Source organism: Tardiphaga sp. 215_C5_N2_1 (assembly GCF_052076055.1).
Classification (GTDB): Bacteria; Pseudomonadota; Alphaproteobacteria; order Rhizobiales; family Xanthobacteraceae; genus Tardiphaga; species Tardiphaga robiniae.
This window is the reverse complement of the sequence record NZ_CP197240.1, coordinates 512,493-570,163: the sequence shown is the minus strand read 5'-3', so window position 1 is coordinate 570,163 and position 57,671 is coordinate 512,493. Positions and strand designations below refer to the sequence as shown.

The following is a 57,671-nucleotide window of genomic DNA, read 5'->3' as shown; positions in this document are numbered from 1 at the left end:
GGAAACATGTCGGCAGTCACGTGGCGGCCCGAGAGCTTGTGATTATACTCAAACGTGCCGAAGAATTCCGCCGGCGTCTTGCCGTGCTTCTTGGTGAACTGCGCAGCGATGTCCGGCCGCATGTTGCGGATCGAGGTGTTCATCGAGTGATCGCAGGAACCCGTGTCCATGCCGAACCATTTGATCTTCTTCTCCAGCATCCAGTGCAGCGTGTCGAGATTCGGGCCGGGGTGATAGCAGAAGTATTTCACCAGATCCTGCTGCGCCTGACCTTCATAATATTTGTGCCAGCCGGTGTGCAGGATCAGAATGTCGCCTTCGCGAATATCCGCGCCGGACTTCTCAAGCATCTCCGGCGTGATCACCGCCCAGTCATGCATCTGGCTTGAGATGTCGACCACCACGCCGCGATTGAACAGGTAATCCAGCGGCAGCGAGGCCATGTCGCCCTTGCGCCCGTCGGTGGCGTGCATCGCGCCGTCGAAATGGGTGCCGGCATGCAGCGCCGTCTCGATCCGCTGCGCCACGATCATCTGCGTCTGCAGGTTCTGCGCATAATACATCTTGTTGCCGGCATAGCCGACCCAGCCGGGCGTGTGGATGTTCATGATGTGGGAGAGATCGACGACTTTCATGGTGCTGTCCTTCATCGTTTCGGGGCGCCCACCGGCAGGTGGAAATCGTAAGCATGCAAACAATTCTGCGCAATGCCCGCAGATGCAGGATCAAGGCCAAAAACAGATGGACAAACGCCGGGCTGCCACGACAATCCTCGATTGTGAAAGCGCGGTTCAGCGCTTGCGTTGACATCGATAAACCCGGCGGATACGCCAATTTAATGAACTGCTGCAAAGACAGCGTCAGCGATGCGGCCACTGCCGTTTCGGTGCAGGTGCCACGATCAGGCACGTTACCAGGAGTGGCGTTGCCATGATGGATTTCGCCACCCGGGTCCACAATCACAACTACCGGCTTGATCCGATCATCCGGTCGCTGCTGGACACCGACTTCTACAAATTCCTGATGCATCAGTTCATCTGGATGCTTTATCCGAAGGTGCCTGTGACCTTCGGCCTGATCAACCGCACCAAGACCGTCCGCCTTGCCGAGATCATTCCGGAAGCGGTGCTGCGCGCGCAGCTCGATCATGCCCGCACGCTCTCATTCCGCGAGAACGAACTGATCTGGCTGGCCGGCAACCGCTTCTACGGCCGCCGCGACATTTTCCGTCCTGAATATATCGAATATCTGCGCAGCTTCAGGTTGCCTGACTACAAGCTTGAGACCATCGATGGCCAATATGTGCTCACCTTCGAAGGTGACTGGGCCGAAGTCACGATGTGGGAGATCTACGCCCTCGCCATCGTCAGCGAATTGCGGTCGCGGATCGCCATGGCCACGCTGGACAAGTTCGAGCTGGATATTCTCTACGCCCAGACCAAGACCAAGATCTGGAACAAGATCAAGAAGCTGAAATCCTATCCGGACATGCGGCTCGCGGAATTCGGCACCCGTCGCCGCCACGGCTTCCTGTGGCAGGAATGGGTGACGGACGCGATGGCCAACGAGCTTGGCCGCAGCTTCGTCGGAACGTCGAACGCCCTGCTCGCCTTCAAGCATTCATTCGAAGCCATCGGCACCAATTCGCACGAACTGCCGATGGTGTTCGCCTGCCTCGCCGAAAACGACGACCAGCTGAAGACCGCGCAATATGACGTGCTGGCGAAATGGCAGGAGGTCTATGACGGCGAATTGCTGATCATTCTGCCCGATACGTTCGGCATGACGCAGTTCCTGCGCGACGCACCGCCCTGGGCCTCACAATGGACCGGCATGCGCATGGACAGCAAGGAGCCGGTTGCGGCGGGCGAAGAGATGATCGCCTGGTACGCCATGCGTGGCGAGGATCCGCGCAAGAAGCGCGCGATGTTCAGCGACGGTCTCGAAGTCGATCTGATGATCGATCTGCATCAGCGTTTCCGCGGGCGCATCCGCGAGAGCTTCGGCTGGGGCACCATGGCCACCAACGACTTCCGCGGCGCGCATCCGCGCGGGCTCGATTCACTCGACCCGATCAGCCTGGTCTGCAAGGTCACCTATGCCAACGGCCGCTCGGCCGTGAAGCTCTCGGACAATCCGGCCAAGACCACCGGCAGCAGCCCTGCAGAGATCGAACGCTATCTGCGCATCTTCGGCCGCGAGGGCGTCGCCGAACAGCCGGTGATCGTCTAGCCAGAACCGCAAACGCAAAAAAGCGCCGCCCGGTTTCCCGGACGGCGCTTTGTTTTTGTGTATAGATCGAAGCTGCTTACAGCAGGCCCGCTCCGCGTGCCCACTTGTACTTGGCACCAAGCACCTCGACCGGGAGTTCGGTCGAATAGGCGTAAGCCGGAATGCCGTTCTGGTAGAGATATTCGGCGGCTTCCTCGACTTCCACGTCGCCCGCGAGCGAAGCCACCATCGGCTTTTCGATGCCCTTGGCCTTCATCTCGTTCTTGATCTCGACCATGTTGCGCGCGAACACCATCGGCGGCGTCACGATCGTGTGCCAGTAGCCGAGGATCAGCGAGTGGATGCGATCATCGGTGAGGCCCAGCTTCACGGTGTTGACGTAAGTGATCGGCGGTTCGCCACCGGTGATGTCGACCGGGTTGCCGGCGGCGCCGAATGGCGGGATGAACTTGCGGAACGCCGCATCCAGATCCGGCGGCATCGCCATCAGCGACATGCCGTTATCGACCACCGCATCCGACAGCAGCACGCCCGACCCACCGGCACCGGTGATGATCAGCACGTTCTCGCCCTTCGGCGTCGGCAGCACGGGAATGCCACGGGCGAATTCGAGCAGCTGGCGCAGCGAGCGGGCGCGAATGACGCCCGACTGCTTCAACACGTCCTCATAGATCTTGTCGTTGCCGGCAAGTGCGCCGGTATGCGACGAGGCTGCCTTGGCGCCGGCCGAGGTGCGGCCGGCCTTCAGTACGACAACCGGCTTGATCTTGGAGACGCGCTTGGCGGCTTCCGCGAAGGCACGGCCATCCTTCAGATCCTCGCAGTGCTGCGCGATGATCGTGGTGTTGGGATCCTGCTCGAAGAACGCCAGCAGATCATCCTCATCGATATCCGACTTGTTGCCGAGGCCGACGATCGCCGACACGCCCATCTTGGCGGAGCGCGAGAAGCCGATGATCGCCATACCGATGCCGCCGGACTGCGACGACAATGCCGCCGAACCCTTCACGTCATAGGCTGTACAGAAAGTCGCGCAGAGATTGGCCGGCGTATAATAGAAGCCATAGATATTCGGCCCCATCAGACGGACGTCATATTTCTTGCCGATTTCGACAATCTCTTCCTGCAGCGCAGGCTCGTTGGCTTCGGCAAAGCCCGACGGAATCAGCACCGCGCCCGGAATTTTCTTCTCGCCGCATTCGATCAGCGCACCTGCAACGAACTTGGCGGGAATCGCGAATACCGCGGTGTCGATCACGCCCGGAACATCCTTGACGCTCTTATAGGCCTTGCGGCCCATGATCTCTTCGGCCTTCGGATGGATCGGGTAGATGTCGCCCTTGTAGCCGCCGTTGATGAGGTTCTTCATCACCGAATTGCCGATCTTGCCATCTTCGGCGGAAGCGCCGATCACGGCGACGGCCTTCGGCATCATGATGCGGTTCATCGCCGTGACGATTTCGGCGTTGGAGCGCGGCGCGGGGCGCGGTTTGTAGTCGAAGTCGACGACGATGCGCACGTCGGCGGCAATCGCGTCTTTCTTGGTGGCGAAGACCGGGTTGAGATCGAGTTCGACCATTTCCGGGAAATCGCTGACGAGCTGCGATACCTTGACGATGATGTCGGCCAGCGCTTCGCGGTTGGCAGGATCGCCGCCGCGTACGCCATGCAGCATCTCGGCGGCCTGAATGCCATCGAGCATCGACAGCGCGTCATCATTGGTCGCGGGCGCGAGACGGAAAGTGACGTCCTTCAGCACTTCGACGAGCACGCCGCCGAGGCCGAAGGCCACCAGCTTGCCGAACGAACCATCGGTGATCGAACCGATGATCACTTCGGTGCCGCCCATCAGCATCTGCTGAACCTGGATACCTTCTATCTTGGCATCGGCCTTGTACTTCTTGGCATTGGCCAGAATGGTGTCGTAAGCTTTCTGCGCGTCTTCGGCGGTCTTGACGCCGACAATGACACCGCCCGCTTCGGTCTTGTGGAGAATGTCCGGCGAGACGATCTTCATCACGACCGGGAAGCCCATGCCGCTTGCCATCTTGGCAGCGTCAGCGGCTGAGGTGGCCACGCCTTCTTTCGGCACGGGAATGCCGTATGCGTCACACACAAGCTTGCCCTCGGGGGCGGTCAGGCTGGTGCGCTTGTCGGCTTTAACCGCATCGAGAACTTTGCGGACGGCCTGTTTCGCCGATGGTGTTGCTTCTTTGACGGCAAGATTCGATTGGGACATGGCTTCCTCCTTCACGTCTTTTCCAATAGACGGATTGATGGCATTTGGTATGCCAGAAACTTGATTGTCAAGGCGCGTTGCAGCGCAAAATTGCTGAAATAGCTGTCATCTTGACATGCTGGCATCTGGTATGCCAAAAATTCTTGACGTTATTTCTGTGGTAGGACATCTCGACTGGAGATGATTCATGCCCACGCGAAAACAAACCAAGGCGCCGTCCGTCATGTCTGAAGCCGATATCGCGATCGTTCGGATTGCACCGGAGACCAGCTTCAAGACCAAGGCCTATGAAGCCTTGAAAGAAGCCATTCTTAAGATGGACATCTACACCTCGCCAGATCCGGTGATGCTCGACGAGCGCGCCCTGTCGGAACGGCTCGGTGTCAGCCGCACGCCTATCCGCGAAGCCATTGCGATGCTGGAGCAGGATGGCTTCGTAAAGACTGTGCCACGCCGCGGCATCGTCGTTGTCAGAAAGACGAAGGTCGAGATCGTCGACATGATCCGCGCCTGGGCGGCGCTGGAAAGCATGGCCGCGCGTCTGATCACGACCACCGCGCGCAAGAAAGATATCTCGGCGCTGCGCGACTTCTTCAAGGACTTCAACAAGGACCGTCTGCCACAGGACCACGTTGAGGAATATTCGAAAGCGAATATCGCTTTCCACCAGGCACTGATCTCGCTTAGCGAGTCGCCAGTGCTGGTCGATATGACCAACGATATTCTGCTGCATGTGCGTGGCTATCGTCAGCTGACGATCGGACGCACGGACCGTACCGCGACGTCCCTGCCCGAACATCTGGCCATCATCGAAGCGCTTGAGGAGCGCAACACCGAGCTCGCGGAAAAGCGCGCGCGCGATCACACGCTCGGTCTGGCTTCTTATGTCGAAGCCCACGGCCAGGAATTGTTTACGTAAGCGCCGTCTCGCGACGGTTCACCACTCCGCACCACGTCCAATTGAGCAACGACCAACAGTCACAAGAAAAGTCAGGGAGAGCGGGATGTCCGCAGTAGTCCAGAGCATCGATACCAACGCAGCCGCCGAGCAGGAATTGACCGATGGCTTCCATCTGATCATCGATGCACTCAAGCTCAATGGCCTCAACACGATCTATGGCGTGCCGGGCATTCCGATTACCGACTTCGGCCGCATGGCGCAGGCCGAGGGCATCCGGGTGCTGTCGTTCCGTCACGAACAGGCCGCCGGCTATGCCGCATCGATCGCCGGCTATCTCACCAAGAAGCCTGGCGTCTGTTTGACCGTGTCGGCACCCGGCTTCCTCAACGGCCTTACGGCGCTGGCCCATGCCACCACCAACTGCTTCCCGATGATCCTGATCTCCGGCTCGTCCGAGCGTGAGATCGTCGATCTGCAGCAGGGCGACTACGAGGAAATGGATCAGCTCGCGATCGCCAAGCCGCTGTGTAAGGCCGCGTTCCGCGTGCTGCACGCGGCCGACATCGGCATCGGCCTCGCCCGCGCCATCCGCGCCGCGGTGTCCGGTCGTCCCGGCGGTGTCTATCTCGATCTGCCGGCCAAGCTGTTCGGTCAGGTGATGAATGCCGATGCGGGCAAGAAGTCGCTCGTGAAGGTGATCGACGCCGCGCCGGCGCAGATCCCTGCCCCGGATTCGATCAAGCGCGCGCTCGACGTGCTGAAATCGGCGAAGAAGCCGCTGATCATCCTCGGCAAGGGCGCCGCCTATGCGCAGGCCGACGACGCTGTGAAGGCACTTGTCGAGACATCCGGCATTCCGTTCCTGCCCATGAGCATGGCCAAGGGCCTTCTGCCTGACACCCATCCGCAGTGCGCGGGCGCTGCACGCTCCACCGTGCTGAAGGACTCGGACGTCGTCATGCTGATCGGCGCACGCCTCAACTGGCTGCTGTCGCACGGCAAGGGCAAGGCCTGGGGCAGCGCGCCCAAGAAGTTCATCCAGATCGACATCGAGCCGAAGGAAATGGATTCCAACGTCGAGATCGTCGCACCCGTCGTTGGCGATATCGGCTCCTGCGTCACTGCCCTGCTCGATGGCATGGGCAAGAGCTGGCAGAAGGCATCGTCCGACTGGACATCAGCAGTCACCACGAAGCGCGACGAGAACGTCGCGAAGATGGCGCCGAAGCTGATGAACAACAACTCGCCGATGGATTACCACGGCGCGCTTGGTGTTCTGCGCACCATCATCGCCGAACGTCCCGACGCGATGCTCGTCAACGAAGGCGCCAACACGCTCGACCTCGCCCGCGGCATCGTCGACATGTATCAGCCGCGCAAGCGCATCGATGTCGGCACCTGGGGCATCATGGGCATCGGCATGGGTTATTGCATCGCTGCGGCCGTCGAGACCGGCAAGCCCGTGCTCGCGATCGAAGGCGACAGCGCCTTCGGTTTCTCCGGCATGGAGGTGGAGACGATCTGCCGCTACAATCTGCCGGTCTGCATCGTTGTCTTCAATAATGACGGTATCTATCGCGGCACCGACGTCAATCCGACCGGCGGTTCCGACGTGGCACCGACGGTCTTCGTCAAGGGCTCGCGCTACGACAAGATGATGGAAGCCTTCGGCGGCATCGGCGTGAACGCGACCTCGCCCGACGAACTCAAGCGCGCCGTCAATGCGGCGATGGATTCCGGCAAGCCGACGCTCATCAATGCGGTGATCGATCCGGCGGCCGGCAGCGAGAGCGGCCGTATCGGCAACCTCAATCCACAAAGCGTGCTCAGCAAGAAGAAATAACACATCAGGCGGGGTCGCGAGACCCCGTCTCCTTTTCTCATATGCCGAGGCGGCAAAACTAGTTTACGGGAGCAAAACAATGACACAGGCGCTCAAAGGCGTTCGCATTCTGGACTTCACCCACGTTCAATCTGGCCCGACCTGCACGCAGTTGCTGGCATGGTTCGGCGCCGATGTGATCAAGGTCGAACGGCCCGGCGTTGGCGACATCACCCGCGGCCAATTGCAGGACGTGCCGAATGTGGACAGCCTGTATTTTACCATGCTGAACCACAACAAGCGCTCGATCACCCTCGACACCAAGAACCCGAAGGGCAAGGAAGTGCTCACCGCGCTGATGAAAGAGTGCGATGTTCTCGTCGAGAACTTCGGACCGGGCGTACTCGACCGCATGGGCTTCCCGTTCGAAAAGATTCAGCAGATCAACCCGAAGATGATCGTCGCCTCGATCAAGGGGTTTGGTCCTGGTCCCTATGAGGACTGCAAGGTCTATGAGAACGTCGCGCAGTGCACCGGCGGCGCAGCTTCCACCACCGGCTTCCGCGACGGCCTGCCGCTCGTCACCGGCGCACAGATCGGCGATAGCGGCACTGGCTTGCATCTCGCACTCGGCATCGTCACCGCGCTGTATCAGCGCACGCAGACCGGCAAGGGCCAGAAGGTCACCGCCGCGATGCAGGACGGCGTGCTGAATCTCGCGCGCGTCAAGCTGCGCGATCAGCAGCGCCTCGCCCATGGCCCGCTCAAGGAATACAGCCAGTTCGGCGAAGGCATTCCGTTCGGCGATGCCGTGCCGCGTGCCGGCAACGACAGCGGCGGTGGCCAGCCCGGTCGCATCCTGAAGTGCAAGGGCTGGGAAACCGACCCGAACGCTTACATCTACTTCATCACTCAGGCGCCGGTGTGGGAGAAGATCTGCGACGTGATCGGCGAACCGACCTGGAAGACCGACCCGGCCTATGCCAAGCCGGCGGTGCGCCTGCCCAAGCTCAACGCGATCTTCGCGCGCATCGAACAGTGGACGATGACCAAGACCAAGTTCGAGGCGATGGAAATCCTCAACAAGGATGACATCCCCTGCGGCCCGATCCTGTCCATGAAGGAACTGGCCGAAGACCAGTCGCTCCGCGCCACCGGCACCGTGGTCGAGGTCGATCACCCCGAGCGCGGCAAGTATCTGTCGGTTGGTAATCCGATTAAGCTATCGGAAAGCCCTACCGAAGTGACCCGCTCGCCCCTGCTCGGCGAACATACCGACGAAATCCTCAAGCAGGTGCTGGGCTTCAGCGATCATCAGGTGACCGAAATCCACGACTCCGGCGCACTCGATCCGCCGCGGAAGGTTGCCGCTGAGTAATTTCGCCAGTTATTTCAGATAATTACATGCGAAAGGCCGCCGATTGGCGGCCTTTTTCATTTACGGTGGTCAACGCGGAACTTTAATAAGAAAATCAAATCGATCTATATCGCACTGCAAAATTCTCATGCTGCCATGCAAACAAGACAATTGTCCTTGGCATCTGGTATACGTAAATTGATCCCAGATGACGAGCCGCCAAGACGGGGCGGCCTCCAGCAAAGGATCAAATCATGTCGAAGACTGCTTCTCTCGACCTCGCGACATCCACCAGCTTCTTCGCTCGCTTCATGGCCTCGCTCGATCGCGCGCTGATGGCCGGCGCACGCATCTCGGCCCGCAACGGCGACCTGCCCCGCTTCGGCCTGTAAGGCTGCGACGTCACTACTTTTGCGCGGCCAGCCCGCGCAAAATTCTCTGCGTTCCTCCCGACGACTGGCCCCGGATTTCCGGGGCCGTTTTTTTGTTTGTGTAGTTGCATCGCAGCGACGTCTCGCGTTCCCTGCGACATTTCAGCCTCCCCGGCTTTTAACGGCTCTAATCGCTTGCCGCTTGGCATATCGCATACCAAAATGCGCGAACGGTAATGCTTCACGTCTGAATAGAAAGCATACCTGGGGAGGACAAAGGCTGCGCTGCCTTCGCGGGCAAGCAATGCCGTATGCGCAATGACAGAGCGATCCAGACCCACTCATCCTTTTTGCAGGCGAGCCGCTTCGATGCTCGACAGTCTGACGTGCGCATATGGCGCATGCAAGGGCGCGTTTGAACACCTGCAGTCAGGACATTCGAAGGAAGACCCGACCACGCACTGACGATTTCAAAGTCGACGAACGATCGACGCTATCAAAACGAATGGGAGAGAAACAATGAAACGCCTTGGTTCATGTCTCACGCTGGCCGCCGCTGCATCCATTCTCTGCCTGGGAGCGTCTCTCCCGGCATCTGCTGCATGGGAGCCGACGCGCCCCGTCGAATTGATCGTTCCCGCAGGCACCGGCGGCGGCGCCGATCAGATGGCGCGCACCATTCAGGGCATCATCACCAAGCACAGTCTGATGAAACAGCCGCTTGTCGTCATCAACAAGTCGGGAGGCGCGGGCGGTGAAGGTTTCCTCGACGTGAAGTCGGCGAACAACAATCCGCACAAGATCATCATCACGTTGTCGAACCTGTTCACGACACCGCTCGCCACCGGCATTCCCTTCAACTGGAAGGATCTCACGCCGGTCGCGATGCTGGCACTCGACGAGTTCGTACTGTGGGTGAATGCCGACAAGCCCTACAAGACCGTGAAGGACTATATCGACGCCGTGAAGGCCGCACCAGCCGGCACGATCAAGATGGGCGGCACGGGCTCGAAGCAGGAAGACCAGATCATCACGGTCGCAGTCGAGAAAGCGATCGGCAGCAAGTTCACTTACATCCCTTACAAGGGCGGCGGTGAAGTCGCAGTGCAGCTCGTTGGTCAGCACGTCGACTCAACCGTGAACAATCCGATCGAGGCAGTCGCGCAGTGGCGCGGCGGCAAGGTGCGTCCGCTCTGCGTCTTCGACAGCAAGCCGATGGCCTATGACGAGCAGGTCGCCGACGGCAAGGGCTGGAAGGACATTCCGACCTGCAAGTCACAGGGGCTCGACATCGAATATGTGATGCTGCGCGGCATCTTCATGGGGCCGAAAGCGACGAAGGATCAGATCGATTATTATGTCGAACTGTTCAAGAAGGTCCGCGCGACGCCCGAGTGGCAGGACCTGATGAAGAGCGGCGCCTTCAACACGACCTTCATGACCGGCGGTGAATATGCCAGCTGGGTTGGCACCGAAGAGAAGCGCCACGAGACGCTGATGAAGGAAGCCGGCTTCCTCGCGCAAGGCAACTGACGCAGGCGCCATGACGCCGGACCTGATCGCACATCAGGTCCGGCACATGCAACACGCTGATCGACGCTGATCTCTCACACAGAGTTGTCCATGACCACGCAGCAATCTCACAACGTAGGCCCGTCCCACAAATCCGTCGAAGCCGGCGTCACCACCGTCATCGGCCTGTTCGGCGCCATCGTCGTCTATGGCAGCGTCAAGGCCGGCATCAACTGGGGCGCAGAGGGACCGAAAGCCGGATTCTTTCCGTTCTATATCGGGCTGTTCATCATCATCTCCAGCCTCGTCAATATCTGGAACACGCTGCGCGAGGACGACGGCAGCCTTTTCGCCGAATGGGGCCAGTTGCGCCAGGTTTTCAGCGTCGTCATTCCCACCGGCATCTATGTCGGCGTCTTGCCGTTCATCGGACTCTACGTGTCCTCGATGATTTTCATCGCATGGTTCATGCGCTGGCTTGGCAAATATGAGTGGCCGATCATCGCCGCGATCTCTCTCGGCATGCCTGTCGTCACCTACCTGATCTTCGAACGCTGGTTTCTCGTGCCGCTCCCCAAAGGACCGCTTGAGGATCTGCTCGGTCTCTGATTTCCGCGATCTTTAATTCCGTTGCGTCTGCCGGTCTCTTTCTGAGGACTACTCGAAATGGAAGAAATTGCTAATCTGTTCCAGGGCTTTGCGGTCGCGCTGCAGCCATTCAACATCGCGGTGATGGTGCTCGGCATCGTGCTGGGCGTCATCATCGGCGTGCTGCCCGGCCTTGGCGGCGCCAATGGCGTTGCAATCCTGCTGCCCCTCACCTTCAGCATGCCGCCGACATCGGCCATCATCATGCTGTCCTGCATCTATTGGGGCGCATTGTTCGGAGGTGCGATCACCTCGATCCTGTTCAACATCCCCGGAGAGCCATGGTCGGTGGCCACGACATTCGACGGCTATCCGATGGCGCAGCAGGGCAAGGCTGCCGAAGCACTAACCGCCGCCTTCACCTCCTCTTTCGTTGGCGCACTGTTCGCCGTCGTCATGATCACCTTGGTCGCGCCGCTGGTCGCAGGCTTCGCCTTACGATTCGGACCCGCGGAGAAGTTCGCGGTCTATTTCCTGGCGTTCTGCAGTTTCGTCGGGCTGAGTAAGGAGCCACCTTTCAAGACCATTGCGGCGATGATGATCGGTTTTGCCCTCGCCGCGGTCGGCCTCGATTCCATTACCGGACAACTGCGACTCACGTTTGGCTCGACCGAACTTCTCAATGGCTTCGACTTCCTGATCGCAGTCATCGGCCTGTTCGGCCTTGGCGAAATCTTCCTCACCATGGAGGAAGGCCTGCGCTTCCAGGGCGGCAAGGCGAAGATCGATCTTCGCGTCGTGCTCCGTACCTGGATGAGCTTGCCGCAATACTGGATGACGTCACTGCGCTCCTGCGTGATCGGTTGCTGGATGGGTGTCACGCCCGCAGGTGCGACACCGGCATCGTTCATGAGTTACGGGATCGCCAAGCGCGTCTCCAAGAACGGCAACAATTTCGGCAAGGGCGAGATCGAAGGCGTCATCGCTCCGGAAACGGCCGCGCATGCCGCCGGTACCGCAGCCCTGCTTCCGATGCTCTCGCTCGGCGTCCCCGGTTCGCCAACTGCCGCTGTGCTTCTTGGTGGTCTGCTGATCTGGGGCCTGCAGCCCGGCCCGATGCTATTCGTCGAGCAGAAGGAGTTCGTCTGGGGCCTGATCGCCTCGATGTATCTCGGCAATCTCGTCGGCCTGATCATCGTGCTGACCTGCGTACCGATCTTCGCAGCGATCCTGCGGGTTCCATTCAGCATCATTGCACCGCTCATCCTGGTGCTCTGTGCGATCGGAGCCTATTCCGTCCACAACTCGACCTTCGACGTGGTGATGATGCTGGTATTCGGAATCATCGGTTACGCACTGAAGAAGTGTAACTATCCCCTCGCCCCGCTGGTGCTCGCCATCGTACTTGGCGACAAGGCCGAGGAAGCCTTCCGTCAGTCGCTGCTGGGGTCGCAGGGATCGCTCGGGATCTTCTTCTCGAACACACTGGTCAGCAGCATCATGATCCTCGGCCTGATCGCGCTGTTCTGGTCGGTGATCCAGAACGGCTTCACCCGGCTGCGTACTCGCACTGCAGCAGCGTAAGTAACGATACAGATAACTGTTCAAACCCAAAAGCCGGCGGTCTGGACCGCCGGCTTTGTGCTGTCTTGTAGTATCGCAGTACAGCATTCAGTCATGCGAAACTTGCAGCGGCAAATTGGCAAGATTTCGCTTGTTAGTTGGCATATCATATACCAAACTATCCTTCGCAGCTGTCGAGCTCTCAATAGAACAGCGCTTTAGGAGGAACTATGACTGATGCAGTTCACGGGGTGGCACCAGCTGCCGCACGTGTCAGCGATGCCTACCGCTGGACACAACTTGCCATCGGCGTTGGCGCGATGGTGATGATCGCCAACTATCAATACGGCTGGACGTTCTTCGTCCCCGACATCCAGAAGAAGTTCGGCTGGGATCGTGCGTCGATCCAGTGGGCCTTCACCCTCTTCGTTCTGTTCGAGACCTGGCTGGTGCCGGTCGAAGGATGGTTCGTCGATAAATACGGCCCGAAGCTCGTCGTCCTTATCGGCGGCATCCTCTGCGGCATCGGCTGGGCGATCAATGCACAGGCGGAAACGCTCAACGGCTTCTATCTCGGCATGATCGTTGCGGGCATCGGCGCTGGCGGCGTCTACGGCACCTGCGTCGGCAATGCGCTGAAGTGGTTTCCTGACAAGCGCGGCCTCGCGGCTGGCATCACCGCCGCAGGCTTTGGTGCCGGCTCCGCCCTCACGGTCGCGCCGATCCAGGCCATGATCCAGGATTCCGGCTTCCAGACCGCATTTCTGTATTTCGGTCTCGGACAAGGCATCATCATCGTGATCCTCTCCTTCTTCCTGTTCGCGCCAAAGGCTGGACAGGTACCGGCGGTCACGCAGAACGCCAACGTTATCCAGACCCGCCGCAACTACGCGCCGACAGAAGTCATCCGCCATCCGATCTTCTGGCTGATGTACTTCATGTTCGTGATCGTCGGTGCCGGCGGCCTGATGGTGACGGCCAACCTGAAGCCGATTGCGGCCGACTGGAAGATCGACAACGTACCCGTCACGCTGATGGCCATGACGATGACGGCGGTCACCTTCGCAGCCACCATCGACCGCGTACTCAACGGCCTGACACGTCCGTTCTTCGGCTGGATCTCCGACATGATCGGCCGCGAGAACACGATGTTCATCGCCTTCGGCATGGAAGGCGTCGGCATCTGGGCGCTGTATATGTGGGGTCACGATCCGCTGTGGTTCGTGCTGTTGTCGGGCTTCGTGTTCTTCGCCTGGGGTGAGATCTATTCGCTCTTCCCATCGACCTGCACCGACACCTTCGGCTCCAAGTTCGCAACGACCAATGCCGGCCTGCTCTATACGGCAAAGGGGACGGCAGCACTTCTGGTGCCGGTCGCGAACTATATGCAGCAGTCGTCGGGCACGTGGGACAGCGTGTTCCTGATCGCCGCCGGTGCCAATATCCTGGCATCACTGCTCGCGATCGCGGTGCTGAAGCCTTGGCGTAAGGTCGTCGTCAGCAAGGCGCTGGCGACCTAAAAAACGCAAAAAGCCTCAAGAAAACAACGCGCTCAGCCCTGGCTGGGCGCGTTTTGCGTGGGCGATGCGCTGCTCGCCAAGGCGTGATCGCCTTCACGCAACAATCGGCCAAGACCACCTTGCATCGTGGAATATAATATACCAGTCTCCGACCAAGCGACGCCTGCGGCAATACGCCACAACCTTAGCGACACCACGCCGCAAGGGAAAAAGCGCGCATCGGAGGAAACACCATGGCTCAGCCAGACTTCACCACCGCGTCCAACCCACCCGGCAGCTTCCGCTGGATTCAACTCGTGATGGGCATCGTCTGCATGGCGATGATCGCCAATCTGCAATACGGATGGACGCTGTTCGTCGATCCCATCGACGCCAAGTATCACTGGGGTCGCGCCGCGATCCAGCTCGCCTTCACGCTGTTCGTCGTCGTCGAAACCTGGCTGGTGCCGGTCGAAGCGTGGTTCGTCGACAAATACGGTCCCCGCGTCGTCATCATGTTCGGCGGAGCCATGATCAGCCTCGCCTGGGTGCTGAACTCCTATGCGGACTCACTGGTGATGCTTTACGCCGGCGCCGTCGTCGGCGGCATCGGCGCCGGTTCGGTCTACGGCACCTGCGTCGGCAATGCTCTGAAGTGGTTTCCCGATCGCCGCGGCCTCGCTGCGGGCGCCACGGCGGCAGGCTTCGGCGCTGGCGCTGCGATCACCGTCGTGCCGATTGCGCATATGATTGCCGAGAGCGGCTATCAGCACGCCTTCTTCACCTTCGGCATCGGCCAGGGCGTGATCGTGTTCATGCTCGCCTTCTTCATGCGTCCGCCTCTGCAGGCCATGCCGGTGACGAGGAAACAACTCAATCTGCCGCAGACAAAGACGGATTTCACGCCGCCGCAAGTGCTGCGCAGCCCGATCTTCTGGGTCATGTATCTGGTCTTCGTGATGGTCGCCGCCGGTGGCTTGATGACCGCAGCGCAGATCGCGCCGATCGCGCATGACTACAATATTGCGAATTCTCCGGTGACATTGGCCGGCTTCCAGATGGCAGCACTGACCTTCGCCATCTCGCTCGATCGCATCTTTGACGGGTTCGGCCGCCCGCTCTTCGGTTGGTTGTCGGATCAGATCGGTCGTGAACACACCATGTTCATCGCCTTCGGCACCGCCGCGCTGATGCTGCTGACGCTGTCGGCCTATGGCCACAATCCGCTCGTCTTCGTACTGGCGACGGCGGTCTATTTCGGTGTGTTCGGTGAGATCTACAGTCTGTTCCCGGCGACGTCAGGCGATACGTTCGGTGCCAAATATGCCGCGACGAATAACGGCATGCTCTACACCGCAAAGGGCACGGCGGCATTGTTGGTACCGCTCGCGAGCCTGATTGCAGCGAGCTATGGATGGCAGGCCGTGTTTGTGATCGCCGTTGCGCTCAATGCCACGGCTGCATTGCTCGCTTTGTTCGTCATCAAGCCGATGCGGCGCGCATTCATTCTGGGAAGCGAACCTGTGGTGACGGAAGCGGCACCGCAGAGCGCCAAAACCGCCTGATCGATCGGGCTATGCCGAGAAGGGTCGCACGCGAGTGCGCCCCTTCTTTCATGCCCAACTGGCATGCCAGACCTCCAACTGGATTCGCGGGTGCGATAGAAGCACGTCGAAAAACACACGCCACGCAGCAATAAACGTCAGAAATACTGACTTTCTTTCTTGACCACCGGGCTTCGATATCCTCGTTTCCGCGTTGACAACTGGCATACCGTATACCAATCTTGCGCCCACAAGATCGATCCTCAGCCGATCAGCCAAGGGAGGTTATTGCCATGCAAGTCGGAGATATCCTGCGTAGGAAGAGCACCCGTATCGCCACTGTCCGCATGAACGAGACCGTCGCCATCGCGGCGCAGTTGCTCCGGACGGGCAATATCAGCGCACTGGTCGTGAAGGACGTGTGCCGCACCGAGGGCAACACCGCGGTCGGCATGTTCTCGGAACGCGACGTGGTTCGCGCGATCGCCGAACACGGCGCCGCCGGCGTCAATCGCAAGGTCTCGGATATGATCTCGGTCCAGGAATTGATTTCCTGCCACTCGACCGACACGCTCGAACATGTACGCCACCTGATGAACAAGCATCACATTCGGCACGTCCCGGTCATCGACGATCACACGCTGATCGGTGTGATCAGCATCCGCGACATCAGCAGGGCGCTCGACCATGAGGATGCACCGCAAGCGCATGCAGCGGTCGCCTGAGGCCTAGCCTCAAGCTCACTTCGCGTTTCATGCCGGTATCGACACGGACCGCCAGCGGTCCGTGATGCCAGTTCTTTTGCCTTGTCCGCGCTGCGCGCGATCGAGATCCTTCAATCGCCGAGCAGCTTGTCCGGCGTCAGCGGCAGATCGCGGACGCGTTTTCCGGTCGCGTTGAACACCGCATTGGCGATGGCAGCGGCAACACCGGCGATGCCGATCTCGCCGATCCCGCGCGCCCCCATCGGCGTGCGAGGGTCCGGAATGTCGGTCCACAACACATCGATCTCCGGCACGTCGAGATGCACGGGCACGTGATAGTCCGTCATCGACGCACTCATGATCCGCCCGTTACGTTTGTCGAGTAGCGTCTCTTCGGTGAGCGCCATACCAAGCCCCATGATCATGCCGCCGCGAAACTGGCTGGTCGCCGTCTTGGGATTGAGGATGCGGCCGCAATCGAACGCTCCAACAAGACGGGTGACCCGGACTTCGCCGGTCACCTCGCTAACGCGGAGTTCACAAAAGATGGCCGATCGGCTGTGCATGGAGAATTTCAGGATTTCGAGCGGTGCCCCGCTCTCTCCCATCGCGCTGATCTCGCTGCGCGACGCGCGTTCGAGGATCGACGCGAAGCTCTCGTAGCGCGATGGCTCGCCGATCTTGCGGAGGCCGTGATTGGCGAATTCGATCTCGTTCGCCCGCAATCCCGCCAGCGGCGTGTCGTTACCAGCCAGCCGCAGCAGATCTCCGGCCAGTTTCACGCTGGCCGCGTTGATCGCAGCGCCGAGCGAAGCTGTCTGCGATGAGCCGCCCGCAAAGCTGCCGAAAGGCAGATCGGTGTCGCCGATCCGCACGGTGACGTGATCGAGCGGCAAACCGAGACGATCCGCAGCATGCTGTCGCTGCACCGTCGCAGTGCCCATGCCCATCTCATGCGCGGCACTCGACACCGTGGCGTGGCCATTGCTGTCGATCGTGATCCGCGCCGACATTCCGGGCATGCGCACATAGGGGAAAGAGCCGGTGGCACAGCCCATGCCGATCAGCCATTCGCCGTCCTGACGCGACTTTGGTGTCGCCGCGCGGCGATCCCAACCGAACTTTTTCGCGCCGAGCTCATAGGCCAGCGTCAGGTCACTTTGGGAATGCGGCGCACCGCTGACCGGATCGGTATCGCCGATATTGCGCAGCCTCAATGCGATCGGATCGATGCCGAGATCATGCGCGAGCTCGTCCATCGCGCTCTCGATGGCAAAGGTGCCGACCGCCTCGCCGGGCGCGCGCATGAATGTGTTGGCCAGCAGATCGAGATCGAGCGTGTGCTGCACGATATCGTAGCTCTCCGATTCATAAAGCGAGCGGCCTGACAGGGTGAAGGCCTCGTCGCAGACGCTATGCGGGGGTTTGACGGAGAAACCTTGATGCAACAGTGCCTTCAGCTTTCCGGTCGCATCGGCGGCCAGCGCCACGCGCTGCTCGGTCTGGCTCCGGCCGCCGATCAATCGATGCATGCTGGCACGCGACAATGCGATCCGCACCGGCCGGCCCGCGAGTTTCGATGCTGCAGCGCCCAGTATCTGGTGATCCCACAGCGCCTTGCCACCGAAAGCGCCGCCGACGAAGGGGGAGCTGACAAAGACCTGCGTATCCTTGATGCCGAACACTTTGGCGAGCGAACCCGCGGTGCCATTGAGCATCTGCGTCGCGTCATGCACGATCAGGCGGTCGCCTTGCCAGGTAATCGTCGCGGCATTGGGCTCGATCGGATTGTGATTATGCCAGGGCGTCCGATAAACCGCATCGACACTGCCCACGTCATTTCGAAATGCCGCGTCCGTATCGCCGCGCTTCAGCCGGTTGCGTTCGATCATCAGCGAGTCCGGCGTCGTCGCGTCAGCCTTGGCATCCTCGAACCGGGTGCGTGCGGCAGCTTGCTCGTAACGAACCACAATAAGCGACGCCGCATGGTTCGCCTGCTCCTGGGTCTCGGCCAGCACCAGAGCGACCGTCTGCCCGTTCCAGCGGATGTCTGCATCCTGCATGATCGGGAGAATGTTGTTTCCTGCGGCCTTGAGATTGGTCATGCCGATCGGCGGCGGCAGCGCCAGTTTCGGCGCATTGCGATGGGTCATCACCAACACCACGCCCGGTGCGGCTTCCGCGGCAGCAAGATCGAGTTCGGTGATCTTGCCGCGCGCGATGGTCGAATGCACGCAGGCTGCATAGACCAGCCCGTCCATTCGCACTTCCGCAGCAAAGCGTGCAACGCCCTGCACTTTGTCGGGACCATCGACCCGCGACTGCTGCGTGCCGAGGGTGACGCGCTTATCGATCAGCGGATCGCGCGTGCCGCCCGGCAGCCAGCTCGATGGCACATAGCCCATCGCCGTGCGAACACCACCGACGATCGCATTTTGCAGCTTACTCATGCGCCTGCTCCTGTCAGATCGCCGAGAACGGCGGCCATGGTTCGCTTTGCGAGTTCGATCTTGAAGGCGTTGGCTTCAGTGGGTTTAGCCGCAGCGAGTTCGACATCGGCGGCCCGCAGGAAGTTCTCCCGGGTCGGCGCCTCGTCGCGCAGGACGTCTTCGGCCTGCACAGCGCGCCATGGCTTTGCGGCGATACCGCCCAGAGCAAGCCGTACGTCCCTGATCCGGCCGTCGGCGACATCCAGCCCCGCGGCGACGGACACCAGCGCGAAAGCGTAGCTCGAACGATCGCGGACCTTGCGATAGCGCGAATTGGCTGCGGCAGCGCTGGGGGATATCGCGATTGCGGTGATGAGCTCGCCGGGCCGCAAAACGGTCTCGATGTGCGGCGTCGTCCCCGGCAGTTGATGGAAATCCAGCAGCGGCACGCTGCGTGGGCCCATTGGGCCATCAAGATGCACGATTGCATCCAGCGCCGCGAGCGCCACGCACATGTCCGACGGAAGCGTCGCGATACAATGCTCGGAAGTGCCGAGGATCGCATGATTGCGGCTGAGGCCGTCGATGGCATCGCAGCCGGCTCCGGGATCACGTTTATTGCATCGTGATCCCGCAGCGTCGTAAAAATACGAGCAGCGCGTTCGTTGCATCAGGTTGCCGCCGACGGTGGCCATGTTGCGGATTTGTGCCGACGCGCCGGCCAGCAGCGCGCGGGACAGCATCGGATAATGCGCACGCACGACGGGATGCGCGGCCAGCGCGCTGTTGCGAACGGCGGCGCCGATGATCAGGCCGCCTTCGGAGGTCACATCGATAGTAGCAGGCAATCGGCTGACATCGACCAGCGCCGCGGGCGCTTCGATATTCTGCCGCATCAGATCGACGAGATTGGTGCCACCGCCGAGAAAGCGGCAGTGGCCGGCTGCAGCGAGCGACAGGGCTTCAGTCTGGTCGGCGGCGCGCCTATAATCGAACGGCGTCATGCGGCGTCTCCAACCAGCTGTTCTTCGATCGCTTCGACAATGCCGTGATGGGCGCCACAGCGGCACAGATTGCCGCTCATGCGCTCGCGGATTTCTTCGCGGGTGGTGCTGCCCAGCCCCGCAACGAGATCGGCGGTGACATAACTGGGATCGCCGCGGCGCATCTCGCCAAGCATCGCGACCGCTGAGCAGATCTGCCCAGGCGTGCAATAGCCGCACTGCAAGCCATCGTGCTCGATGAATGCGCGCTGCAGGGGATGCAGGTCACCCTGCTTGCTCAGGCCTTCGATGGTGGTTACCGCGCTCCCGTCCGCCTGCACCGCAAGTGTCAGACAGGACAGCACCCGCTCGCCATCGAGAATGACAGTGCAGGCACCGCAGGCGCCCTGATTGCAGCCCAGCTTGGTGCCGGTCAGGCCGATCCGTTCACGCAGAAGGTCGAGCAGCGAAACCCGGGGATCGTCGGGCAACGAGTAGTCCGTACCATTGATGGCGATGGCCATGAGCGCCTCCGTCAGGAACCGGCTTACGGCCGGCGGCACGCTCAAGATAGTACGAACTTCGTAATGTTCAAGTTTCGTTGTCGGCGATTTTTTCCGTCAACCGGATCAATTCGTTACGCTCGATCGGGTCGAGTGACCGCAGCATCATCTGACAGGCCGCGCGATAGCCGGCAACCTGTTCTTCCACCACCTGCTTGCCCTTCTCGGTCGCGGTCAGTGCCACGGACCGGCGATTGTCTTCGGGTCGGCGACGCTCGACCAGGGCCTTTTTGACGAGCCGGTCGATGGCAGAGGACATGGTGGTCATAGCGACATTGAGATAGCGGGCGACGTCGCCTATCAGGCAGCCGGGATTGTCACCGACAAACACCAGCGTCTGCGCGTCGAGCGCATTGAGCGCGTTGTCGGCGGCAGCGGCTGCCTCCGCGACTTTGAATTTGCGCGTAAAACGTTCGAAGGCGCGCGTGAGTTGTTCGATCTGTTGCGGGGTCGGTTCGGTCATGCGCGGGAGAAAAGCATGTTCGCGCCGCGAGTTCCAGCGATCACGACGGCACGCCCCACGCATCAGACCTGCATCGGCGGCGCATAGGGCCGTATCCCGTGGCGGTAGACATTGCTGCGCCCCACCGGCATCCTTCGCCCCGAACAAGCAAGAACCATTCGGCGCCAAGCGCGTCTCCGGGGAAACAAGAGGACCAATCATGATCAAGACGCGCTTCACCGAGCTCGTGGGTGTCGAACACCCGATCGTCCAGGGCGGCATGCAGTGGGTCGGCCGCGCCGAGCTCGTCGCCGCAGTTGCCAATGCCGGCGCGCTCGGCCTGATCACCGCACTGACCCAGCCGACGCCGGAAGACCTCACCAAGGAAATCGCGCGCTGCCGCGACATGACCGACAAGCCGTTCGGCGTGAATCTCACGATCCTGCCGACCATTAAGCCACCACCCTATGCAGAATATCGCCAGGCCATCATCGAGGCCGGCATCAAGGTGGTCGAGACTGCCGGCAACAAGCCGCAGGAACACGTCACAGAATTCAAGAAGCACGGCATCAAGGTCATCCATAAATGCACCAGCGTGCGCCACGGCCTTTCCGCCGAGCGTATGGGCGTCGATGCGATCTCGATCGATGGCTTCGAATGCGCCGGTCATCCCGGCGAGGACGACACCCCCGGCCTGATCCTGATCCCGGCCGCGGCCGACAAGATCAAGATCCCGATGATCGCCTCGGGCGGCTTCGGCGACGGCCGCGGCCTTGTCGCCGCGCTGGCGCTCGGCGCCGAGGGCATCAACATGGGCACTCGCTTCATGTGCACCAAGGAAAGCCCGATCCATCAGCTGGTGAAGGAGCGCATCGTCGCCAATGACGAGCGCGAGACCGACCTGATCTTCCGCACCATGCGCAACACCTCGCGCGTCGCCAGGAACGCGGTGAGCAAGCAGGTGGTCGCCATGGAGAAGGAAGGCGCCACTTTCGAGCAGATCAAGGAACTCGTCGCCGGTGCGCGCGGCAAGCTGGTTTATTCGCACGGCGATGCCGAAGATGGCATCTGGTCGGCCGGCCAGGTCCAGGGCCTGATCCACGACATCCCGAGCTGCCAGGAACTTGTGTCGCGCATCATGCATGATGCCGAGACGATTATCCGCGCACGCTTCGAAGCCATGCTTGATGGCAGCCAGCGCCAGGCCGCTGAATAGACGGAACGGAAAGCAGAATCATGAAAGCCTATGTCTACGGCGCCAACGGCGCTGCGATCGGTGATGCCCCGAAGCCCTCGCCCACCGGCACGCAGGTGCTGGTCAAGGTGAAGGCCTGCGGCCTCAACCGCGCCGACCTCGGCATGACCAAAGGCCATGTCCACGGTGCTGCCGGCGGTGTCGGCACGGTGCTGGGAATGGAGTGGGCGGGCGAGATCGCCGAACTCGGCCCGGAGGCCAAGGGCGTCAAGGTCGGGGATCGCGTGATGGGTTCCGGCGGTGCGGCCTTTGCCGAATTCGCCGTCACGGATCACGGCCGGCTGTTCCACATGCCAGCCAGCATGAGCTTCGAGGATGCCTGCACCCTGCCCGTCGCCATCACCACGATGCACAATGCGCTGGTGACGAATGGCGGACTGCAGCCCGGCCAATCCGTCCTGATCCAGGGCGCCAGCTCCGGCGTCGGCCTGATGGCGCTGCAGATCGCCAAGCTCAAGGGCGCAAAGACGGTGATCGGTTCATCCACCGACGCCGCACGTCGCGCCCGACTAAAGGACTTCGGCGCCGACCTCGCCATCGATTCGAAAGATGCCGGCTGGGTCGATCAGGTGCTCAAAGCCACAGACGGCGACGGCGTCGATCTGATCGTCGACCAGATCTCGGGGCCCGTCGCCAATCAGAACCTGAAAGCCACGAAGGTGATGGGACGCATCGTCAATGTCGGCCGCCTCGGCGGCACGCATGGCGATTTCAATTTCGATCTCCATGCCGCCCGCCGCATCACCTATATCGGCGTGACCTTCCGCACGAGGTCACTGCAGGAGATTCGTGACATCTTCAGTGCGGTGCGTGTGGACATCTGGCCCGCTATCGAAGCCGGCCAACTGAAACTGCCGATCGACAAGGTCTACGCATTCGACGACATCGGAACGGCGTTCGACCACATGGAAGCAAACAAGCATCTCGGCAAGATCGTGGTCACGTTGTAACGCGCGTTCTGTGAGTCATTGATTTCAACGCCGCGCGTGATTCTCATGCGCGGCGTTCCTGTTTCGGACTCATGCAAGTACCGAACAGTGATGAAATTCTCCGGTGGATACGATTTATTTCACGTTAACGTTTCGTTGACTCTCGACAGCCCTGGCAAAGTGGATTCTTATTGGCCTTGCGATTCGAAGTGGCGGGGCAGTTGTTTCGAGCGACGCGGGCGAGATTCTTCGAGGGGGCTTAGGTATGGCGCGTGCGCATGCGGACAACGCATGCGTCCAATCCGATTCGATCAAAGGATTGGCGCAGTCTATCGCGAAACCGGCCTATCACAGGCTGCTAATCGCAGAGCCGGCACTTCGCCGGGCCGTCCCTACACTCATCATCGCTTTTCTCATCACGATCTTCTTCGGCGCCTTCGTGCAGGTGGTCGATCAGAGCCGGCAGAAGCAGGCATCGATGAAGCGTGATCTCGCAGCGCTCGCCGATCTGCTCGCCGAGCGTCTCGAACGCAACGGCACCATCCGTCAGGATCGTTCTGCGGCCGTCGAGCGCCTGCAGAGCCTGCTGCCCAGTCTGATTCCATCCTGGGGGATCGCCGGGGGACGCCACGTCATCGTGCTGGGTGCCGATCAAAGCATTCTCGCGCGCGTGCCGATCGACCTGCCACCCGGCGACGCCAATCGCATCCTCGACGTCCTCAGCGCAACGCAGACCATGGCTGCGCAGGGTCAACGCACCGACGTTGTCGATGTGAAGCTGCCCGACAACAGCCATGCATTGGCCACCCGTCGCATCGTCAAGGCCCTGCCGGGTCAGGTAGTTGTCATTCAGGAGAACAACGAGCCGATCTGGCGCTCGGACTCCGCGCTGTCGATCACGCTCTCGGCCACCACCGGCTTCGTGGTGCTGATCCTCGGCTTCGCCTTCCACTGGCAATCGACCCGCGCCCGCGAGGGCGACGCGATCAACGACGCCGTACGCGGCCGCATCGACACCGCCCTCAATCGCGGCCGCTGCGGACTGTGGGACTGGGATCTGTCGCGCGGTCGCATCTTCTGGTCGCAGTCGATGTTCACCATGCTGGGCCTCGACAGCCGCAGCGACCTGCTGACCTTCGGCGAAGTCAACGCGCTGGTACAGTCCGACGATATCAACCTGTTCGAGATCGCCGATCAGTTGATTTCGTTCAAGATCGATCACATCGACCAGACCTTCCGTATGCAGCACAGCAACGGCCACTGGATCTGGCTGCAGTTGCGCTGCGAACTCGCGCAGGGCCAGAACGATGGCAGCCAGCACCTGATCGGCATCGCCATCGACGTCACCGAACAGAAGAGCCTCGCCGAGAAAACCGTCGAGGCTGACGTCCGGCTGCGCGACGCCATCGAGACGATTCCCGAGGCCTTCGTGCTGTGGGACGCGGAAGACCGCCTGGTACTCTGCAACTCGCATTTCCAGCGCCTGCACAAGCTGCCGGACTCGGCGGTGTCGCCGGGGACGTCCTACGAGACCGTGCTCGAAGTCGGCAGCATGCCCGAGGTCCGCTCGCGTCTCGCGGAATCCGGTGCTGCGGCCCCTGGCGCCCGTACCTTCGAAGCGCAGATCGAGGACGGCAGCTGGCTGCATATCAGCGAGCGCCGCACCAAGGACGGCGGCTACGTCTCCGTCGGCACCGACATCACGCGTATCAAGGAGCACGAGCACAAGCTGGTCGACAACGATCTGCGCCTTCGCGCCAGCGTCATCGATCTCAAGCACTCCCAGGCTGCGCTGGAGAAACAGGCGCTCGAACTCGCCGACCTCGCGCAGAAATACTCCGACGAGAAGAACCGCGCCGAGGAAGCCAACCAGACCAAGTCGAAATTCCTGGCCAATATGAGTCACGAACTGCGCACGCCGCTGAACGCCATTATCGGCTTCTCGGAAATCATGGGCAGCGGCATGTTCGGCAATCTCGGCTCCGACAAATATGCCGAATACTGCCACGACATTCTTACCAGCGGTCACTACCTGCTCGAAGTCATCAATGACATTCTCGATATGTCGAAGATCGAGGCAGGTCGCATGCAGCTGGACCTTGAGCCGCTCGATCTCGGACAGACGCTATCCGAAGCGCTGCGTGTCGTCTCCGGCCGTGCCGACGACAAGAATCTGACACTCAGTGCCGACATCGCGGCCGATGCACCGGTGGTGGCCGACCGCCGCGCCATCAAGCAGATCCTGGTCAATCTGCTCTCGAATGCCGTGAAGTTCACACCCGATGGCGGCCGTGTCACCGTGCGCAGCCGCGTGCTGCGCGACTCCGTCGCTCTGATGATCGCCGATAGTGGCATCGGCATCGCCCCGCAGTCGCTGAAGCGTCTGGGACGCCCGTTCGAGCAGGTCGAGAGCCAGCTCGCCAAGACCTATCACGGCTCGGGCCTCGGCCTCGCTATCGCCAAATCGCTGACCAACCTGCATGGCGGATCGATGAAGCTGCGCTCCAAGCTCGGCACCGGCACCGTGGTCTGCGTCACCATCCCGCTCCGCGGCAGACACAGGCCAGCGGAAATCTCCGAGGCCGCCTAGGCGTCGATTGCTTACCGCTGACCCGGCCGAGCCAACTCCCATCGCATGACACTCAAGCGTCAAATGGCCGCTTGGGAGGCCCCCGCCCGCACCTATACTAAAGGTTGTAGGTCGCTATATTGGCGCGTCGATACGGGCGGTCTGGACTGGGACCGCGATTCTTTCTCGTGTGACCTATCAATTTTCAAAGCCACCATCTGCGAAGTATTTGCCAACAAGACTGCAGCAGTTGCTGATTGAAGGGAATTCCTGAACTCACGAACCACACTGCTCTTCAGCGCATGGAGGAGCCGTCCAGACAAGAGCGACACGGAGATTGTCGCCTGTTCAATAAACAAAAGCATTCCAGTGGAGGAAACGACGATGAAACTGAGCCATCTCGCCGCGGCGGCATTCTGTCTGACAATGCCGGGCATGGCAGTCGCGCAAGACTATCCATCGAAATCCGTCACGGTGATCGTGCCTTTCACCGCCGGCGGAGCAAGCGATACGACAGCGCGCATGACCACGCAGAAGATGCAGGAAGGCTTCGGGCAGTCCTTCATCATCGAGAACAAACCCGGCGCCAACGGCTCCATCGGCGCGACACAACTCGCTCGCTCAAAGCCGGATGGCTACACACTGATGGTGGGCTCGATCGGGGTCATCGCGATCAATCCGGTGCTTTACAAGGACCCGGGCTATCACCCGCTCCAGAATTTCGATCTGCTCAGTGTCGCTGTGCGCAATCCCAACGTGCTGATCACGCGCCCCGATTTCCCGGCCAATACCGTCCAGGAACTCATCGACTATCTCAAGAAGAATCCGGACAAGGTCACGTTCGCCTCATCGGGCGTGGGCTCGTCCGACCATCTGACGGCGGTGCTGTTCTGGCAGAAGACGGCGACCACCGGTATCCATACGCCGTACAAGGGCGGCTCGCAGGCCCATACGGACCTGATGGGCGGACATGTCGACGTCTCCTTCCAGAATCTCGGCGCAGTCGCCAACTACATCCGAGGTGGCAAGATGAAAATTCTGGCCGTTACCAGTGACACGCGCTCCGATTCATTCCCGCAGACCCCAACGATGAAGGAAGTCGGCGTCGACGATCTCAATATCTATTCGTGGCAGGCCTTCGTCGCGCCCAAGGGTCTTCCGGCCGATGTGAAGACCAAGCTCGAGACATCGATCACCACCGCCCTCACCTCGCCCGATCTCAAGAAGCGGCTGACCGATAGCGGCTTCGAGGTCGTCGCCAATACGAGCGCGGAATTTCAGAGCTTCCTGGAAAAAGAACTCGCCCGCTGGAAGACAGTTGTCGAGATCGGCAAGGTCAAGCCGGAGCAGCAATGACCGCATGGCGAAACGCCGCGCACATTTGAGCAGGTGAATGCGCGCTCACAAAAAGCAAAAGCTGCGGCCGCCATGATGACATCACAGCGGCCGCTCATCAGATAGATCTCACGGCAGACGATCGGCGGTATCAGAAGTTGAACGTCGTCGACACCATATAAGTGCGCGGCGCGCCGAGGATGATGTAACCCTCGTTGGTCGAGGCCTGCCAATAATTGGTATCGAGCAGGTTCTCCACCGAGAAGCGTACGACCACCGGCTTGGCATTCCAGGGCGATGCGAATGTGTAGCGGGCCCCAGCGTCATAGCGGGTCCAGCTCGGGCCATAGACCTTGTTGGCCTGATCCGTCCAGTATGAGCCTGTGTAGATCGCACGGCCTGTCAGCGTGAGTCCGGAAATGAACGGCACATCCCATTCGCCGCCCAGATTGAACTGAGTATCAGGAATATTGAAGGTGCGTTTGCCATCATAGGTGCCGTACTCAGTCCGTTGCTGGCGCGCATCGAGGAACATGATGCCGCCCAGCAAACGAACGCCCTCCGTGACCTCACCGAATGTGTTGATTTCGACTCCGCGATTTCGACTTTCGCCGCCCTGCGTCAAAGTGGAAGGCGTCGTCGAGCGGTCCACCAGCTGAATCGGTCGCACGATATCGAAGGCGCTGACGGTCGTCGTGATGCGTCCCCAATCGACCTTGACGCCCATTTCGTGCTGCTTCGTGCGATAGGGCGGCAACACCTGTCCGCCGTTCGCGTAGATATCGCTGACAATTATGCCCGCCTCCAGCGCCTCGATATAGTTCGCATAGACCGAGACATTCTCCAGCGGCTTGATCACGAGCGCATAGGCAGGCGTCGTCGCCGAAGCGTCGTAACCACCGGTCCTTGCGGCGGTGCGCATATCGAACGATTCCGATTCCACATATTGGTGCCGGGCGCCGACCGTCAGCTGGATACGTCCGTTCCAGACCGACATGGTATCGGCCACACCGAAGCTTGAGAGCTGAAATGTTCCGGTCGTATTGGGTGTACGCACCGGCACATTCGGCACGGGAGATGGACGAGGATTGTACAGGTTTGAGGTGAACGCCGTACCGGTATCGTTGTAGATGCCGGTGTCGGCGTCTGATGCCCCGAAGTTGAAATTAATGGCGTGGTTGATCGGACCGGTATCGACATTGGCGCGCAAGCCGGCCTGCGCGGCGATCCTCTCGTGTTCCTGATTGTTGCGCCTTGGCGAACCACTGAAATTACCGTTGAGGCTGGTGAGCCGGATATCGGAATAGAGATACCGCGTGTTGCTCTTCCCGATGCCCGCCTGCGCATAGGCTGTAAGATTCTCGGTGATATCGACTTCACCCTGAACCAGCGCATAGCGTGATTCCGAATTCCAGAATCCCCACGTTGGCATGTAGTTCGCGCGCGCGTCTGGCGGTGTCGGAACGGCCGGAAGATTACCGAGATCGACGAAACGCGTCATCGCCGTGGCATTGTTGTTCTCATAGCCGATATCGGCGGATAAGCGAACGCGCTCGCCGCGATAGTCCAGACCGAGGAACGCGTTGCCGACTTCCTGATTCTGATTGACGAGTTCGGTGCCGCCGTCCTTGTAGCTGCCGTTAAAGCGAACGCCGAATTCCTTGAACTCACCGAACCTCTGGCCGACATCCAGATGGGTGCCGAATTGCGAGCGCGACGAATAGGTGTTGGTGATCTGCGCGAACGGAACATCGCCTGCACGCTTGGTCACCAGATTGACGTTACCGCCAACGCCGCCGCCGCTCGGCGGCATACCATTGAGCAGCGCCGACGGCCCCTTCAGAACCTCGACACGTTCAATCGCGGCCAGCGACGACGTCGAGAATGCCGACGCAATGCCGTAGAGACCGTTTATGCCATATCCCGTGCTGGAGACGCTGAAGCCGCGAATGTTTATTTGGTCGAAGCCGCTGAGACGCGGCACGGTGACGCGCACCGACGGATCGTTCGCGAATACGTCGTCGAGCTTGCGCGCCTGCTGATCCTGGATCGTCTGCGCCGTGTAGCTCGTCTGGTTGAACGGCGTGTCCATCACGCCGCGATTACCTAGCAGCCCAACCTGGCTACCGGACGCAACTTGCCCGCCGGCATAAGCCGCCGGCAGCGAGCCGATCATGCCAGTCGGGGGCGTCGCGGGTGTGCGGCGCTCCACCGGCCGCGGCGTCGCCCGCGGCGTGACTGCGGCATTTCGGCGCGGCGCGACACGACGGATCGCACGCGGCGTCGGCGCATGCACTTCAACGGCGGGCAGCGCTTGCGAGGTCTGCGCAACAACCGTTACGTCGGCATCAAGCAATAACGCGAATGCGCTCACGGCAGCCAAAAGGGTTTTCTTGTGAAGTGTAGTTCTGCGCGTCATTGAATCAGTCGCCCCAAAAAACTTCGTCGACTTCTGTCGACTAACTCAATGGGGCCTACAGGATGACATGGTGCGGTCACAATGCGGCGCGTCTAGATTCTATCTAATGCTTCACTCCGCTTCATACGCGGAACTCCGTATGCAACTCGCTATCGTGCGCATGCGATTTGACACAGGCGATGAATTCTGCAGGACCTTATTTTACTCTGGAACCCTGCAGATTATCAGATTGGATAGCAACGCGCTCCCACGCTCTCGCGGCGCGCAATCACGATCATCACTGGCGCTTCGCCGTGATGTGAACGTGTCCGACCTGATTGGCCTGAGACGTGAACCAGACCACGCCGTTCGGCCCTTTCGTCATGCCGAAGGGCTGTGCGTTCTCCGTCTTGAGATCGAAGAACGAAACTTCACCTGTCGGCGTGATGCGGCCGATCTTGTGAGATTTGAAAGCGGTGAACCAGACATTGCCATCGGCTCCCGCGGCTATACCAATGGGGCGCGTCTCTGCCGGCAATGGAAATTCCTTGATCTCCCCAGCCATGGAAATTCTGCCGATGTGATCGGAGCCATTCATCGAAAACCAGAGATGACCATCCGGCCCGACCGTAATGTCGCGCGGGCGCGACTTCGGATTGCCGAGCGGAAATTCGGTGATCTTTCCTGTCTTGATGTCGAGTCGTCCGATCTTCCCGGCCCCGCTTTCCGTGAACCACAAATTCTGATCCGGACCTGTGACCACACCATAGGCTTCGGCATTTTCCGTCGGGATTGCGAACTCCGAAAACTCACCGGTCAGCGTCACGCGGCCGATCTTGTTCGCCGCCATTTCCGCAAACCAGATCTGGCCGTCCGGACCGACCGTAATGCCGCGCGGCCATGATCCCGTGTTGAATTTCGTGGGTGTCGTGGCCTGTGAGGGGATCGCAAATGTTCCGTTGAATTCCCCTTTGGTTGAAATCCGGCGAATGGCGTTCTCTTCGCGTGACGTGAACCAAAGATTGCCGTCAGGGCCAGACGTGATCCCCTGAATAACTCCGACGTGATCGCCCGGAACACGAAAGGAACTCATCTCACCGTTCGGCGTAACCCGAAAAATCTGATGCTTGATGACTTCCGTCACCCACAAATTTCCATCCGGCCCGACGACGATCGCCTGCGGGCGCTGCCCCTCTCCGGGAAGTGACTTCTCAATCAGGGAGATTTCATCCGCCTTGGTCCCGTTCGGAGCAAATGCAGCGATCAAGGCAAGAGCAACGGTAGCGGCGCGGAAGCCTAGAACCTGCATGTCGACTCCATTATCGGCGATTTCATTTCAGTGCTGATGCATGACGACATCGCCGATGCTGCGACATTCGGGCGCAGGCAACTGCAACATCTTAAGCCGCATGTCATCGGCAAACGAGATGCGGGCCTACAGGACGTCAGGGTGCGGTCACAATGCGGCGCGTTTAGAATCTATCCAGCCGTTCACGCGAGATCATGCGCAGCCGGTCATACACAACTCGCATGCCCGCCACACGGCGCGGCAGATACGTCTATGTCTGACCTTCGACAACCGCGCGGAACACCTGCCGCACGTCGGCTTGCACATCGCGCACCCGTGCTTGCAACGAAGAGAAGTCCGGCTCGTTGCTCACGCGTGCGAGTATGCGCAACAGATCCGTGCCTGCCGTCTCCGGCTTGAACTTGTCGCTCACACACAGCCGCAGCACCTGCGTGAGGTCGTGATAGAGCCGCACCGCCGGACGCAGCACATCCGCGGCGGCTGGCGACAGAATGCCCAGTCGCGCCGCATTCTCCAGCACCTGCTGCGTGCTGATGCTGAGGATCTCGGGCTTCTCTGCCGCATGTACCAGCTGCAGATATTGCGCGATGAATTCGATATCGACCATGCCACCCGCGGCATGTTTTAGGTCCCAGATATCGTCTTCGCCCTTCTCCTCGGCGATGGCCTGACGCATCTCGGCAACGTCGTTGGCGATGATCGTGGTTTCACGCGGACGCGTCAGCACGTCGCGGATGACCAATTCGATCTTCTCGCGGAACGCGGGCGTCGCCGAAATCACCCGCGCGCGCGTCAGCGCCATGTGCTCCCAGGTCCAGGCCTCGGTCTCCTGATATTCAGCGAAGGAATCGATGCGCGACGCCAGCGGTCCTGCCCGGCCCGACGGGCGAAGCCGCATATCGACCTCGTAGAGCACGCCATAATTAGTGCGCGTGGTGAAGGCGCTGATCAGGCGCTGCGTCAGCCGCGCGAAATATTGCGCACCGTGCAGCGGGCGCGGTCCATCTGAGTCCGGCGCGTCATGATCGAAGTCGTAAATCAAAATCAGATCGAGATCGGATGCCGCCGTCATCTCGCGGCTGCCGAGCTTGCCCATGGCTACGATTGCGGTCTGCTGATCCTTGATGCGACCGTGCTGGGTCACGAACTGATCGAGCACCAGTCCATGCAGCGTATGCGCGATGCCTTCGGCGACGTCGGCGAATGCGATCCCGGCCTGCTGCGCCGACACCGTGCCCGAGAGAATGCGCGTGCCGATCAGGAACAGGCTTTCCTGCCCGAACAGCCTGAGACGATCCAGAAACTCTTCATAGGAATTGGCGTCTTCGAGGGTCGCCGCCAGCCGCGTCGACAATTCGCGCTGGTCCGGCATGGCGCCGAAGAAGCGCGGATCGATGAGCCCATCCATGATCTGCGGCTGCCGCGCAAGCATGTCACCCAGACGCGGCGCCGCGCCGAGCACGAGCGCCACCAGCGCGACGAGATCGCGGTTCTGGCTGAGCAGCGAGATCAGCCGGCCGCCGCGCTGCAACGCCTGCAGGAAGCGATCGAACGCAACGACCGCAAGGTCGGGCTCTTCGGCATCGGCCAGCCCGACGATCAGCGAAGGCACGAATTCCATGAACGCCTGCCGCGTGCCCTCATATTTGAGCGCGCGATAATCATCCGTCATCCAGTGCTGCACCGTCTCCGCCACCATGGCCGGCTTGCGGAAACCGAGCTTGGTGAAATGTTCGAGCAGCCGCTGATCCGTTGCCCCCGCTTTATAGTCGACAGCCGGTAGATGGACGTTATCGGTGGGATCGCCCTCGAACAGGCGGCCATAATGCCCCTGCACGCAATTGAGATGCCCGAGCAGATCGCGGGCAAATGCCTCGCGGTTGTCATAACCGAAGAAGCGCGCAAAGCGCTCCATGGCGCCGACGTCATCGGGCAGCGAGTGAGTCTGTTCGTCGGCCACCATCTGCAGCCGATGCTCGACACGGCGCAGGAATTCATAGGCGAGCGTCAGTTCGTCGCGCGCCTCAAAGGTGATCCAGTTGCTGGCAGCGAGAATATTCAACGCCTCCAGCGTCGGCCGCACGCGCAATTCCGGATGGCGCCCGCCGGCAATCAACTGCTGGGTCTGGGCGAAGAACTCGATCTCGCGGATGCCGCCGCGCCCGACCTTGACATTGTGGCCCTCGACGGAGATTTCATTCTGCCCGCGAAACGTCTGCATCTGCCGTTTCATGTCATGAACATCGGCCAGTGCGGCGAAATCCAGATGCTTGCGCCAGACGAAAGGCGCGATCTCGGCCAGCAGCGCCTCACCGGCCTTGAAGTCACCGGCGCAAGGCAACGCCTTGATCATCGCCGCGCGCTCCCATGTGCGCCCTTCGCGCTCATAGTAATGCAGCGCTGATGCCGTCGAGACCGCTACCGGCGTCGAGGCGGGATCGGGTCGCAGCCGCAGATCGACGCGGAACACATAGCCGTCGCCGGTGCGCTGCTGCAGCAGCCGCGACACGCCCTGTGCGATGCGCACGAAGAATGAATTCGGCTCGATATCCTCGGCCAGCGTATGCGCTTCGAGATCGAAGAAAACGATTAGGTCTATGTCGCTGGAATAGTTCAGTTCGCCGGCGCCCATCTTGCCCATCGCCAGCACAATCAGGCCGCTGCCCTGCTCCGGATTCTCGGGATCCGGCGGCAGGATGCGCTTGCGTGCCATGTCCTGGCGCAGCAGATAACGCACCGTCGTCTGGACGGAGGACACAGCGAGATCGGTCAGCGCCCGCGTGACGCGCATCACCGGCCAGACGCCGCCGATATCGCACAGCGCAATCAACAAGGCTGCTTCGGATTTCATGCGTCGCAGCAGATGCATGACATCGGGATCGCCGCCGGCGGCAGCGACATTCGCCGAGGTCTCGGCGATCAGAGTGGTGAGCAGGCGCTCGGGGTCGCAATGCAGCAGACGCAAGGCACGCCCGGCATCGGCGCGGATCAGATCGAACAGATAGGGCGACGCCTCGGCAATGCCGAGCAGGATCGCCCTGGCATGCGGAAATTGGTCGGTGATCGCGCGAAATGCGGCAGCATCGTCCGGCGCGATATCGGCGAGCCATTCGCCGAAGCGCTGCTCGGCATCGGCGGGGGCGAACAACTGCGGTCCGCTGACGAATTGCGCGGCCAGCGGGAGCTGGCCCTCGCCTGTTGCGGCTGAGGTCATGCCGACTTCTGTGGCACATTCCCCGTTTGACCCGCAAGGCCTTCGGCTGCCACTGCGGGCAGCGCCAGCGTGACCCGCAACCCTGGATGATTGTCGCCCAGCTGCAATTCACCGCCGTGCAGCGTGGCCACCGCAGATGCAAGACTGAGACCGAGGCCGGAACCGGGCAATGTGCGGCTCGCTTCCAGCCGCACGAAGCGCTCCACCGCATGTTTCCGATCGGCTTCGGGAATGCCTGGACCATGATCGGACACGCTGAGCAGCACCTGATCGCCCTCGCGCCGCGCCTCGATCACGATGTCCTTGGCGGCCGCAGCGCCTGCGCTATCGGCATTCTCGTCCGTGATCGCAGGTTTGCCATATTTGATGGCGTTTTCGACGAGGTTGGCGAGCGCCTGGCTGATCAGTTCGCGATTGCCACGCAGCGGCGCAGCCGCGGTCTTGACGGTCAGCGTGAGGTCGCTGTCTTCAGCCAGCGGTTCATAGAGCTCGTGGATGCCCTCGGCCACTTCAGCAGCGTCGAAATTGTCCATATTGCCGCGCGCTTGCCCTGATTCAGCACGTGCGATCATCAGCAGCGCATTGAAGGTCCGGATCAGGCCATCGGATTCCTCGATGGTGCGTTCCAGCGCGGCACGATATTCGGCCTCGTTGCTGGATCGCGCCAGCGCCTCCTCGGCCCGATTGCGCAGCCGCGTGAGCGGCGTCTTGAGGTCATGGGCGATATTGTCCGAGACTTCCTTCAGTCCTGTCATCAGCGCTTCAATGCGTTCCAACATGGCATTGAGATTTTCCGCGAGACGGTCGAGCTCGTCGCCGCTGCGTCCGACCGGCAGACGGCCGGAGAGATCGCCCGCCATGATACGCTGGGTGGTGCCGGTCATGGCGTCGATCCGCCGCAGCACGCGGCTGGCGACGAAGATGCCGCCGCCGAGTCCAAGGACAACGACGATCAACACCGACCACTTCGCGGCATCGCCGACGATGTCGAACAAGCGCCGGCGTTCCTCGAGATCATGGCCGATCAGCAGCCGGAAGCCGCTGCTCAATTGCGTCACCTTCACCAGTGCGCGATGGTTGGACGAGTCGGGATCGTCGAGCCGGCGATAGGCGGTCTCGGACCAGCCCGTGGTCGCCATCACGCCGGGCGCCAGTGAGGACACGTTGCCGGCGATGGATTGACCCGCCGGTGTCGTGATCAGATAGAGGTTGGCGCCAGGACGCAGCGCCCGGTTCTCGATGGCGCCAACGATTCCCCGCAAGCCGCGCCGCCCGAACAGATCGCTCAGCTCGGTCATTTCGTCATCGACCGTGGTCGTGATCTGATCGTTGATCAGCCGGTGTGTATTCCAGGCGAAATAGCCGAGCAGCGATGCTGCAAACAGCGCGAACAGCAGCAGATAGGCCAACGTCAACCGGAAGGCCGTCGTGCGAAACAGTTTACCGATAGCCGTCACGGGTCACGCTCGGGACGTGCGGAAATGGAAGGTTCTGGAAGTCATCCCCTGTTCTAGCAGGCGCAAGCTGTAACAAACAGGGCGTGAATATGAGATGTTCGTAATGTCGCCGTGCTGTGGGAATTTTATCTTTCAGCCAGGTTCACTCCGGAAGGCCCGCTTTTCGCAGGCCCTCCGATGCAAGTGCGAAGTCCTGCGGTCGCCGCACCAGCAGCCAGTCGTCAATATTGCTGAGCCGTAGTGTGGGATCGAGCCGGCGCACATGGCCCATCGCCTCACGCGCCTCTTCCATTCGCCCCCCCAGAGCATGCGCAGCCGCCTGGAATGCAGCGACACGGAGAATGTTCGGCACCTCGCGCGACGCCTCCCGCAAGCAATCGAGCGCGGTATCAAAGCGTCGCGAATAGAGATGCGACATCGCGATTCCCGTATGCATCTGGAATGTCTCGGGATCGAGTGGACTGAGCCGCATGGCGCGTGAAAAATAGGCGATGGCCTCGTCGTGCTCGCCAAGCGAAACGCGTTGATAGCCCCCGAGATACCAGATCGTCGAGAGATTGGGATTGAGCACCAGCGCACGATCGACATAGGCGACGCAGGCATGCAGGTCGCCGCCGAAATGCGGCCAGGCATGGCCGCCGCGTGTCAGCGCTACCGCGTCGTTCTTCCCGAGGGTGACGGCGCGCTCGGCAAGCCGCGCCGCTTCGCGCCCGTCAGCCACACGATCGGAAAGCCAGCGATTCATCTTGCGCCAGTAGAAGCATCCCGCAGCCATCCCATAGGCCGCAGCGAAGTCGGGATCGAGCTCGATGGCTTTGTAGAAATTCGCCAATGCTGCATCGATTCCATCGCGCGTCGACACATGAAAATTCGCCAGTCCGCGCAGGTAGTAATCGTAGGCGTCGAGGCTTTCAGTCGGTTTCCGCTTGGCGCGTTCGATCTCGGCAAATTCAAGCTGCGGCGCGATGGCGCCCACGACGCTTTCCGTGACCTGGTCCTGCAGATCGAAGATGTCATCGACGACACTCTCGAAGCGCTCGCCCCACAGATGCATGCCCGTGGTGGTATCGACGAGCTGTCCGGTGATGCGCACGCGATTCGCCACACGGCGCACGCTGCCTTCCAGTACATAGCGCACGCCAAGTTCGCGCCCGACCTCGCGGACGTCCACGGCACGGCCTTTAAACGTGAAACTGGAATTGCGGGCGATGACGAACAGCCAGCGAAGCCGCGACAGTGCGAGGATGATGTCCTCGACCATGCCATCGACGAAATAGTCCTGCTGCGGATCGCCGCTCAGATTGAGGAACGGCAATACTGCGATCGACGGCCGATCGGGCAACGTCAGCGCGGCGTTCGGATTCGCCGTCGATGTGGCGTGATCGGCAACCGCCGCGTCAGACTGCGCCGGCATTGCCGTCTCGGTCACATCGCCGACGAAACGAAAGCCCTTGCGCGCCACCGTCTTCAGCAGCCGCTGTTCGTCGCCGCTATCGCCCAGCGCCTTGCGTACCGCATTGATGTGACTGGCCAGCGTCGATTCGGACACGATCCGTCCCGCCCACACGGCATCGAGAAGGGCATCCTTGCTGACGACGTGGTCGCGGTTCTTCACCAGATGCAGCAGCAGGTCGAACGCCTGCGGCGTGATAGCCACCTTGTCGCTGCCATGCGACAACTCTCTGCGGTCGGGATCGAGGACATAGCCTGCGAACAGATACGGCACTCGGCGCTCCATGACTGCCTGCGTTTTCGGCCGGCGGCAATGAACCGTCAAGACCTTCAGGAGGCAACAGAACCGACCCCACAACTGGCCTGTCGCGCGCCATCGGCGGTGACGTGCCAGCCGGCCCTTTCTGAACGAACATCCAAGCGAAACTCAAGAGAAAACGAAGATTGCGGCAAAGTCTTCCCGTGCGCCGCGGCGCATGGTCCGCCCACACGATCGTCACCGTGTGAAAGGGAGAAAATATCATGAAAATCGTCGTCATCGGAGGTAGCGGCCTCATCGGTACGCAGGTCGTGAGCGGCTTGAGGAAGCTGGGCCACAAGGTCCTCGCCGCCTCGCCGTCGACGGGCGTCAACACGCTGACGCGGGAAGGACTGGCCGAGGCCATGTCCGGGACAAACGTCGTCATCGACGTGGCGAATTCACCATCATTCGAGGACGGGCCGGTGATGGAATTCTTCCAGACATCCACCCGCAACCTGCTCGCGGCGGAAAAGGCCGCAGACGTCCAGCATCATCTGGCCCTGTCTGTGGTCGGGACCGAGCGCCTTCAAGCCAGCGGCTATTTCCGTGCCAAGCTGGCCCAGGAGGATCTCATCAAGGCGTCTGGAATGCCCTACACGATCCTGCGGGCGACGCAGTTCTTCGAATTCATCCCCGCCATCGTGCAAGGCGGCGTGGACGGCGACGTGATTCGCCTGGCGCCGGCCCTGATCCAGCCCATCGCATCTGCGGACGTGGCAGCCGCCATGGTGGACCTGGCCCTGGGCACCCCGGTGAACGGCGTAGTCGAGGTGGCCGGGCCCGAACCGCTCCCGCTCGACGCACTCGGGCGCAAATATCTGACGGCAAAGCGGGACCCACGCCAGGTCATCGCCGACATCCACGTGGGTTATTTCGGCACGCCGATCAATGATCGCTCCCTGACGCCCGATGCCGGCGCGCGCATCGGAGCGATCCATCTCGACGACTGGCTCAAGGGCTGATCGACGCAAGCTGCCTCTCCGCCAACCAAGGACCGACCATGACCGACGACGTTCCGCGCTCGACACCCTCCCGCCGCGATCTGCTCACAGCTGCCGCCGTCACCGCGATCACTGCCGGCTTGCCCTCGATCGCCGAGGGCAAGGCCGGCGACAAGCCAACCAAACCTCACGCTCACAAAGGACATCGTACCATGAGCACTATCACCACAAAGGACGGCACCGAAATCTATTACAAGGACTGGGGCAAGGGCCCGGTCGTTACCTTCTCCCATGGCTGGCCGCTCAACGCGGACGCGTGGGACGGCCAGATGCTGTTTCTCGCCCAGCATGGCTACCGTGTCATCGCCCATGACCGCCGCGGTCATGGCCGCTCCAGCCAGGCCTCGAACAACAATGACATGAACGGCTATGCCGACGATCTCGCCGCAGTCATCGAGACGCTCGATCTGAAGGACGCGACGCTGGTCGGCCATTCCACGGGCGGCGGCGAAGTCGCACGCTACATCGGCCGCCACGGCACCAAGCGCGTGAAGAAGGCGGTGCTGATCGCGGCGGTGCCACCGATCATGCTGAAGACACCAGCCAATCCGGAAGGTTTGCCGATCGAGGTGTTCGACGGCATCCGAGCCGGTGTGGCCGGAGACCGGTCGCAATACTACAAGGATCTGGCGATCGCCTTCTACGGCGCCAACCGGCCCGGCGCGAAAGTCTCCCAAGGTACGCTGGATCAGTTCTGGCTGTGGAGCATGCAGGCCGGCGCGAAGAATGCCTATGAGAGCGTGAAGGCATTCTCGGAGACGGATTTCACGGAAGACCTGAAGAAGTTCGACATCCCCACCCTCGTCCTGCATGGCGAGGACGATCAGATCGTGCCCGTGAAGGATTCCGCAGTGAAATCAGCCAAGCTGATCAAGGGTGCCAAGGATGTCTATTATCCCGGCGCACCGCACGGCATCACGGCGACCCATGCAGATCAGGTCAATGCCGAGCTGCTGAAATTCCTGAAGAGCTAGCACAAGCAACCTTCACGGTCCGGTAGAGCGAGGCGACGAACATGCAACAGATCAATGACAGGCAACTGGCGGGAGTGACCGTCCCCGATACGGCCATCATCGCCAGCGCGATCGACCACGCCCGGAACAGTTGCGAACCGTACCTGTTCAACCATGTCGTCAGGTCATGGTTGTTTGCGGTGCGGCTCGCTCAACTGCAGAACATCGAGCACGACGGCGAGGTTCTCGCCGTCGCAGCACTGCTGCATGACATCACGCTCAATGAACGCTTCGCCGGACCGCGTCGCTTCGAAGTGGAAGGCGCCGACCTCGCGCGTCTCTTTGCACGGGAGCATGGCTTCGACCGAAGCCGTGCACAGTTGATCTGGGATAGCGTTGCGCTCAATTCCACGCCGTCGATTGGGCTGTTCAAGGAAGCGGAAGTCGCGCTCTGCACCGCCGGCATCTGCTTCGATGTCGTCGGCTTGCAGTATGAGCTTATTCCACCGAGCGACGTTGCGTCAATTGTCGCGGAATTTCCACGTTTGGGAATGAAGCAGAAAATGACTCGCTGCTTCTGCCATATCGCCCGGACCCAACCCGGCACCACTTACGACAACTTCATTCGCGATTTCGGCGAACGTTTCGTGGCGGGCTACAAGGCAAGCTCCGTCGTCGAACTGGTGATCAACGCGCCGTTCGACGAAGAACAGCCATAGATGCGCGACGGGGCCGCCGCTGTATCTTCATTAGAATCAGGTTCCGGGAGAATGTCACGATTGTCGTAAGGCAACCTCGCCCGCTGCCATAGCCGGCGACCTGATGGAGCGCGAAAGTGTGGGAATCACGGATAAACCTGCCTAATCTCCTCAGTCGTGGGTGAGGATAAAGCTCCATGGGTCTTGCCAGATCCGCTCGGAGGCCGACGACAACCAGAATGACATCGGCAACTCGGCCGATTGATGCTACCAAATACCGCCATCGGGCAGTAGATGAAGTAGCTTGGGGGAGGAACTGAGGTTGATGCAGAAGCTTGCTCGACGGTTGGATAGCCGGCGGCTTTCTGTTTCCTTGATCGTGATCGGATGCGTTCTTCTAGGCTTCCTGCTCCGCTTCCTCGCTCGGGAGCATGCCACCACTGACGCCGTTCGATACCTGATCCCCTGGTACATATTCGCGCGCGACCGCGGTATCGACGGGCTTAGCGAGGCCTTCACCAACTACACGCCGTTCTACAGTTACCTGTTGTTGATCACGGCGCAATTCGATGGGCTGGGCCAGCCCCTCACTCTGGTGAAGGCGATCTCGTTCGTATTCGAGTTCGGCTGCGCGATCGTGGTAGCTCTGATCGTGTGGTCGGCGAATAAGGCGCCATCGCGCGCGTGCGTTGCCTTTTGCTGTGTCTGGCTTGCGCCGACAGTGATCTTCAACGGCGCGGTGTGGGGCCAGGCCGACTCGATCTGGACATTCTTCACGCTCGTTTCGATAGCGGCATTCATGCAGCATCGGAACGGCATTTTGCCATTCGCGGTCGCAGTCGCGGTGAAGGCCCAAGGCGTATTCCTGGGGCCGTTCGTCCTTGGCATGATGTTGCGTGACAAGATTCACTGGGCATGGCTCGCCGCCGTTCCCGTGGTCTATGCAGCCCTCGCCGTTCCTGTGGTTGTCGCCGGCAGACCCATCGCCTCGGTGTTCAGCATCTACATGGAGCAGGCTGAGACGTTCCACCGCCTCACCATGAACGCCGCGAATATCTGGGTGTTCGCAGGGAGTCTTCCCTACCAGATGGGTGTCGCCATCGGGCTCGCATTGGCGGCGCTCGGCGGGCTGGCTCTGGCAGCCTTGCTCGCGCGGTCCAAGCGAGAAGGCCCAGAGTTCATTTTGCTTGTCGCATGCGCATCTCTGATGATCATGCCCTACCTGCTTCCGAAGATGCACGATCGTTACTTCTTTGCATTCGAAGTCGCGTCCATCGGGCTCGCCTGTCTCAATGCGCGTTACCTGCCGTTCCCGGTGATCGCTCAAATCTCCGGCGTGCTGTCCTATCTCGGATTCGAACGCGAGATCGTGATGGGTCTGCTCCCCGCGGCGCTGTGCAACACATTGCTGGCCATATACCTGGTGCTCGACCTCTCGCGCGATGAGAGCGGCTTCCGCTTTCCGAAACTTGCATGGCTCGGCTACGCCGCATCGACTGCAGGACTGTTCGCTTACCTGCTGCTGGCAGATGCAGGGGAGAACATGTCTCTCACCTACCTGCTCTTCACGGGGCTCGTCGTGGCCACGGCGCTGATGGTCATTAAAGGCTCGCGCTGCGCGTCGGTTCCCGAACGGTCAGTCGCCGGGGCAGCCCCCGCGCACCCGCCCATCAATTGAGATCAATCACTTTCGCAGTCCGGGACGATTGACGCGATGATGATCGGCAACGACCGCGTAAAGCGTCAATCTTCTGACTGAACCTAGATTTGACTCACTTCATGCCGTCGCGAACCATATACCCTGCGCCGCGAATGGTGTGCAGTAGCGGACGCTCAAAACCTTTGTCGATCTTCGAGCGCAGGCGCGAGATATGGACATCGATCACGTTGGTTTGCGGATCGAAATGATAATCCCAGACGTTTTCCAGCAGCATGGTGCGGGTGACCACCTGCCCGGCATGTTTCATGAGATATTCGAGCAGCCGGAATTCGCGGGGCTGCAGGATCAGTTCCTGGCCACCGCGCGTCACGCCATGGGACAGCCGGTCGAGTTCGAGATCACCGACGCGATAGGTCGTTTCTTCGGCGGGACCGCCCTGGCGGCGCGACAGCACTTCGACGCGCGCGAGCAGCTCAGCGAATGAATAAGGCTTCGGCAGATAATCGTCGCCGCCGGCGCGCAGGCCCTTGATGCGGTCGTCGACCTGGCCCAGCGCCGACAGGATCAGCGCCGGCGTCCGGTTACCCTTGTCGCGCAGGCCGCCGATAACGGAGAGTCCATCGCGCTTCGGCAACATGCGATCGACCACCAGCACGTCGTAATCGCCGGAATCGGCGAGCGCGAAACCTTCCTCGCCATCGCTGGCGTGATCGGCCACATGGCCGACCTCACGGAAAGCCTTGACCAGATAGTCGGCGGATTCGCGGTCGTCTTCGATGATGAGCAGACGCATCTGGGGATCGGATTCGCTGTGGATCTTGTGAGTCTCGGTCACCATGGCGCGCACCGGGCTTTCATGCAAGGCGGCGGAATGCCCGCCGGTTATCCTTCGGGGCAGAAAGAAGAATAGGCGGTGAAGCTGGGGGAAACTTCACCGCCCATTGGCCTTTCAACGGAGGGGGGCGTTTTCCATCGAAAGGAAGCAGCGGGAGCGAGTTTGTGGCTCGCCCCCTGGAAAGAGCCGTCAGCGGGGGCGACTATGCCGGCGACACTCTCCGTTCATGTGCGGTGATCAGCTCTTCGCGAGGGGAACGGCCACGAACTTCGAGGAGCCGTTCGAGCGAACCCTGATCAGCACGCTGTTCTTGTTGTCGTTGTGCGCGGCGACAATCGCCTCGCGCACATCGCCGGGATTGGTCACGCTCTTGCCGGCGACTTCGAGAATGACGTCGCCTTCCTTGAAGCCACGCTCGGCAGCGGCACTCTTCGGATCGACGCCGGTCACGACCACGCCGTCCTTGCCGGCACCGGCGACACTGCTCGCGGGCGAGACCGTGAGGCCAAGCCGCGGCACGTCGCTGCCGCGCGATGACGATCCCTTGTCACCGCTATCGACATCGGCCTTCGCCTCTACCGTGTTCGGCAACTGGCCGAGGGTCATGGACAGAACCTTGTCCTCCCCCTTGTGCAGCACGTTGATCTTCACCGTGTTGCCCGGCGCGAAGCCGCCAATGGTGCGGGCGAGTTCGCGTGCATCCTTGACCGGCGTGCCATTCACCGCGGTGATGACGTCACCCGACTTGATGCCAGCCTTGGCTGCCGGACCATCGGCCTGGGGCTCGGCGACCAGCGCACCTTCCGCCTTCTTCAGGCCGAGACTGTCGGCGATATCCTGGGTCACCGGCTGAATCTGCACGCCGATCCAGCCACGCGAGACCGAACCCTTGTCCTTGAGCTGCGCCACCACCGTCTTCACGGTCGAGGCCGGGATCGAGAACGCGATACCGACGCTGCCGCCCGAGGGCGAATAGATCGCGGTGTTGACGCCCATCACTTCGCCCGACGTATCGAAAGCCGGACCACCCGAATTGCCCTTGTTCACGGGCGCATCGATCTGGATGAAATCGTCATACGGACCGCTGCCGATGTCACGGCCCGAGGCCGAGACGATGCCGGCGGTCACGGTGCCGCCGAGTCCGAACGGGTTGCCGACTGCCAGCACCCAGTCACCGATACGCGGCTTGCCGTCGGCGAGCTTGGCGAACGGGAAGTCGGTGCGGCCCTCGACCTTGATCAGCGCCAGATCGGTACGCGGATCGGTGCCGATCACCTTGGCCGAATAGGTCTTGCCGTCGTCGGTCGAGACCTCGACCTTGTCGGCGCCATCGACCACGTGATTGTTGGTTACGGCGAAACCGTCAGCCGAGATGAAGAAGCCCGAGCCCTGACCGCTCACGACGCCACGGCCGCCGCCGCGCGGACCACCGCGCATGCCCGGGGGCACGCCGTCCTGGCCGAAGCGCTTGAAGAAGCGCTCCATCGGGGAGCCCGGCTGGAACGGCGAGTCGCCGTTGTTGTCGTCATCCTTCGATGCGACCTTTTCCTTCATGTTGACCTTGACCGAGATCACCGACGGCTTCACGCGCTCGACGATATCGGCGAAGCCGACCGGCTGCGCGGCCTGCGACTTGACCTGCTTGTCGACCTGCGCATGCGCAGTGGTGGTGAAGATGTCGACCGGACCGTTGGAGGGCGACAGGCCATAAGCGGCAACACCAAGGCCCGCAACCACCGACGCCATCAGCGCGAATTTACGCGCAGAGAACAGCGAGCGGCGGGGTGCCTTGTAGGACGGCAATTCGGAAAAATCGGTGGGGCGGTCGGACATCGAGAAAATCTCCAGAGCAACGGCGCGGGGGGCAAGGCGCCTTGTGTGATCTGAAGATGGAGGTTTCCACCTTACCGCGGGCTGGCAGGGGAATTAAGGTTTGGTAATCTGGGAGATGCAGGTGTGGCGGGGTGACGCAGGGAAAACCGCGCCTGAATCACCCCGATATCGGCAGATGCAACGGCGGTATCAGCCGCCGGTCTTTTGAGCCGTCTCCGGGAACAGACCGGCCAGGATTTCGCCGGCCATGTTGAAGGCTGCAACGCCGCGGAACAGCGCAGCGATTCCGGCGCTTGCGTGCAGTTCCTCAAGCGTGGCGCCGGCCTTGATCGCAGCCTTTGCGTGATTGGCAGCAGCTTCGGACGTCTGGACCAGCAGGATCGCGAACGACATCAATTGCACGGTCTTCTGATCCAGTGCCGTCGGCGTCAGCGCCGCAATCCGCCAGTCCTCCAGCGCCGTGACCAGAGCGGGATCGACGCGCATGCCCAGTTCCAGTCGCTTCGCGATCTTCGGCGGCGTGAACCCAATCATCCCCTCGTAGCGGGATTTCAATTCGTCGAGCTCAGCAATTTTCTTCGTCATATGGTTCCCGTTTTCAAATCGATTACGTCCGAAGTCCTACTCGACCTTGGCGCCCGCTGTCTTGACCACTTGCCCCCACTTATCAGACTCCGTACGCAGAAACGCCGCGAACGCGTCGCCTGACAATGTGCCGGGCTCGGCGCCGACATCGGCGAGACGCTTCACCATATCGGGGTCCTTCAGCACCTTGGCCACGCCGTCGATCAGCACCTTCGTCACGTCCGGCGGCATCTTGGCCGGCGCGACGAGGCCAAACCATGACGACGCCTCGAAATTCGCGACACCCGCCTCCGCCATGGTCGGCAGCTCCGGGAACAGAGGCGAACGTGCTGCGCCGGCCACGGCAATCGCGCGGATCGTGCCGCCCTGAACCTGCGGACGAATGGCGGGCATGTTGTCGAACATCATCGGGATCTGACCGGCGATCAGGTCATTCATCGCCGGCGCCGCGCCGCGATACGGCACATGGACGATATCGATGCCGGCGCGCGCCTTCAGCAGCTCGCCGGCCAGATGATTGGTTGATCCCAGGCCGGACGAGCCGAAATTGAGTTTGCCCGGCGATGCCTTGGCGAGCGCGATCAGCTCCGCCACCGTCGTCGCCTTCACGCCCGGATTGACCGCCAGCACGATCGGAACCGACGCGATCAACGCTACCGGCGTGAAATCCTGCGCGGGATTGAAGGGGAGTTGCGCGTAGAGCGACTGATTGACCGCGAGCGGTCCGGGCGCCGTCAGCAGCAACGTATAGCCATCGGCGGGCGAGCGCACGACGGCATCCGCGCCAATGTTTCCGCCGCCGCCGGCACGGTTGTCGATCACCACCGGCTGTCCCCAGAGCTCCTGCAGCTTGGTGCCAAGCAAGCGGGCAACGACGTCGTTCGATCCGCCAGCGGGAAACGGCACCACGATCTTGATGCCGCGTTCGGGAAACCCTGCATGGGCAACCTGGCCGACCAGCGAAACCATGACCAGAGCCACCAGTGCAGAAACCACGTGCCGCATGCGAACCTCCAAATAATCGATTTTTCTTGCTTCGTCGATTTTATGTTGGCACTACTTAAGGCTGTCGTCAAATCGGCTGATTGCCACCGTTTATTTTCAGCGAACAAAGATCGCTTATTTGAAGGGAGTTGCCACGATGAGTGCGCATACGCCTGGCGCCCCACCGAAGCCCTGCCCCGGCCCCGATCGCCATCCGAAGCGGCCGGCATTCGTGATGCCGCGTGGTGCCTGCGATACCCATGTCCACGTCTTCGGCCCGCAGGTCGAATTTCCGTTCAGCGAACAGCGCAGCTACACGCCCGAAGACTGCACCTATGACGACCTGATGCAGCTCCACGAAACGCTCGGGATCGACCGCGCCGTCATCGTGCATGGCGGCGCTCATGGCACCGACAATAGTGCGACCCTCGCGGCCCTCGACCTCAATCCGCGACGGCTGCGCGGGGTGGCCGTGATCCCGTCGGGCCTGCCGCAACAGGAGCTCGAAGACATGCACCTCCGCGGCATGCGCGGCTGCCGGATGTCCACCGTCGTCAGCGGCGGCGCATCCTTTGCGCATCTAGCGGGTCTCGCGAACGAGACCTTCGATTTCGGCTGGCATCTCGTGCTGCATTTCAACAGAGCGAGCGAACTGGTCGATGTCGCGCCGCAACTGATGCAGGTCCGCAGTCCATTCGTGCTGGATCACCTCGCCCGGATCAGCGCTGCAGAAGGCGTCGACTCCGAACCGTTCCGAACCTTGCTGCGATTGCTCGACACCGACCGCTGCTGGATCAAGCTCGCCAGCCTGTACCGTCTCTCTGCAGAGCCCTATCCGCATCGCGACATGCTGCCGATGATCGCGCGCGTGGTCGAAGCACGTCCCGACCGTATCCTCTGGGGCAGCAACTGGCCACATCCGATCTGCCCGGTCGCGATGCCGAACGATGGCGACCTCGTCGATCTCATCCCGCTCTGGCTGCCGGATCCCAAAGCGCAGCAAATGGCACTGGTGGATAATCCGGCTTCGCTCTACGGTTTCGAGAGCATCGGATAAGCCATCATGAGCACCGCACGCACCACCACGGCCGGCGCGATCCCGACCACATTGTCCACCACGCTGGTCGCCCGTTTGCGGGACTCCATCATGCGCGGCGACCTACTGCCGGGCAGCAAACTCAATCTTGATCGCCTGCGCACCGCCTTCGGCGTCAGCCTCAGCCCGCTCCGCGAAGCGCTGTGTCGTCTGGAGAATGACGGACTCGTCGCGCTGATCGATCAGCGCGGCTATCGCGTCACGCCGGTCTCGGCGAGCAATCTCGCCGAGATCATCCGGCTACGCGTCGAGCTCGAAGGCCTCGCCGTCAAGGAAGCCATCGAACACGGCGATGTCGCCTGGGAAGGACGCGTGCTCGGCTCGCTGCATCAGCTCAGCCGCTGCAAGCGCGGCTCACGCTCGGCCGCTGAACAGGAAGCCTGGGAGATTGCGCATCGCGCCTTCCATGCCGAACTGATCTCGGCATGCCAGATGCCGCTGTTGCGGCAGTTCTGCGCGACGCTGCACGACCAGAGCGATCGCTATCGCCGCATCTTCCTGAAGAAACATCAGCCGGATCGCGATGTGCCTGCAGAACACACTGCCATGGCCCATGCGATGATCGAGCGCCGCACCCGCGATGCAACACGGATCCTGCGGGAGCATATCGAACGCACGGGTCGGAATATCCAGGCGGTGTTGCCCGCCGAATAGACGCCGGCCGCGGCAACAGCTGCACTAGTGGATTGACGCTTCTCCCGTTTGATAGCGACGAGGACGAGTTTGGGATTGGCCGTCCAGACAAAGGGCTTTGGATCGGCGTTGGTTTCGGTAACGAAGCGATCGATGGCGGCTTTGAGATCATCCACGGATCGGAACACGCCGCGTTTGAGGCGGCGTCTCGCAAGCTTTGCGAAGAAGCCTTCGACAGCGTTGAGCCATGATGCCGAGGTTGGTGTGAAGCGGAACGTCCAGCGGGATGCCGGGCCAACCATTCTTGCACCTTGGGATGTTTGCGGTTGGCGTAGTTGTCGATGATGGCGTGGATCGCCTTCGTGCCGGCACCTGGCCCTCGATGGTGTTGAGGAAGCGGATGAACTCCTGGTGCCGGTGGGGCTGCATATTGCGGCCGATAATGGTGCCGTCGAGGATATTCAGCGCCGCACACAGAGTGGTCGTGCCGTTTGTAGTCGTGGATCATCGTCCCGACGCGGCCCTTCTTCGTCGGCAAGCCGGGTTGGGTGCGGTCGAGCGCCTGGATTCAATGAGTCCTGAGCCTCAGCGACCATATGTAAAAATACGGCAACTCGCGTATTTTGTATTAAGATCATCAGGCAAATGAATACATGGATTCCAATCTTTGATTGGATCTGACTTATATCCTAGCGCCGTTGTAGCGGGGCGATGCATGAGCGGACTGCTGAGGACGATCATTGCTGACGATCATGCCTTCATTCGGGAAGGCCTGAAACAGCTTCTGTCGACCGTGGACAGGCTTACGGTCAGTGGAGAAGCGGCGGACGGTGAAGCCGTTCACCGGCTGCTGAACGAAAGCTCCGCCGATCTTCTCATACTCGATCTCGGCATGCCGGGTGTGAACGGGTTTCAATTCATAGCTAACCTGAGAACCGAATGGCCGGAGCTGCGAGTTCTTGTCGTGACCGCCAATGTTGAGCCACGTTCCATTCGGGCAGCGTTTTCTGCAGGCGCGAATGGCTATTTGACCAAGAGCGGCGATCCATCCGAACTCATCGCTGCAGTCGATGCCATCAGAAAAGGCAACGCCTATGTGGCGGAGGAGGTTCGTTTTGCGGTGGACCAGCATGACGGCCCGAACGACTCCCCGGAGCCCACGGCTGCGATCATATCTCCGGTCACGCTTACACGGCGCGAGCGGCAAATCCTGGGGATGATCCCTCACGGTGCCACCAGCCGCGACATCGCCAATCGGCTCGGCATTAGCCCGCTGACCGCCCGGAAACATCGCGAGAATCTGATGCGGAAGCTTGATCTGCACAGCGGTGCTGAATTGACAGCCTACGCAATTCGTCTCGGCCTTCCAGCGGGCTAGCGCAACGGCAACTCGCGAACGAAGCCGCCGCACCTACCGGCGCGCGAAGAGGTTTCGATGCAAGAAGACAAGATACGCGAGGCGCTCGTCGAGCTTTTGTATCGCAATTCCTACGGAGTGGTGGTCGCCAACATCCTCATCTCCCTGGCGGCAGCATACGTACTGAGGAGCGTCGTATCGGCGAGCTGGTTGATCGGATGGCTCGGCGCGTTGTATCTGCTCACTGCCATACGCGTTCTGGCGGCGCGCCGGTTCTTCAACCGAGATAGAGAGCCGACGTCCGCGTTGCGATGGGCCTGGCTCGCGGCTGCGTTTTCCTGCGTGTCAGGCCTGCTGTGGGGAATGCTCGGCTGGGTTGGGTTCCTTCCCGAGGCGCCCATTCCTTTTTCATTCACGGTCATCGTTTTGACCGGTCTGATCTGCGGCACCGTCCCGTCGCTCTCGGCCTTTCCGCCTGCTCTCGTCGGTTCGATCGTCGCAACGGTGCTGCCAATCACGGTACGCTCTATTACCAATGGAGGTGATATCTCCGGCGCATATCTCTCCCTGCTTGCGGGGCTTGTGGCCATCAATCTTTATTACTGCCGCACGACGTACCACATGCTGCGTGAGACCATCAGGTTGCGCCTGGAAAATGTCGAACTGGTGAGCCACCTGCAGGAAGAACGCGACCGCGCGCAAGCAGCCGATCGTGCGAAAACGCGTTTCCTTGCGGCCGCCAGTCATGACCTGCGCCAGCCGATCCATGCCTTGAGTCTACTGATCGCCACGCTCGCGGCGCTGGGTCACCGAGGCGCTGTTGCATCCGGCGATGCTCGCGATCTGGCCGGCAAGGCAAAATCCATTGTCGGCAATCTCAGCGCCCTCCTGAATGGACTGCTCGACATCTCCCGGCTCGATGCCGGCGTCGTCACTGTTGCGAAGGAGACGGTGAATTTGTCCCAACTTTTCAATCAACTCGGCAACGAATTCGCGCCCGTGGCGAAGGATCGCGGCCTTGATTGGCGTGTTGTTGAAAGCCGTCTGCTGGTGGACAGCGATCCCATGATGCTGAAACGGATTTTGGACAATCTGCTGTCGAACGCTTTTCGATACACGAGATCCGGCGGCGTTCTGCTCGGCTGCCGTAGGCGCGGCGCTTCGGTGGAAATCCAGATATGGGATACCGGCCCCGGCATCCCCGCAGATCAGCAAGCAATGGTGTTCGAGGAATTCGTACAATTGCAGAACCCGGCGAGGGATCGCGCGCTTGGCCTCGGCCTTGGCCTCGCCATCGTTCGCCGCACCGCCGTGCTGCTGCAACACCCGCTAAAGCTGGTCTCCGTCACCGGGCGCGGCTCGATGTTTTCCGTTACGGTTCCGATAGCCAGTGCGGTGGAAACTCCCTTGCCCGACAACAAGGCATCACCAGCCGGCATCGCCGTCGGCATCATGGTCGTGGAAGACGAGAGGGATGTTCTCGATATCATGGTCCAGTTGCTCACACTGCAGGGGCATCGCGTCTATGCCGGCCGATCTGCCGCCGAGGTGCAACAGATTCATGCAGAGGCGATCGAGGCCGGCAAGGCACCGGTCGATCTGATCATTGCCGACTACCGCCTCGGAGATGGAGCTACGGGCCTGGACGTAATCGAGGCTCTTTGCGCCCATTTCGGCCGCTCGGTCCCTGCCGTTATCGTGACCGGCGATACCTCGCCGTCGCGGATCAAGGAAGCCATCGCCAGCGGTCATCGTATTCTGCACAAGCCGATCACCGGCGAGGAATTGCACGAAGCGATCGTTACAGCCTGTGTTGACGGCAAGGAATCAATCGATAGCGGTCGCTAAAGGCATATGTAGCTGCCCCGGATTGGCGATCACCCGGCCACGGTTGAGATCGCGTCTCCGCGCTGATCTCCCACGGCGCCACCGTCTGCAGCGGCGCAAAGCCTTTCGACACCAGAGCGTTTTCCAGCGAAGTGGACCCGGTTCGCGTCAAGAAAACGTGTCAGAATAACGAATCTAGAGCCCCGTTTCGATTCTATCGAAACGGAAAAGGCTCTGGCCTCCTTACCGACGACGAAATACGGCATCTGCCGTATCGCTTGCGACTGAACACAACGATATCTTTCGTGCCGACTGGGCACGCTAGAACAGCGGCAGATTCTGAATTCGGCAGTTGAGAGCAGAAGTGTGCCATCAACGGAGCTATCAAGACGAGCAGCTTCGCTTCGGGAAGTCTCGCACGACGACGGCGGCCTTCGAGGATGAGTTCTCCAACGTGACGCGCAGCTACGCAGGCGAAAGTGTCGCGCGGTACCAGTGGTGAGCAGGGAATGTCGAGTGAATCTCACACAGGAGATATCTGACATGTTCATGAAACAAATTGCCGTAGTTGGTGCCGTCTTGGTGTTGGGCGGCTACTTGGCGGCCTCAGATGGCGCGCTGGCCGAAGGTCAAGGCGGGCTTGGCCATCGCCCCTCGCAGACGGTCAAAAACGGCACCCCAAATCTCGCCGGTCCGCAGACCAAATCGCCCTCAAACTCCTTGTCCGGTTCGACGATCCGCAACGGTAGCAGCGCTTCTGGCCCCTATAAACCTGTCTTGGGATACAAGTGGTGAGCGGCATGCAGGCGAGCGCGTTCCTCTAGCTATTATGAGGCAACGGCGACGTTTTGATTCCAAAGTCGGTCGCATGAGTGGCGAAGTGCACGTCAATCGATTGACCGCGAGGATGAGTGGATGTCACACAGGAGATATCTAACATGTTCATGAAACAAATTGCCGTAGTTGGCTCTGTCTTGGCGTCGGGTGGCTACTTGGCCGCCTCAGACGACGCGCTCGCCCAAAGTCAGGGCGGGCTTGGCCAGCGACCGTCATACACGATGAAAAACGGCGCGCTAAATCTCTCGCAGACCAAACCGCCCTCAAACTACTTTTCCGGTTCGCCTTCCTCCGGCTCGACGATCCGCAACGGTAACAATACCAACTTCGGCCTCAACGGCCCCTATGTCGGTCTGAAGTATATCGGAAAACAATAACCGACCAAACCGCGGCTACGACCTGGTCGTTTCGGGGGCGCCTCCAGGCGGCCTTTTCTATACTAGCAAACAAAATACGGGCCGCCCTCGCCGCGGCTAGTCCGTAACCGGTGCATCATTCCTCCACAGACCAGCCCTGTTTGGGGGAACATTACTGACTTTGAAATTTGTCCGTAATGCTGTGAAATGCGTTCTGGAATTTTGGGCGGCGGGGGTATTTTATGCGACTATTAATTCCCGGTGCGGTCGTGGTTGCGTGCGGAGGTGCTCCAGGTCAGGCGCTTGCAGCCGATATGCCGATAAAGGCCGTTGTGCAGTCGATCGATCAGTTGTGGAACATCAGCTACAACAGCGAAGTCCGCTATTTCAGTTGGCGGAATACCCGAGGCTTTCCGACCAATGCTGCCCCCCTGAACGGCGTCGGTCAGGGAACGCAACTTTACGCGCCGATGTCACTGTCGTTGACAGGCAATCCCAACCCCAATTGGAAATTCGAATTCGTGCTGCGGGGGGGCTTTGTCTCTTCGTCGCAATCAACATCCGGCGAACGCGGCTCGGTCGATACGCCGGTCGATACGCAGCTCTCGGGCACCGCCACTTACAATGGCTTCACCGGCTTCCAGCCCTTCGTCGCAATGCTGATCAACGCCCCGACCGGAACCTCCGCGCTTTACGGTAACTCGCGCTTCGCGCGCATGGACGGCGATCTCGTCGACCAGGGCACCTATGGCGAAGGCTGGAATTTCGGACCGACTGCGGGCGTCAACATTCCGCTGTCGCAGGCGCTGATTTTGACCCTGTCGAGTGGCTATACCCAGCGCAACCCCTTCAACAAGGAAGCCCTCAACCCGATTACGGGCCTGACCACCGATACCATCAGTATCAAGAACGGCGACGAGGCAACGGTGACCGCCGCGCTTGGATATTCCAATGGGCCGCTCTCGCTGCAGGGCTCCGGGTCCTATTCCTGGGACGGCATCTCGCAATCCGGCCAGTTCGGCATGCTAGGCTACGACAAGTACAGGGTCGGGCCGCGCACGACGATTTCCGGCAGTGCATCTTATGCCTTTGATCAAAGGTGGTCGATCTACAGCGATGGTTTCTGGACCCATACCGACAAGAATGAGATTCTTGATCCTGGCGGGTTGGCCTTGATTCCAGAAGGGTTCAATTCCAACAGCAACTTGTATAGGGTCAATGCCGGATTGAACTACAGGTTTGCCAACGGCTTCACCGTCGGCCCCACCGCGGGCTATCTCTATCGCGACCACGATGGTTATGATGCTGCGACGTTCAGCTTCGTGCCGGCCAAGACCCGCTGGGCGGTGGGCGGAGTCGCCAACTACAATGTCACCAACAAGATCAACATCAATGGCAGGGTCGAGCGAGTCTGGATTCGGGAGAACGAGACTCCGGGACCACCGGCCTTCGCGCCGTTAGTGCCATTCATGTCAGGCGACGCCTGGGTCGTCGCCAGCGGCGCAACCGTGAATTTTTGAGAGAGGCCGACATGTCAAAACGTTTCAACACCGGCCTTCTCGTCACCGTCGCTTTTGGAGCGAGCGTCCTTACCGGTTCGATTGCCGCGGCCCGGTTCGCATGCGCCCCCGGACTGGAGAATGTGGCGGGCACCTGTGTGACTGCCGGCCTTGCCGGATCGATGCGATTACGCAGTGTCCTGATGAACCAATTGAAGATCGGCTATAACCTTCCGATACCGCCACAGTTGGAAAACACCTATCCAAAGAATTTTGACGTCAACCGATTTGAATTTAGCCAGCGCGGCAACTTCAGAACCCGCGCGTCTCCCCTTTCGCCCTAGTGTTCAGTCCCGAGGTGAAGTGGAGTAGATCGAGCCGAAATTGGTCTGGCTCATTTGCCCAAGCCGTACAGATGGCTTCATCGGCTGTGAGGCCGCGCAGGGTCTTCAGCCGCCTGGCGAAGTTGTAGCTGTTCAGGAAAGCGGCGAGCCGATGCTCGATGCCATGACCTCGACAGGTCCGGTCGAAGGGATGGCCGCGCCAACTGGCGGTTGGCCCGCCCCTCACCAGCGACATCCGACAGGCGGCTGATCCCGTGGCGCTAAGGAATAAATCAATGGCGGTTGCTAGAAGGATGTGTAGCCGCCCACGGATTGGCGATCACCCGGCCACGGTTGAGATCGCGTCTCCGCGCTGATCTCCAACGGCGGCGCCACCTGCGGCGGCGCAGGGCCTTTCGACATTAGCCTCCTTGCCGACGACGAAATACGACATCTGCCGTATCGCTCGCGCATGAACCCAGCGATATCGTTCACCCCAACTGGACGCGCTTGAACAGCAGCCGATCTTGAATTCGGCAGTTGGAAGCAGGAGCGCGCTTTCAAAGTGACAGTCGAATTTTCCGAACGCGTGCAAGAAGGAAATTGGATATGGCAGTTACCAAGAGCTCCCACGTCCGTCGACCAACGCCTCCTCCGTCTCCTCTCAAAGCGTGGGCAATCGCTGTCCTGGCTGGCTTCGGCATTTTGCACGTTGTCGGAGGATACATGCTGAACCACGTGTCGAGTATCCAACCTATCGAAACGGCAACAACGGCGATCCACGGCGACTAGATGGATTTGTTATTGTCACTTGAGTGAGTTCGGACGCCCCACGCTGTCCCGCTATTGAAGACGATCACCGTTCCAAAGGAAGCGATGCCATGTCAGATATAGCGGCTTATTTGACGCTAAGCGGGGCGGTTTTTGCGGGCGCGTTCGTTTCCGGCCTTTCCGGGTTTGCGTTCTCGGCGGTCGCCGGTGCTGTCCTGCTACACGTTTTTCCGCCTATGGAAGCTGTGCCATTGATGATGGCTTGCAGCATCACTGTACAAGCGGCCACTCTGTTTGCGCTACGCAAGAACATGCAATGGAAAACCAGCCTCGTTTTCATCGCGGGTGGACTGCTAGGCATTCCGATCGCGATCTATCTCCTGCAGAATGTGGGTACTGAAACCTTCAGACTGGGTTTTGGAGCTCTCGTATCCCTTTACGCGACATATGCCTTGTTCCGGCCAACGCCTGCCTGCTCGCGTCAGATGGAGAGCCAGAGCAGAAACGCGCTGGTGGGGTTTGGTGGGGGACTGGTCGGCGGATTGACGGCGATGCCCGGCGCACTTCCTGCGATCTGGTGCGACATCCATGGTCTCCCGAAAAATCAGCAGCGCGGTCTGGTTCAACCCTACATCGGGGTGATGCAGCTTTTCGCCCTTGCTCTCATGCTTTCGCACCACAGCCTTTCGTTAAAGGTCTTGATCAACTTTGGCATGTCTCTACCCGCCTTGGCTGCTGGAACGGCTTTAGGCATCGTCCTGTTCGGACGGGTCAACGAAGCAGCCTTCAAACGAATTATCCTGGGCTTGTTGCTGTTTTCGGGACTTTGCCTTGTGATCTAGATGCGAGCTCTCAATAGTCGGCTGCTGGCCGGGGGCGGCGAACTAAACCGGCTTGTCCTGCACCGTTTCCTTGGCAATCAGCCGCTCGATCCGCGCTTCTTCCTCGGCGGTGAGCTGCATCACGGCATCATCATCGCCTGCAGGCCTGCCCCGTCGCCGGTTGTGCCACCACAAGGCGAAGCCGCCGCCGATCAGCACCAGCGGCGTCAGCAGCCACAGCAGCAGCGTGTGCAGGTTGAGCCGCGGCTTCAGCAGCACGAATTCGCCATAGCGCGCCACAAGAAAATCCAGCACCTGCTTGTCGCTTTCGCCAGTGGCGATACGCTCGCGCACCAAGAGGCGCAGGTCGCGCGCCAGCGGTGCATCGGAATCGTCGATGGACTGGTTCTGACAGACCATGCAGCGCAGCTCCTTCGACAGGTTGCGCGCGCGGCCTTCCTGGGCCGGGTCCTTCATGATCTCGTCGGGCTGCACCGCATGCGCGAGCGGCGCAGCGAGCAGGAACATGACGGCGATGAGGCTTGCGACAATGCGTGTCACGCCATCACTCCGCCGGCTGCAGTGCGCGCGATGCCTTGGCCGGCTTCGGCGCGCCGACGCGTAGCCGCCGGTCGGACAGTGACAGCAGCCCGCCGAAAGCCATCAGCACCGGCCCCCACCAGATCATCAGCACCAGCGGCTTGTGATACATCCGCACGGCAACCGCGCCGCCGGCGGCCTCCTCACCGAGCGAGATATAGAGCTGGCTGGCGCCGCGCGAGAGCAGCGCGGCTTCCGTGGTCGAGGACTGCCGCGCGGTGAAGTTGCGCTTCGACGGCGTCATCTCGCCGATCTCGTCGCCGCCGCGCGTCACCCTGAAACGCGCGAGGCTCTCGCGGAAATTCGGCCCCTGCCGCTGCGTCACATCCTTGAGCGTGAGCTCATAGCCGGCAAGCTTCGCCACATCATTCGGCTGCATGGTGCCGATATATTCGGTATTCCAGGTGCTCTCGCAGACGATACCGATCAGCGCGACGCCGATGCCGGCATGAGCAAAGGCCGTGCCCCAGGCCGCGCGCGGCAATCCGCGCGCACGGCGGAACGCCACACCGAACGGTAAACGAAACAGCATGGTGCGTTCGGCGATATCGACGATCGATCCGGAAATAACGAACACGCCGAGCCCGATCGCGAGCGGTGCCAGCGCCGCACCGCCCGTCGTCCATGCCCAGACCAGTGCCACCGCCAGAAGCGCGGCGATTCCGGCAGCCATCAGCCGTTGCGTCACGCCTCTGAGATCGCCGCGCTTCCACGCCAGCAACGGCCCGAACGGCATCGCCAGCAGCAACGGCACGAACAGCGGCCCGAAAGTGAGATTGAAGAACGGCGCGCCGACAGAGATTTTCTCACCGGTCAGCATTTCCAGCGCCAGTGGATACAGCGTGCCGATGAACACCGTCGCGCAGGCCGTGGTGAGGAACAGGTTGTTCAGCACAAGCGCGCCCTCGCGCGAGATCGGCGCGAACAGTCCGCCCTGCTTCAGCGACGATGCACGCCACATATACAGCGTCAGGCTGCCGCCGATGAACACGCACAGGATCAGCAGGATGAACACGCCGCGCGTCGGGTCGGTCGCAAAGGCATGAACCGAGGTGAGGACGCCGGAGCGCACCAGGAATGTGCCGAGCAGCGACAGCGAGAAGGTCAGGATCGCGAGAAGGATGGTCCAGACCTTCAGCGCGTTGCGTTTCTCCATCACCACCGCGGAGTGCAGCAACGCGGTGCCGGACAGCCATGGCATCAGCGAGGCGTTCTCGACGGGATCCCAGAACCACCAGCCACCCCAGCCGAGTTCATAATAGGCCCAATAGGAGCCCATCGCGATGCCGAGCGTGAGGAATATCCATGCCACCAGCGTCCATGGCCGCACCCAGCGCGCCCAGGCGGCATCGATGCGGCCCTCGATCAGCGCGGCGACAGCAAAGGAGAATGCGATAGAGAAGCCGACATAGCCGAGATAGAGCATCGGCGGATGCACCGCGAGGCCGATATCCTGCAGCACCGGATTGAGATCGCGGCCCTCGAGCGGCGGCTGCGCCAGCCGCAGGAACGGATTCGAGGTCATCAGGATGAACAGATAGAACGCCGCGGCGATCCAGCCCTGCACCGCCAGCACATGCGCGCGCAGCGACAGCGGCAGATTATTGCCGAAGGCAGCGACGAGCCCGCCGAACAGTGCGAGGATCGACACCCACAGCAGCATCGAGCCTTCGTGGTTCCCCCACACGCCGGTGATCTTGTAGAGCAGCGGTTTTGCGGAATGCGAATTCTCGAACACGTTGGCGACCGAGAAATCCGACGTGACATAGAGCGTCGTCAGCGCGAGAAACGACAGCCCCGCAAACAGCAACTGCGCCAGTGCCGTGGAGCGCGCGACATTGATCAATGCCGGATCGCGCAGGCGCGCACCGATGATCGGCACCGTCGACTGGATCAACGCCAGCGCCAGCGCCAGCACCAATGCATAGTGTCCCGCTTCGGCAATCACTGCAAAACACTCTGTTTTGCAGGCGTCACCACAGGCTTGGCGGCGCCCTGCGACATCACCGGCTTGCCACCCTCGCCTTCCTGCCA

46 protein-coding genes and 1 pseudogene (2 of these 47 cut by a window edge) are annotated in these 57,671 nt (G+C 60.9%); 28 read left to right on the top strand and 19 right to left on the bottom strand.

Annotated elements, in window-relative coordinates; translation table 11 throughout:
- Positions 1-635, bottom strand: the 5' portion of a protein-coding gene (locus AB7828_RS02480; RefSeq protein WP_441229308.1) for a cyclase family protein. 214 nt of this gene lie to the left of the window's left edge; 635 of the gene's 849 nt are visible here — the first part of the coding sequence; its start codon is at positions 633-635; the stop codon falls past the left edge of the window.
- A 295-nt stretch (positions 636-930) separates the two neighbouring features.
- Here AB7828_RS02480 and pncB point away from each other — a divergent pair, with 295 nt between their 5' ends.
- Positions 931-2,232 carry a nicotinate phosphoribosyltransferase gene (pncB, locus tag AB7828_RS02475; RefSeq protein WP_089267118.1) on the top strand — a complete coding sequence of 434 codons (1,302 nt, stop codon included), beginning with the start codon at positions 931-933 and terminating at the stop codon, positions 2,230-2,232.
- 76 nt (positions 2,233-2,308) lie between these two features.
- On the opposite strand, the gene AB7828_RS02470 is transcribed toward pncB, so the two are convergent.
- Positions 2,309-4,471 carry an acetate--CoA ligase family protein gene (locus tag AB7828_RS02470; protein WP_093759141.1) on the bottom strand — a complete coding sequence of 721 codons (2,163 nt, stop codon included), beginning with the start codon at positions 4,469-4,471 and terminating at the stop codon, positions 2,309-2,311.
- Positions 4,472-4,658: 187 nt separating this feature from the next.
- On the opposite strand from AB7828_RS02470, the gene AB7828_RS02465 reads away from it, so the two are divergent.
- The 10 genes from AB7828_RS02465 to AB7828_RS02420 all read left to right on the top strand — a co-directional run bounded on the left by AB7828_RS02465 (position 4,659) and on the right by AB7828_RS02420 (position 16,353).
- Positions 4,659-5,390 (top strand): GntR family transcriptional regulator, encoded by a 732-nt coding sequence (locus tag AB7828_RS02465; RefSeq protein ID WP_068730533.1) that lies wholly within the window; start codon positions 4,659-4,661, stop codon positions 5,388-5,390.
- Positions 5,391-5,475: 85 nt separating this feature from the next.
- The gene (gene oxc, locus AB7828_RS02460; RefSeq protein ID WP_441229307.1) at positions 5,476-7,215 is read left to right on the top strand and encodes an oxalyl-CoA decarboxylase; all 1,740 of its coding nucleotides are present in this window, start codon (positions 5,476-5,478) and stop codon (positions 7,213-7,215) included.
- A 79-nt stretch (positions 7,216-7,294) separates the two neighbouring features.
- Positions 7,295-8,572 carry a formyl-CoA transferase gene (gene frc / locus AB7828_RS02455; RefSeq protein ID WP_439058077.1) on the top strand — a complete coding sequence of 426 codons (1,278 nt, stop codon included), beginning with the start codon at positions 7,295-7,297 and terminating at the stop codon, positions 8,570-8,572.
- A gap of 233 nt (positions 8,573-8,805) precedes the next feature.
- A complete protein-coding gene (locus tag AB7828_RS02450; protein WP_439058076.1) occupies positions 8,806-8,943 on the top strand; it encodes a hypothetical protein in 138 nt (45 codons plus the stop codon).
- 498 nt (positions 8,944-9,441) lie between these two features.
- Positions 9,442-10,455, top strand: coding sequence for a Bug family tripartite tricarboxylate transporter substrate binding protein (locus tag AB7828_RS02445; RefSeq protein WP_089267115.1), 1,014 nt, complete (start codon positions 9,442-9,444; stop codon positions 10,453-10,455).
- A 90-nt stretch (positions 10,456-10,545) separates the two neighbouring features.
- Positions 10,546-11,043: a tripartite tricarboxylate transporter TctB family protein gene (locus AB7828_RS02440; protein ID WP_175367407.1), complete on the top strand. Its 498-nt coding sequence runs from the start codon at positions 10,546-10,548 to the stop codon at positions 11,041-11,043.
- Between the two features lie 57 nt (positions 11,044-11,100).
- On the top strand, positions 11,101-12,606 hold the full coding sequence (locus AB7828_RS02435) for a tripartite tricarboxylate transporter permease (RefSeq protein WP_089267113.1): 1,506 nt from the start codon (positions 11,101-11,103) through the stop codon (positions 12,604-12,606).
- Between the two features lie 209 nt (positions 12,607-12,815).
- Positions 12,816-14,105, top strand: a complete 1,290-nt coding sequence (gene oxlT, locus AB7828_RS02430) for an oxalate/formate MFS antiporter (protein ID WP_089267112.1) — start codon at positions 12,816-12,818, stop codon at positions 14,103-14,105.
- A 233-nt stretch (positions 14,106-14,338) separates the two neighbouring features.
- Positions 14,339-15,649, top strand: coding sequence for an oxalate/formate MFS antiporter (gene oxlT / locus AB7828_RS02425; protein WP_441229306.1), 1,311 nt, complete (start codon positions 14,339-14,341; stop codon positions 15,647-15,649).
- A 272-nt stretch (positions 15,650-15,921) separates the two neighbouring features.
- Positions 15,922-16,353: a CBS domain-containing protein gene (locus AB7828_RS02420; protein WP_089267110.1), complete on the top strand. Its 432-nt coding sequence runs from the start codon at positions 15,922-15,924 to the stop codon at positions 16,351-16,353.
- Between the two features lie 110 nt (positions 16,354-16,463).
- Here the strand turns inward: AB7828_RS02420 and AB7828_RS02415 are convergent, their stop codons facing one another.
- The 4 genes from AB7828_RS02415 to AB7828_RS02400 form a co-directional block, all read right to left on the bottom strand.
- The gene (locus tag AB7828_RS02415) at positions 16,464-18,737 is read right to left on the bottom strand and encodes a xanthine dehydrogenase family protein molybdopterin-binding subunit (protein WP_441232185.1); all 2,274 of its coding nucleotides are present in this window, start codon (positions 18,735-18,737) and stop codon (positions 16,464-16,466) included.
- Between the two features lie 41 nt (positions 18,738-18,778).
- A complete protein-coding gene (locus AB7828_RS02410; RefSeq protein ID WP_441229305.1) occupies positions 18,779-19,765 on the bottom strand; it encodes an FAD binding domain-containing protein in 987 nt (328 codons plus the stop codon).
- Positions 19,762-20,268 carry a (2Fe-2S)-binding protein gene (locus tag AB7828_RS02405; RefSeq protein WP_309944597.1) on the bottom strand — a complete coding sequence of 169 codons (507 nt, stop codon included), beginning with the start codon at positions 20,266-20,268 and terminating at the stop codon, positions 19,762-19,764. Before AB7828_RS02405 ends, AB7828_RS02410 begins: the two co-directional genes overlap by 4 nt.
- Positions 20,269-20,335: 67 nt before the next feature.
- Positions 20,336-20,971 (bottom strand): MarR family winged helix-turn-helix transcriptional regulator, encoded by a 636-nt coding sequence (locus tag AB7828_RS02400; protein WP_441232184.1) that lies wholly within the window; start codon positions 20,969-20,971, stop codon positions 20,336-20,338.
- Between AB7828_RS02400 and AB7828_RS02395 the strand changes: the two genes are divergently transcribed.
- The 4 genes from AB7828_RS02395 to AB7828_RS02380 all read left to right on the top strand — a co-directional run bounded on the left by AB7828_RS02395 (position 20,970) and on the right by AB7828_RS02380 (position 26,858).
- Positions 20,970-21,965 carry an NAD(P)H-dependent flavin oxidoreductase gene (locus tag AB7828_RS02395; protein WP_089267106.1) on the top strand — a complete coding sequence of 332 codons (996 nt, stop codon included), beginning with the start codon at positions 20,970-20,972 and terminating at the stop codon, positions 21,963-21,965. The genes AB7828_RS02400 and AB7828_RS02395 overlap by 2 nt on opposite strands.
- A 20-nt stretch (positions 21,966-21,985) precedes the next feature.
- Complete coding sequence (locus AB7828_RS02390) at positions 21,986-22,954, top strand: zinc-binding dehydrogenase (RefSeq protein WP_441229304.1); 969 nt, start codon at positions 21,986-21,988, stop codon at positions 22,952-22,954.
- Positions 22,955-23,198: 244 nt separating this feature from the next.
- Entirely contained in the window at positions 23,199-25,523 is a 2,325-nt protein-coding gene (locus tag AB7828_RS02385) for a PAS domain-containing sensor histidine kinase (protein ID WP_093758955.1), read from the top strand.
- A 363-nt stretch (positions 25,524-25,886) separates the two neighbouring features.
- The gene (locus AB7828_RS02380; protein WP_441229303.1) at positions 25,887-26,858 is read left to right on the top strand and encodes a Bug family tripartite tricarboxylate transporter substrate binding protein; all 972 of its coding nucleotides are present in this window, start codon (positions 25,887-25,889) and stop codon (positions 26,856-26,858) included.
- A 130-nt stretch (positions 26,859-26,988) separates the two neighbouring features.
- On the opposite strand, the gene AB7828_RS02375 is transcribed toward AB7828_RS02380, so the two are convergent.
- The 5 genes from AB7828_RS02375 to AB7828_RS02355 form a co-directional block, all read right to left on the bottom strand.
- The gene (locus AB7828_RS02375) at positions 26,989-29,256 is read right to left on the bottom strand and encodes a TonB-dependent receptor (RefSeq protein ID WP_441229302.1); all 2,268 of its coding nucleotides are present in this window, start codon (positions 29,254-29,256) and stop codon (positions 26,989-26,991) included.
- Positions 29,257-29,533: 277 nt separating this feature from the next.
- Positions 29,534-30,544, bottom strand: a complete 1,011-nt coding sequence (locus AB7828_RS02370; protein WP_441229301.1) for a Vgb family protein — start codon at positions 30,542-30,544, stop codon at positions 29,534-29,536.
- 250 nt (positions 30,545-30,794) lie between these two features.
- Positions 30,795-33,758 (bottom strand): bifunctional [glutamine synthetase] adenylyltransferase/[glutamine synthetase]-adenylyl-L-tyrosine phosphorylase, encoded by a 2,964-nt coding sequence (locus AB7828_RS02365; RefSeq protein ID WP_441229300.1) that lies wholly within the window; start codon positions 33,756-33,758, stop codon positions 30,795-30,797.
- Positions 33,755-35,215, bottom strand: coding sequence for a sensor histidine kinase (locus AB7828_RS02360; protein ID WP_093758959.1), 1,461 nt, complete (start codon positions 35,213-35,215; stop codon positions 33,755-33,757). The genes AB7828_RS02365 and AB7828_RS02360 overlap by 4 nt, the downstream gene beginning before the upstream one ends.
- 142 nt (positions 35,216-35,357) lie before the next feature.
- Positions 35,358-36,941 (bottom strand): winged helix-turn-helix domain-containing tetratricopeptide repeat protein, encoded by a 1,584-nt coding sequence (locus tag AB7828_RS02355; RefSeq protein WP_231080976.1) that lies wholly within the window; start codon positions 36,939-36,941, stop codon positions 35,358-35,360.
- A gap of 248 nt (positions 36,942-37,189) precedes the next feature.
- Between AB7828_RS02355 and AB7828_RS02350 the strand changes: the two genes are divergently transcribed.
- The 4 genes from AB7828_RS02350 (at position 37,190) to AB7828_RS02335 (ending at position 41,298) form a co-directional block, all read left to right on the top strand.
- Entirely contained in the window at positions 37,190-37,930 is a 741-nt protein-coding gene (locus AB7828_RS02350; protein ID WP_441229299.1) for an SDR family oxidoreductase, read from the top strand.
- 38 nt (positions 37,931-37,968) lie between these two features.
- Positions 37,969-38,943 carry an alpha/beta fold hydrolase gene (locus AB7828_RS02345; protein ID WP_374725647.1) on the top strand — a complete coding sequence of 325 codons (975 nt, stop codon included), beginning with the start codon at positions 37,969-37,971 and terminating at the stop codon, positions 38,941-38,943.
- 41 nt (positions 38,944-38,984) lie between these two features.
- The gene (locus AB7828_RS02340) at positions 38,985-39,641 is read left to right on the top strand and encodes an HD domain-containing protein (protein ID WP_441229298.1); all 657 of its coding nucleotides are present in this window, start codon (positions 38,985-38,987) and stop codon (positions 39,639-39,641) included.
- Between the two features lie 304 nt (positions 39,642-39,945).
- Positions 39,946-41,298, top strand: a complete 1,353-nt coding sequence (locus AB7828_RS02335) for a hypothetical protein (protein WP_441229297.1) — start codon at positions 39,946-39,948, stop codon at positions 41,296-41,298.
- A 94-nt stretch (positions 41,299-41,392) separates the two neighbouring features.
- On the opposite strand, the gene AB7828_RS02330 is transcribed toward AB7828_RS02335, so the two are convergent.
- The 4 genes from AB7828_RS02330 to AB7828_RS02315 form a co-directional block, all read right to left on the bottom strand.
- A complete protein-coding gene (locus AB7828_RS02330; protein ID WP_068730718.1) occupies positions 41,393-42,073 on the bottom strand; it encodes a response regulator transcription factor in 681 nt (226 codons plus the stop codon).
- 279 nt (positions 42,074-42,352) lie between these two features.
- Entirely contained in the window at positions 42,353-43,948 is a 1,596-nt protein-coding gene (locus tag AB7828_RS02325; protein ID WP_441229296.1) for a Do family serine endopeptidase, read from the bottom strand.
- Between the two features lie 189 nt (positions 43,949-44,137).
- Positions 44,138-44,533: a carboxymuconolactone decarboxylase family protein gene (locus AB7828_RS02320; RefSeq protein ID WP_170849698.1), complete on the bottom strand. Its 396-nt coding sequence runs from the start codon at positions 44,531-44,533 to the stop codon at positions 44,138-44,140.
- Between the two features lie 36 nt (positions 44,534-44,569).
- On the bottom strand, positions 44,570-45,538 hold the full coding sequence (locus AB7828_RS02315; protein ID WP_184515583.1) for a Bug family tripartite tricarboxylate transporter substrate binding protein: 969 nt from the start codon (positions 45,536-45,538) through the stop codon (positions 44,570-44,572).
- Positions 45,539-45,674: 136 nt separating this feature from the next.
- On the opposite strand from AB7828_RS02315, the gene AB7828_RS02310 reads away from it, so the two are divergent.
- Complete coding sequence (locus AB7828_RS02310; RefSeq protein WP_441229295.1) at positions 45,675-46,574, top strand: amidohydrolase family protein; 900 nt, start codon at positions 45,675-45,677, stop codon at positions 46,572-46,574.
- A 6-nt stretch (positions 46,575-46,580) separates the two neighbouring features.
- Positions 46,581-47,267, top strand: coding sequence for a GntR family transcriptional regulator (locus AB7828_RS02305; RefSeq protein ID WP_068730513.1), 687 nt, complete (start codon positions 46,581-46,583; stop codon positions 47,265-47,267).
- A gap of 44 nt (positions 47,268-47,311) precedes the next feature.
- Here AB7828_RS02305 and AB7828_RS02300 read toward each other — a convergent pair.
- Positions 47,312-47,814, bottom strand: a pseudogene (locus AB7828_RS02300) (IS630 family transposase); the annotation flags it as partial.
- A gap of 147 nt (positions 47,815-47,961) precedes the next feature.
- Between AB7828_RS02300 and AB7828_RS02295 the strand changes: the two are divergent.
- From AB7828_RS02295 to AB7828_RS02265, 7 genes are all read left to right on the top strand, one after another.
- Positions 47,962-48,624, top strand: a complete 663-nt coding sequence (locus AB7828_RS02295) for a response regulator (RefSeq protein ID WP_441229294.1) — start codon at positions 47,962-47,964, stop codon at positions 48,622-48,624.
- A gap of 57 nt (positions 48,625-48,681) precedes the next feature.
- Positions 48,682-50,451, top strand: a complete 1,770-nt coding sequence (locus AB7828_RS02290) for a hybrid sensor histidine kinase/response regulator (RefSeq protein ID WP_441229293.1) — start codon at positions 48,682-48,684, stop codon at positions 50,449-50,451.
- A gap of 522 nt (positions 50,452-50,973) precedes the next feature.
- Positions 50,974-51,225, top strand: a complete 252-nt coding sequence (locus tag AB7828_RS02285) for a hypothetical protein (protein WP_441229292.1) — start codon at positions 50,974-50,976, stop codon at positions 51,223-51,225.
- 143 nt (positions 51,226-51,368) lie between these two features.
- Positions 51,369-51,644, top strand: coding sequence for a hypothetical protein (locus AB7828_RS02280; RefSeq protein ID WP_439058055.1), 276 nt, complete (start codon positions 51,369-51,371; stop codon positions 51,642-51,644).
- Positions 51,645-51,865: 221 nt separating this feature from the next.
- Positions 51,866-53,143 (top strand): outer membrane beta-barrel protein, encoded by a 1,278-nt coding sequence (locus tag AB7828_RS02275; RefSeq protein ID WP_441229291.1) that lies wholly within the window; start codon positions 51,866-51,868, stop codon positions 53,141-53,143.
- 11 nt (positions 53,144-53,154) lie between these two features.
- Positions 53,155-53,466 carry a hypothetical protein gene (locus AB7828_RS02270; protein WP_441229290.1) on the top strand — a complete coding sequence of 104 codons (312 nt, stop codon included), beginning with the start codon at positions 53,155-53,157 and terminating at the stop codon, positions 53,464-53,466.
- An 860-nt stretch (positions 53,467-54,326) separates the two neighbouring features.
- The gene (locus AB7828_RS02265; protein ID WP_089267091.1) at positions 54,327-55,058 is read left to right on the top strand and encodes a sulfite exporter TauE/SafE family protein; all 732 of its coding nucleotides are present in this window, start codon (positions 54,327-54,329) and stop codon (positions 55,056-55,058) included.
- A gap of 42 nt (positions 55,059-55,100) precedes the next feature.
- Here AB7828_RS02265 and AB7828_RS02260 read toward each other — a convergent pair whose 3' ends face one another.
- The 3 genes in view from AB7828_RS02260 to ccmE are tightly spaced (at most 4 nt apart) and all read right to left on the bottom strand, a layout consistent with a single transcriptional unit that may run on beyond the window.
- Positions 55,101-55,598 carry a cytochrome c-type biogenesis protein gene (locus tag AB7828_RS02260; protein WP_441229289.1) on the bottom strand — a complete coding sequence of 166 codons (498 nt, stop codon included), beginning with the start codon at positions 55,596-55,598 and terminating at the stop codon, positions 55,101-55,103.
- 4 nt (positions 55,599-55,602) lie between these two features.
- Entirely contained in the window at positions 55,603-57,585 is a 1,983-nt protein-coding gene (locus AB7828_RS02255) for a heme lyase CcmF/NrfE family subunit (RefSeq protein ID WP_441229288.1), read from the bottom strand.
- Positions 57,582-57,671, bottom strand: the 3' end of a protein-coding gene (gene ccmE / locus AB7828_RS02250) for a cytochrome c maturation protein CcmE (protein WP_089267088.1). 420 nt of this gene lie beyond the right edge of the window; 90 of the gene's 510 nt are visible here — the last part of the coding sequence; its start codon lies beyond the right edge, outside the window; the stop codon is at positions 57,582-57,584. The genes AB7828_RS02255 and ccmE overlap by 4 nt, the downstream gene beginning before the upstream one ends.

Coding starts and splice junctions, on each gene's coding strand:
- AB7828_RS02325 (WP_441229296.1), bottom strand. CDS start 43,948: ATGTCCGACCGCCCCACCGATTTTTCCGAATTGCCGTCCTACAAGGCA.
- AB7828_RS02375 (WP_441229302.1), bottom strand. CDS start 29,256: ATGACGCGCAGAACTACACTTCACAAGAAAACCCTTTTGGCTGCCGTG.
- AB7828_RS02350 (WP_441229299.1), top strand. CDS start 37,190: ATGAAAATCGTCGTCATCGGAGGTAGCGGCCTCATCGGTACGCAGGTC.
- AB7828_RS02365 (WP_441229300.1), bottom strand. CDS start 33,758: ATGACCTCAGCCGCAACAGGCGAGGGCCAGCTCCCGCTGGCCGCGCAA.
- AB7828_RS02280 (WP_439058055.1), top strand. CDS start 51,369: ATGTTCATGAAACAAATTGCCGTAGTTGGCTCTGTCTTGGCGTCGGGT.
- AB7828_RS02330 (WP_068730718.1), bottom strand. CDS start 42,073: ATGCGTCTGCTCATCATCGAAGACGACCGCGAATCCGCCGACTATCTG.
- AB7828_RS02395 (WP_089267106.1), top strand. CDS start 20,970: ATGATCAAGACGCGCTTCACCGAGCTCGTGGGTGTCGAACACCCGATC.
- AB7828_RS02275 (WP_441229291.1), top strand. CDS start 51,866: ATGCGACTATTAATTCCCGGTGCGGTCGTGGTTGCGTGCGGAGGTGCT.
- AB7828_RS02335 (WP_441229297.1), top strand. CDS start 39,946: ATGCAGAAGCTTGCTCGACGGTTGGATAGCCGGCGGCTTTCTGTTTCC.
- AB7828_RS02390 (WP_441229304.1), top strand. CDS start 21,986: ATGAAAGCCTATGTCTACGGCGCCAACGGCGCTGCGATCGGTGATGCC.
- AB7828_RS02440 (WP_175367407.1), top strand. CDS start 10,546: ATGACCACGCAGCAATCTCACAACGTAGGCCCGTCCCACAAATCCGTC.
- AB7828_RS02385 (WP_093758955.1), top strand. CDS start 23,199: ATGGCGCGTGCGCATGCGGACAACGCATGCGTCCAATCCGATTCGATC.
- frc (WP_439058077.1), top strand. CDS start 7,295: ATGACACAGGCGCTCAAAGGCGTTCGCATTCTGGACTTCACCCACGTT.
- AB7828_RS02345 (WP_374725647.1), top strand. CDS start 37,969: ATGACCGACGACGTTCCGCGCTCGACACCCTCCCGCCGCGATCTGCTC.
- AB7828_RS02290 (WP_441229293.1), top strand. CDS start 48,682: ATGCAAGAAGACAAGATACGCGAGGCGCTCGTCGAGCTTTTGTATCGC.
- AB7828_RS02465 (WP_068730533.1), top strand. CDS start 4,659: ATGCCCACGCGAAAACAAACCAAGGCGCCGTCCGTCATGTCTGAAGCC.
- AB7828_RS02340 (WP_441229298.1), top strand. CDS start 38,985: ATGCAACAGATCAATGACAGGCAACTGGCGGGAGTGACCGTCCCCGAT.
- AB7828_RS02400 (WP_441232184.1), bottom strand. CDS start 20,971: ATGATTGGTCCTCTTGTTTCCCCGGAGACGCGCTTGGCGCCGAATGGT.
- AB7828_RS02470 (WP_093759141.1), bottom strand. CDS start 4,471: ATGTCCCAATCGAATCTTGCCGTCAAAGAAGCAACACCATCGGCGAAA.
- AB7828_RS02405 (WP_309944597.1), bottom strand. CDS start 20,268: ATGGCCATCGCCATCAATGGTACGGACTACTCGTTGCCCGACGATCCC.
- AB7828_RS02410 (WP_441229305.1), bottom strand. CDS start 19,765: ATGACGCCGTTCGATTATAGGCGCGCCGCCGACCAGACTGAAGCCCTG.
- AB7828_RS02380 (WP_441229303.1), top strand. CDS start 25,887: ATGAAACTGAGCCATCTCGCCGCGGCGGCATTCTGTCTGACAATGCCG.
- oxlT (WP_441229306.1), top strand. CDS start 14,339: ATGGCTCAGCCAGACTTCACCACCGCGTCCAACCCACCCGGCAGCTTC.
- AB7828_RS02295 (WP_441229294.1), top strand. CDS start 47,962: ATGAGCGGACTGCTGAGGACGATCATTGCTGACGATCATGCCTTCATT.
- AB7828_RS02435 (WP_089267113.1), top strand. CDS start 11,101: ATGGAAGAAATTGCTAATCTGTTCCAGGGCTTTGCGGTCGCGCTGCAG.
- AB7828_RS02285 (WP_441229292.1), top strand. CDS start 50,974: ATGTTCATGAAACAAATTGCCGTAGTTGGTGCCGTCTTGGTGTTGGGC.
- AB7828_RS02270 (WP_441229290.1), top strand. CDS start 53,155: ATGTCAAAACGTTTCAACACCGGCCTTCTCGTCACCGTCGCTTTTGGA.
- AB7828_RS02320 (WP_170849698.1), bottom strand. CDS start 44,533: ATGACGAAGAAAATTGCTGAGCTCGACGAATTGAAATCCCGCTACGAG.
- AB7828_RS02370 (WP_441229301.1), bottom strand. CDS start 30,544: ATGCAGGTTCTAGGCTTCCGCGCCGCTACCGTTGCTCTTGCCTTGATC.
- AB7828_RS02445 (WP_089267115.1), top strand. CDS start 9,442: ATGAAACGCCTTGGTTCATGTCTCACGCTGGCCGCCGCTGCATCCATT.
- AB7828_RS02420 (WP_089267110.1), top strand. CDS start 15,922: ATGCAAGTCGGAGATATCCTGCGTAGGAAGAGCACCCGTATCGCCACT.
- AB7828_RS02415 (WP_441232185.1), bottom strand. CDS start 18,737: ATGGGCTATGTGCCATCGAGCTGGCTGCCGGGCGGCACGCGCGATCCG.
- pncB (WP_089267118.1), top strand. CDS start 931: ATGATGGATTTCGCCACCCGGGTCCACAATCACAACTACCGGCTTGAT.
- AB7828_RS02450 (WP_439058076.1), top strand. CDS start 8,806: ATGTCGAAGACTGCTTCTCTCGACCTCGCGACATCCACCAGCTTCTTC.
- AB7828_RS02310 (WP_441229295.1), top strand. CDS start 45,675: ATGAGTGCGCATACGCCTGGCGCCCCACCGAAGCCCTGCCCCGGCCCC.
- oxlT (WP_089267112.1), top strand. CDS start 12,816: ATGACTGATGCAGTTCACGGGGTGGCACCAGCTGCCGCACGTGTCAGC.
- AB7828_RS02305 (WP_068730513.1), top strand. CDS start 46,581: ATGAGCACCGCACGCACCACCACGGCCGGCGCGATCCCGACCACATTG.
- AB7828_RS02265 (WP_089267091.1), top strand. CDS start 54,327: ATGTCAGATATAGCGGCTTATTTGACGCTAAGCGGGGCGGTTTTTGCG.
- oxc (WP_441229307.1), top strand. CDS start 5,476: ATGTCCGCAGTAGTCCAGAGCATCGATACCAACGCAGCCGCCGAGCAG.
- AB7828_RS02315 (WP_184515583.1), bottom strand. CDS start 45,538: ATGCGGCACGTGGTTTCTGCACTGGTGGCTCTGGTCATGGTTTCGCTG.